Source organism: Actinoplanes sp. NPDC049316 (assembly GCF_040677315.1).
GTDB lineage: Bacteria > Actinomycetota > Actinomycetes > Mycobacteriales > Micromonosporaceae > Actinoplanes.
The window spans coordinates 223,953-281,623 of the sequence record NZ_JBFAQM010000004.1; the positions used below are offsets into that span (position 1 = coordinate 223,953).

Annotated in this window: 44 protein-coding genes (1 of these 44 only partly in view); 23 read left to right on the forward strand and 21 right to left on the reverse strand. The window is 72.4% G+C overall.

Going from position 1 to position 57,671, the window contains the following annotated elements; genetic code table 11:
• The first annotated feature begins 92 nt into the window (after positions 1-92).
• Positions 93-872 carry a class I SAM-dependent methyltransferase gene (locus tag AB0K03_RS08440; protein WP_364682113.1) on the forward strand — a complete coding sequence of 260 codons (780 nt, stop codon included), beginning with the start codon at positions 93-95 and terminating at the stop codon, positions 870-872.
• 36 nt (positions 873-908) lie between these two features.
• On the opposite strand, the gene AB0K03_RS08445 is transcribed toward AB0K03_RS08440, so the two are convergent.
• Positions 909-2,381, reverse strand: coding sequence for a cellulase family glycosylhydrolase (locus AB0K03_RS08445; RefSeq protein WP_364682115.1), 1,473 nt, complete (start codon positions 2,379-2,381; stop codon positions 909-911).
• 167 nt (positions 2,382-2,548) lie between these two features.
• Between AB0K03_RS08445 and AB0K03_RS08450 the strand changes: the two genes are divergently transcribed.
• The 10 genes from AB0K03_RS08450 (at position 2,549) to AB0K03_RS08495 (ending at position 15,829) form a co-directional block, all read left to right on the forward strand.
• A complete protein-coding gene (locus AB0K03_RS08450; RefSeq protein WP_364682117.1) occupies positions 2,549-3,133 on the forward strand; it encodes a DUF4360 domain-containing protein in 585 nt (194 codons plus the stop codon).
• Positions 3,134-3,288: 155 nt separating this feature from the next.
• Positions 3,289-6,948, forward strand: coding sequence for a nitrate reductase subunit alpha (locus AB0K03_RS08455; protein WP_364682119.1), 3,660 nt, complete (start codon positions 3,289-3,291; stop codon positions 6,946-6,948).
• Positions 6,948-8,435, forward strand: a complete 1,488-nt coding sequence (gene narH / locus AB0K03_RS08460; protein WP_364682121.1) for a nitrate reductase subunit beta — start codon at positions 6,948-6,950, stop codon at positions 8,433-8,435. Before AB0K03_RS08455 ends, narH begins: the two co-directional genes overlap by 1 nt.
• Positions 8,432-9,073: a nitrate reductase molybdenum cofactor assembly chaperone gene (gene narJ / locus AB0K03_RS08465; protein WP_364682122.1), complete on the forward strand. Its 642-nt coding sequence runs from the start codon at positions 8,432-8,434 to the stop codon at positions 9,071-9,073. Before narH ends, narJ begins: the two co-directional genes overlap by 4 nt.
• Positions 9,070-9,816, forward strand: coding sequence for a respiratory nitrate reductase subunit gamma (narI, locus tag AB0K03_RS08470; RefSeq protein ID WP_364682124.1), 747 nt, complete (start codon positions 9,070-9,072; stop codon positions 9,814-9,816). Before narJ ends, narI begins: the two co-directional genes overlap by 4 nt.
• Positions 9,817-9,954: 138 nt before the next feature.
• On the forward strand, positions 9,955-11,163 hold the full coding sequence (locus AB0K03_RS08475) for an MFS transporter (protein ID WP_364682126.1): 1,209 nt from the start codon (positions 9,955-9,957) through the stop codon (positions 11,161-11,163).
• A gap of 15 nt (positions 11,164-11,178) precedes the next feature.
• Positions 11,179-12,345, forward strand: a complete 1,167-nt coding sequence (locus tag AB0K03_RS08480) for a TIGR04053 family radical SAM/SPASM domain-containing protein (RefSeq protein ID WP_364682128.1) — start codon at positions 11,179-11,181, stop codon at positions 12,343-12,345.
• Between the two features lie 31 nt (positions 12,346-12,376).
• Complete coding sequence (locus AB0K03_RS08485; RefSeq protein WP_364682130.1) at positions 12,377-12,832, forward strand: Fur family transcriptional regulator; 456 nt, start codon at positions 12,377-12,379, stop codon at positions 12,830-12,832.
• Positions 12,829-15,102, forward strand: coding sequence for a catalase/peroxidase HPI (katG, locus tag AB0K03_RS08490; protein WP_364682132.1), 2,274 nt, complete (start codon positions 12,829-12,831; stop codon positions 15,100-15,102). Before AB0K03_RS08485 ends, katG begins: the two co-directional genes overlap by 4 nt.
• 79 nt (positions 15,103-15,181) lie before the next feature.
• A complete protein-coding gene (locus AB0K03_RS08495) occupies positions 15,182-15,829 on the forward strand; it encodes an SDR family NAD(P)-dependent oxidoreductase (protein WP_364682134.1) in 648 nt (215 codons plus the stop codon).
• A 93-nt stretch (positions 15,830-15,922) separates the two neighbouring features.
• Here AB0K03_RS08495 and AB0K03_RS08500 read toward each other — a convergent pair whose 3' ends face one another.
• On the reverse strand, positions 15,923-16,690 hold the full coding sequence (locus AB0K03_RS08500) for a hypothetical protein (RefSeq protein ID WP_364682136.1): 768 nt from the start codon (positions 16,688-16,690) through the stop codon (positions 15,923-15,925).
• A 92-nt stretch (positions 16,691-16,782) separates the two neighbouring features.
• Positions 16,783-17,334, reverse strand: coding sequence for a TetR/AcrR family transcriptional regulator (locus AB0K03_RS08505; protein ID WP_364682137.1), 552 nt, complete (start codon positions 17,332-17,334; stop codon positions 16,783-16,785).
• A gap of 79 nt (positions 17,335-17,413) precedes the next feature.
• Between AB0K03_RS08505 and AB0K03_RS08510 the strand changes: the two genes are divergently transcribed.
• The 7 genes from AB0K03_RS08510 to AB0K03_RS08540 all read left to right on the forward strand — a co-directional run bounded on the left by AB0K03_RS08510 (position 17,414) and on the right by AB0K03_RS08540 (position 24,749).
• Positions 17,414-18,196 (forward strand): SDR family oxidoreductase, encoded by a 783-nt coding sequence (locus AB0K03_RS08510; RefSeq protein WP_364682139.1) that lies wholly within the window; start codon positions 17,414-17,416, stop codon positions 18,194-18,196.
• Positions 18,197-18,264: 68 nt separating this feature from the next.
• Positions 18,265-18,798 carry a sigma-70 family RNA polymerase sigma factor gene (locus AB0K03_RS08515; protein ID WP_364682141.1) on the forward strand — a complete coding sequence of 178 codons (534 nt, stop codon included), beginning with the start codon at positions 18,265-18,267 and terminating at the stop codon, positions 18,796-18,798.
• Positions 18,782-19,855 (forward strand): hypothetical protein, encoded by a 1,074-nt coding sequence (locus AB0K03_RS08520; RefSeq protein ID WP_364682143.1) that lies wholly within the window; start codon positions 18,782-18,784, stop codon positions 19,853-19,855. Before AB0K03_RS08515 ends, AB0K03_RS08520 begins: the two co-directional genes overlap by 17 nt.
• Positions 19,852-20,835 (forward strand): ABC transporter ATP-binding protein, encoded by a 984-nt coding sequence (locus tag AB0K03_RS08525; protein WP_364682145.1) that lies wholly within the window; start codon positions 19,852-19,854, stop codon positions 20,833-20,835. Before AB0K03_RS08520 ends, AB0K03_RS08525 begins: the two co-directional genes overlap by 4 nt.
• Positions 20,836-20,866: 31 nt before the next feature.
• Positions 20,867-21,715 carry an ABC transporter permease gene (locus AB0K03_RS08530; RefSeq protein WP_364682147.1) on the forward strand — a complete coding sequence of 283 codons (849 nt, stop codon included), beginning with the start codon at positions 20,867-20,869 and terminating at the stop codon, positions 21,713-21,715.
• Between the two features lie 611 nt (positions 21,716-22,326).
• On the forward strand, positions 22,327-22,938 hold the full coding sequence (locus tag AB0K03_RS08535) for a DUF4232 domain-containing protein (RefSeq protein WP_364682449.1): 612 nt from the start codon (positions 22,327-22,329) through the stop codon (positions 22,936-22,938).
• A gap of 1,628 nt (positions 22,939-24,566) precedes the next feature.
• Positions 24,567-24,749, forward strand: coding sequence for a hypothetical protein (locus AB0K03_RS08540; RefSeq protein WP_364682149.1), 183 nt, complete (start codon positions 24,567-24,569; stop codon positions 24,747-24,749).
• Positions 24,750-25,119: 370 nt separating this feature from the next.
• On the opposite strand, the gene AB0K03_RS08545 is transcribed toward AB0K03_RS08540, so the two are convergent.
• Complete coding sequence (locus AB0K03_RS08545) at positions 25,120-26,148, reverse strand: LacI family DNA-binding transcriptional regulator (protein ID WP_364682151.1); 1,029 nt, start codon at positions 26,146-26,148, stop codon at positions 25,120-25,122.
• A gap of 603 nt (positions 26,149-26,751) precedes the next feature.
• Here AB0K03_RS08545 and AB0K03_RS08550 point away from each other — a divergent pair.
• From AB0K03_RS08550 to AB0K03_RS08560, 3 genes are read left to right on the forward strand one after another with little or no spacing between them, the layout of a single operon-like run.
• The gene (locus AB0K03_RS08550; protein ID WP_364682153.1) at positions 26,752-28,368 is read left to right on the forward strand and encodes a glycosyltransferase family 2 protein; all 1,617 of its coding nucleotides are present in this window, start codon (positions 26,752-26,754) and stop codon (positions 28,366-28,368) included.
• A gap of 39 nt (positions 28,369-28,407) precedes the next feature.
• Positions 28,408-29,235, forward strand: coding sequence for an HlyD family efflux transporter periplasmic adaptor subunit (locus AB0K03_RS08555; RefSeq protein ID WP_364682155.1), 828 nt, complete (start codon positions 28,408-28,410; stop codon positions 29,233-29,235).
• Positions 29,232-31,538, forward strand: coding sequence for a glycosyl hydrolase (locus AB0K03_RS08560; protein WP_364682157.1), 2,307 nt, complete (start codon positions 29,232-29,234; stop codon positions 31,536-31,538). The genes AB0K03_RS08555 and AB0K03_RS08560 overlap by 4 nt, the downstream gene beginning before the upstream one ends.
• Before the next feature lie 31 nt (positions 31,539-31,569).
• Here AB0K03_RS08560 and AB0K03_RS08565 read toward each other — a convergent pair whose 3' ends face one another.
• The 9 genes from AB0K03_RS08565 to AB0K03_RS08605 form a co-directional block, all read right to left on the reverse strand.
• On the reverse strand, positions 31,570-32,058 hold the full coding sequence (locus tag AB0K03_RS08565) for an inorganic diphosphatase (RefSeq protein WP_364682159.1): 489 nt from the start codon (positions 32,056-32,058) through the stop codon (positions 31,570-31,572).
• A gap of 4 nt (positions 32,059-32,062) precedes the next feature.
• On the reverse strand, positions 32,063-32,845 hold the full coding sequence (locus tag AB0K03_RS08570; protein WP_364682161.1) for an HlyD family efflux transporter periplasmic adaptor subunit: 783 nt from the start codon (positions 32,843-32,845) through the stop codon (positions 32,063-32,065).
• Positions 32,846-32,856: 11 nt separating this feature from the next.
• Entirely contained in the window at positions 32,857-34,518 is a 1,662-nt protein-coding gene (locus AB0K03_RS08575) for a glycosyltransferase family 2 protein (RefSeq protein ID WP_364682163.1), read from the reverse strand.
• Positions 34,519-34,585: 67 nt separating this feature from the next.
• Positions 34,586-35,551 (reverse strand): glycoside hydrolase family 16 protein, encoded by a 966-nt coding sequence (locus tag AB0K03_RS08580; RefSeq protein ID WP_364682165.1) that lies wholly within the window; start codon positions 35,549-35,551, stop codon positions 34,586-34,588.
• Positions 35,548-36,291: a universal stress protein gene (locus tag AB0K03_RS08585; protein WP_364682167.1), complete on the reverse strand. Its 744-nt coding sequence runs from the start codon at positions 36,289-36,291 to the stop codon at positions 35,548-35,550. The genes AB0K03_RS08580 and AB0K03_RS08585 overlap by 4 nt, the downstream gene beginning before the upstream one ends.
• A 239-nt stretch (positions 36,292-36,530) precedes the next feature.
• Positions 36,531-38,099, reverse strand: a complete 1,569-nt coding sequence (locus AB0K03_RS08590; RefSeq protein ID WP_364682169.1) for a M1 family metallopeptidase — start codon at positions 38,097-38,099, stop codon at positions 36,531-36,533.
• Positions 38,100-39,762: 1,663 nt separating this feature from the next.
• The gene (locus AB0K03_RS08595) at positions 39,763-42,408 is read right to left on the reverse strand and encodes a glycosyl hydrolase (RefSeq protein WP_364682171.1); all 2,646 of its coding nucleotides are present in this window, start codon (positions 42,406-42,408) and stop codon (positions 39,763-39,765) included.
• Positions 42,409-42,534: 126 nt separating this feature from the next.
• Positions 42,535-43,377, reverse strand: coding sequence for an LLM class flavin-dependent oxidoreductase (locus AB0K03_RS08600; RefSeq protein WP_364682173.1), 843 nt, complete (start codon positions 43,375-43,377; stop codon positions 42,535-42,537).
• A 13-nt stretch (positions 43,378-43,390) separates the two neighbouring features.
• The gene (locus AB0K03_RS08605; protein WP_364682175.1) at positions 43,391-44,410 is read right to left on the reverse strand and encodes an aldo/keto reductase; all 1,020 of its coding nucleotides are present in this window, start codon (positions 44,408-44,410) and stop codon (positions 43,391-43,393) included.
• A 108-nt stretch (positions 44,411-44,518) separates the two neighbouring features.
• Between AB0K03_RS08605 and AB0K03_RS08610 the strand changes: the two genes are divergently transcribed.
• Entirely contained in the window at positions 44,519-45,103 is a 585-nt protein-coding gene (locus tag AB0K03_RS08610; RefSeq protein WP_364682177.1) for a TetR/AcrR family transcriptional regulator, read from the forward strand.
• On the opposite strand, the gene AB0K03_RS08615 is transcribed toward AB0K03_RS08610, so the two are convergent.
• The 5 genes from AB0K03_RS08615 to AB0K03_RS08635 all read right to left on the reverse strand — a co-directional run bounded on the left by AB0K03_RS08615 (position 45,087) and on the right by AB0K03_RS08635 (position 52,713).
• Positions 45,087-46,457 (reverse strand): S28 family serine protease, encoded by a 1,371-nt coding sequence (locus tag AB0K03_RS08615; RefSeq protein ID WP_364682179.1) that lies wholly within the window; start codon positions 46,455-46,457, stop codon positions 45,087-45,089. The genes AB0K03_RS08610 and AB0K03_RS08615 overlap by 17 nt on opposite strands.
• Positions 46,454-47,185: a peptidylprolyl isomerase gene (locus tag AB0K03_RS08620; RefSeq protein ID WP_364682181.1), complete on the reverse strand. Its 732-nt coding sequence runs from the start codon at positions 47,183-47,185 to the stop codon at positions 46,454-46,456. Before AB0K03_RS08620 ends, AB0K03_RS08615 begins: the two co-directional genes overlap by 4 nt.
• 95 nt (positions 47,186-47,280) lie before the next feature.
• On the reverse strand, positions 47,281-49,545 hold the full coding sequence (locus AB0K03_RS08625) for a catalase (RefSeq protein WP_364682183.1): 2,265 nt from the start codon (positions 49,543-49,545) through the stop codon (positions 47,281-47,283).
• A gap of 74 nt (positions 49,546-49,619) precedes the next feature.
• Entirely contained in the window at positions 49,620-50,570 is a 951-nt protein-coding gene (locus tag AB0K03_RS08630) for a DMT family transporter (protein ID WP_364682185.1), read from the reverse strand.
• 64 nt (positions 50,571-50,634) lie between these two features.
• Positions 50,635-52,713 (reverse strand): M14 family zinc carboxypeptidase, encoded by a 2,079-nt coding sequence (locus tag AB0K03_RS08635; RefSeq protein ID WP_364682187.1) that lies wholly within the window; start codon positions 52,711-52,713, stop codon positions 50,635-50,637.
• A 185-nt stretch (positions 52,714-52,898) separates the two neighbouring features.
• Between AB0K03_RS08635 and fdhA the strand changes: the two genes are divergently transcribed.
• The gene (gene fdhA / locus AB0K03_RS08640) at positions 52,899-54,146 is read left to right on the forward strand and encodes a formaldehyde dehydrogenase, glutathione-independent (protein ID WP_364682189.1); all 1,248 of its coding nucleotides are present in this window, start codon (positions 52,899-52,901) and stop codon (positions 54,144-54,146) included.
• A gap of 49 nt (positions 54,147-54,195) precedes the next feature.
• On the opposite strand, the gene AB0K03_RS08645 is transcribed toward fdhA, so the two are convergent.
• The 3 genes from AB0K03_RS08645 to AB0K03_RS08655 all read right to left on the reverse strand — a co-directional run.
• Positions 54,196-54,417 (reverse strand): hypothetical protein, encoded by a 222-nt coding sequence (locus AB0K03_RS08645; protein WP_364682191.1) that lies wholly within the window; start codon positions 54,415-54,417, stop codon positions 54,196-54,198.
• A gap of 27 nt (positions 54,418-54,444) precedes the next feature.
• Positions 54,445-56,073, reverse strand: coding sequence for a methyl-accepting chemotaxis protein (locus AB0K03_RS08650; RefSeq protein ID WP_364682192.1), 1,629 nt, complete (start codon positions 56,071-56,073; stop codon positions 54,445-54,447).
• A gap of 153 nt (positions 56,074-56,226) precedes the next feature.
• Positions 56,227-57,671, reverse strand: the 3' portion of a protein-coding gene (locus AB0K03_RS08655) for a methyl-accepting chemotaxis protein (RefSeq protein ID WP_364682194.1). 181 nt of this gene lie beyond the right edge of the window; the window shows 1,445 of its 1,626 coding nt (coding positions 182-1,626); its start codon lies beyond the right edge, outside the window — the gene reads right to left on this strand; the stop codon is at positions 56,227-56,229.

Below are 57,671 nucleotides of genomic sequence, written 5' to 3' on the forward strand. Positions count from 1 at the left end.
CTGGTTGCCGCACACCCACGAGCCTCGGGGCCGCGCGTTGCACGAACGTTGAGCCCGCGTTGAACCGGCCGGTGCGCCCGTACTCTTCCCCGGTGGAGCTGCGCGAGACCTTCGACGAGGACGCCGGACGGTACGACCGGATCCGGCCCGGCTATCCGGCGCGGATGTTCGACGATCTGGCCGCCGCGGTGCCCCGCCGCGCGCGGATGCTGGAGATCGGTTGCGGCACCGGGCAGGCCACGGTGCCGCTGGCCGAGCGGGGATACGACATCGTGGCCGTCGAGCTCGGCGCGCGCATGGCGGCCGTGGCGCGGCGCAATCTCGCGGGCTTCGCTTCGGTACGGGTGGTGACGGCCGCGTTCGAGGACTGGCCCCTGCCTGCTGAGCCGTTCGACGTGGTGTTCTGCGCGACGGCCTTCCACTGGATCGACCCCGCAGTACGGGTGACGAAGTCCGCGGACGCCTTGCGCCCCGGCGGTCTGCTGGCCACCGTGGCCACCCACCACATCGCCGGTGGCAGCTGGACAGAGGCGTTCCACGCCGAGACCCAGCGACTGTACGAGCGCTTCGATCCGGCGACGCCGCCGGGCCTGCGGATGCGGTCCGCCGGAGAAATTCCGCACGACGACACGGAGCTGGCCTCGTCCGGGCGGTTCGGGCCCGCGACGTTCCACCGGTACGAGTGGGAGGCGCCCTACTCGACGGCGCAGTATCTGGACCTGCTGCTGACCTACTCCGGGCACCGTGCTCTGCCAAAGCCGCAGCGCAACGGGCTGCTGTCCGCCATCGCCGGACTCATCGACGAGAAGCACGGGGGCCGGATCGTGAAGCGGTACCTGACCGAGCTGCGGGTTGCCCGACGGACCGGGTGAACCGGGGAGTTCACCCGGTCCGTCGGCGGGCCGCGGTCAGGAGGTCGGGAAGTCGTCCGCGGTCCGGATGCGGTTGCGCAGCAGCGTCCCCGATTCCGAGAGCACCCCGGTGCCGGTGTACGTGCCCGCGGCGCAGGTGCCGGCCCGGAACGCGGCGCTGCCCTCACCGGCGTCCGAGTACGTCCAGTTCGCGTAGCTGATCTTCAGGCGGTCGAGCAGGTCGAGCCATGCGCTCGTGCTGGCCGTGTCGACCGCTCCGCCGCCGTTGGCGCTCACCGTGCCGAACTCGGTGACGAACATGGGCAGGGTGGCGGACGCCTTCTCCAGCTCGGCGCGGTAGTTGTCCTTGTGCGACGCCGCGTAGAAGTGGAACGCGTACATGATGTTGCTCGCGCGGACCGGGTTCGCGATGACCTCGGCCGAGCCGGAGCCGTCGGAGACGCCGAGCGAGGACCAGCCGCGGGTGCCGACGATGACCACGGCGTCCGGGTCGTTCGCGCGGATCACCGGGATGACCTGCTCGGCGTAGCTCTTGATGCCGGCCCAGGAGACGCCGTTGGGCTCGTTGGCGATCTCGTAGATGACGTTGGTCTTGGCGGCGTTGCGCTTCGACACCGCGGCGAAGAACGTCTTGGCGCGGTCGAGGTTGAGATTCGGGTCGCCCGGCGTGAGCGTGTGGAAGTCGATGAGGGCGTACATGCCTCGGGCCTCGGCCATGTCGACGAGCGTGTCGACCCGGGCGGTGAAGCCCGGCGGGTCGGTCTCGTAGCCGCCCTCCTGCACGTACATGGCGATGCGCAGCAGGTCGGCGCGCCAGTCGGTGGCGAGCGCGTCGAGGGAGGCGTTGTTGTAGCAGTTCGCGAACCACTGCAGGCCGTGCGTGCTCATGCCACGCAACTGGATCGGACGGTCGTACCGGTTGCACAGGTGGACGCCGCAGACCCGCAGCTGCCCGTTGATCCCGACGGGGGTGCCGGTCCCGCCGGCGGGCGGGCTGGTCGGCGTGGCGGTCGGGGTGGTGGTCCGCGACGGCGTCGGGCTCGCCGTGGTGGGACGCGCCGACGGCGAGGTGGGCACGGTTGTCGGCGTGGTGGCCGCCGGGGTGGTGGGCGCGGTGGTGATGCCGCAGGCGGCGCCGTTCACGGTGCAGGCGGTGGGCCGGCCGGTGCCGTCGACGATCATCCCGAACTCGGTCGAGGCGCCCGCCGCGATCGTGGCGTTCCAGCCGGCCGGGGTGAACGTGTACGTGCTGCCCGAGGCTGCCGTCGTCGTGTTCCAGGCATTGACGACTGTCGTGCCGGAGGGCAGCGTGAGCTGCACCCGCCAGGTCGCGAGCGTCGAGGAGGTGTCGTTCTTCACCACCACACTCGCCTGATAGCCGGTGGACCACGAGTTCGTGACGGTGAACGCGGCGGTCTCCGCGGAGGCCGGCAGGGCGACCAGCGCCACCGCCGAGACCGCGGCGGCGACCGCGCCGGCCACGAGAAGCTTGAGTTTCACTCTGCGCATGAGGGGCTCCGGGGGAAGGGGGTTTTGGAAGCGCTCCCAGGTGTGTCGCGGACTCTGCCACATGCCCCGTGAGCAGGCAAAACAAGCTGAAATCATCCTTAAATCGCCGCTTCGAGCAACCAAATGGGCGCCCCGGAGCCACTAGCGATCGACCGGAAGGAAACCGGGTGCTCCACCAGTTCATGATCATGACCCTCGCCGCCCTGCCGGCGCTGGCCGCCGACGGTGTCTCGATCGAGAAGGTGAAGGTCAACGGCACCGGCTGCCGGCCGGACACCGTCGCGGTCGCCGTGTCGGCGGACCGGTCCGCCTTCACCGTGATCTACAGCGACTATCTCGCCCGGGCCGGCGCCGGCGGCAAGACGAAGGACGAGCGACGCACCTGCAGCATCACCGTCCGGCTCACGGTGCCACCGAGCACGGCCTACGCGATCACGGCTGTCGATCATCGCGGCTTCGCCCACCTGGAGTCCGGCGCCTCGGCGACCATGTCGGCGCGTTACCACCTCACGGGGACCGGGGCGCCGGCGTACACGACGCACGCGTTCGCGGCCGGCCTGGACGACTCCTGGCAGGTGACCGACCCGCCGGGCAGCGCCGTGGCCAGCGCCTGCGGGGGCGGCAAACTGGACATCGACACCGAGCTGCGGGCGCAGGCGGACCGGGCCGACGTGGCGACCAGCTTCATCTCCATGGACTCGACGGACGCCGCGGTCGCCGACACGTACCACCTCACGTACCGCGCTTGTTAGCCCGCAGATGATCGATTCGGGACGTTGGTCCCGTCCGGTTGGGGACCTGGGGCACCTGAAAGTGGACCTCCACTCCGCGAGCCTGGTGGGGTGCCGCGCCACCCGTGGGGCACCGGCGGCCCCCGGGCCGTCGCCTCGCGACGCGAAGGACCACCGTGTCAGCACTGGACGACGCCCGGACGCCCGCGACAGATCACCTGCCCGGCACGGCCCCGCTCCTGGCGGCCCGCCGCTTCCTGACCCGCGAGACCGTCGGCGACCACGGGCGCACGCTGCACCAGGTCAGCGACAACGGGTGGGACTCGTTCTACCGCGACCGCTGGCGGTACGACAAAGTGGTCCGGTCCACCCACGGCGTGAACTGCACCGGGTCGTGCTCCTGGAACGTGTTCGTCAAGGACGGTCTGATCACCTGGGAGCACCAGGCCACCGACTACCCGACGACCGGGCCGGACGCGCCGGACTACGAGCCGCGGGGATGCCCGCGTGGCGCTTCCTTCTCCTGGTACGAGTACTCGCCGTCGCGGGTGCGGCACCCGTACGTGCGCGGGGTGCTGGCCGAGATGTTCCGGGAGGCGCGGCACCGCCTCGGCGACCCGGTGCTCGCGTGGGCCGAGATCGTCGAGACGCCGCTGAAGGCGGCCGCCTACAAGGCGCAGCGCGGCCGGGGCGGCTTCGTCCGGGCGAGCTGGGACGAGGCGATCGAGATGACGGCCGCGGCGCACGTCTACACGACGAAGACGTACGGACCGGACCGGGTGGTCGGGTTCTCGCCGATCCCCGCCATGTCGATGGCCTCGTTCGCGGCCGGCACCCGCTACCACGCGCTTCTCGGCGGCACGCTGCTCAGCTTCTACGACTGGTACGCCGACCTGCCGATCGCCTCCCCGCAGATCTGGGGCGACCAGACCGACGTGCCCGAGGCCGGCGACTGGTGGAACGCCACGTACCTGATGATGTGGGGTTCGAACATCCCGGTGACCCGTACGCCGGACGCGCATTTCCTGGCCGAGGCCCGCTACAAGGGCACGAAGGTCGTCGCGGTCAGCCCCGACTACGCCGACAACGTGAAGTTCGCCGACGACTGGCTCGCCCCGCATCCCGGCACCGACGGCGCGCTGGCGATGGCGATGGGCCACGTGGTGCTCACCGAGTTCTTCCGGGACCGGCAGGTGCCGTACTTCACCGACTACGTGCGCCGCTTCACCGACCTGCCGTTCCTGGTCACCGTCGAGGACGGCAAGGCCGGCCGCTTCCTGACCGCCGCCGACCTCGGTTTCGCCGCCGAGGACGGTGGCCAGCACAAGACCGTGCTGATCGACGAGCGGACCGGCGAGCCGGTCGTGCCCAACGGCTCGCTCGGATTCCGGTACGGCGAACCCGGCCGCTGGAACCTCGACCTCGGCGACGTGGTGCCCGCCCTGGGCATCGACTCCGACGAGACCACCGAGGTCGACCTCGCCCGGTTCGACGTCGGTGACACCGAGGGCGGCTCCACCGTGCGCCGCGGCGTCCGCGTCCGGCGCATCGGCGGCCACCTGGTCACCACCGTCTTCGACCTGCTCCTCGCCCAGTACGGGGTCCGCCGCGGCGACCTGCCCGGCGAATGGCCCACCGGGTACGACGACGCGGACTCGCCCAACACCCCGGCCTGGCAGGAGCGGATCACCGGCGTGCCGGCCGCGCTCGCCGCCCGGATCGGCCGCGAGTTCGCCCGCAACGCCGAGCGCAGCCGGGGCCGGTCGATGATCGTGCTGGGCGCCGGCGCGAACCAGTGGTTCCACTCGGACATGACGTACCGGGCGTTCATCGCGCTGGTCACGCTCACCGGTTGCCAGGGCGTGAACGGCGGCGGCTGGGCCCACTACGTCGGTCAGGAGAAGGCGCGCCCGGTCACCGGCCAGCAGCACCTGTCCTTCGCGTTCGACTGGCAGCGGCCGATGCGGCACCAGGCGAGCACGCCGTTCTGGTACCTGCACACCGACCAGTGGCGCTACGAGCGGGTCCCGGCCGACGAGCTGTCGTCGCCGCTGGGCACCGGCCGGTTCACCGGCATGGCCTTCGCCGACACCGTCGCGGCCGCCCAGCGGATGGGCTGGACGCCCGGCCACCCGTTCGTCAACCGCAACCCCCTCGATCTGGCCGATGAGGCGCGGGCGGCGGGCGTTCCCGTGGCGGAGTTCGTCGTGGACTCCTTGAAGGACGGCACGCTGAAGACCGTCGCGGAGGACCCGGACGACCCGGCGAACTTCCCCCGCTGCCTGACGCTGTGGCGCTGCAACCTGCTCGGCTCGTCCGGCAAGGGCAACGAGTACTTCATGCGCCACCTGCTCGGCGTCGAGGGATCGGCCACCGCCGACGAGTGCGACCCGGAGCACCGGCCGCGGGACGTGGCGTGGCGCGACGAGGCGCCGACCGGCAAGGTCGACCTGCTGACCGCCATCGACTTCCGGATGACCAACACCGGCCTGCACGCCGACGTCGTCCTGCCGGCGGCGACCTGGTACGAGAAGCACGACATCTCCACCACCGACATGCACCCGTTCGTGCACGCGTTCAGCCCGGCCGTCGAGCCGCCCGGCGACGCGCACACCGACTACGACGCCTTCCTCGCCCTGGCCGACAAGGTGAGCGAGCTGGCCGTGGACCACCTGGGCGTCCGCCACGACGTGCTCGCCGCGCCGCTGCAGCACGACACCCCGGACGAGCTGGCCACGCCCGGCGGCCGGGTACGCGACTGGAAGTCCGGCGAGTGCGAGCCGGTGCCGGGCCGGACGATGCCGAAGCTCATCGAGGTCGAGCGGGACTACACGGCGATCGGCCGGAAGATGCGTACGGTCGGCCCGCTGCTCGACAAGGTGGGCACGACGACCAAGGCGATCACCGTCGACGTCACGCCGGAGATCGAATACCTCAAGCACCAGAACGGCGTCATCGACGGACGCCCGTCGCTGGCGACCGCCGACCGCATGTGCGAGGCGATCCTCACGCTGTCGGGCACCACCAACGGACGGGTGGCCGCGGCCGGCTTCGCCGAGCTGGAGAAGCGCACCGGGCAGCCGTTCGCGGACCTGATCGCGGGCCACGAGGCCGACCGGATCACGTACTCGCAGACGCAGGACGCGCCCCAGCCGGTGTTCACCAGCCCGGAGTGGTCCGGCTCGGAGAAGGGCGGCCGGCGGTACTCGCCGTTCACGCTCAACGTGGAGCGGCTCAAGCCCTGGCACACCGTCACCGGCCGGCAGCACTTCTTCGTCGAGCACGACTGGGTGGCCGAGCTGGGCGAGCAGCTGCCGGCCTTCCGGCCGCCGCTGAACATGGCCCGCCACTTCGGCCGGCCCGGCGACGCGGTCGACGGTGGAGTGACCGTACGGTTCCTGACCCCGCACGCGAAGTGGTCGATCCACTCGATGTACCACGACAACGAGCTGATGCTGGCGCTGTCCCGCGGCGGCCCGGTGATCTGGATGAGCCTCGAGGACGCCGCGAAGATCGGCGTACGCGACAACGACTGGATCGAAGCCCACAACCGCAACGGCGTGGTCGTCGCGCGGGCCGTGGTCAGCCACCGGATGCCCGAGGGCACGGTGTTCCAGTACCACTCCCCCGAGCGCACGGTGAACGTCCCCAAGGCCGAGAAGTCGCGCCGGCGCGGCGGTTACCACAACTCGATGACCCGGCTGCTCATCAAGCCGACCCATCTCGCCGGCGGGCACGCCCAGCTCACGTACGCCTTCAACTACTACGGCCCGATCGGCAGCCAGCGCGACGAGATCACCGTGATCCGCCGCCGGACCCAGGAAGTGGAGTACTGATGCGGATCCGCGCGCAGGTCGCCATGGTCATGAACCTCGACAAGTGCATCGGCTGCCACACGTGCTCGGTGACGTGCAAGCAGACCTGGACCAACCGGGAGGGCACCGAGTACGTCTGGTTCAACAACGTGGAGACCAAGCCGGGCATCGGCTACCCGAAGCACTACGAGGACCAGGAACGCTGGAAGGGCGGCTGGAAGCTCGACGGCAAGGGGCGGCTCGTGCTGCGCTCCGGCGGCCGGGCCAAGCGGCTCAGCCGGATCTTCGCCAACCCGGACCTGCCGAGCATCGACGACTACTACGAGCCCGCCACGTTCGACAAGGACATCCTCGTCAACGCCCCGGCCGGGCTGACCGACACCCCGGTGAAGCGCCCGCACTCCGCGCTCACCGGCGAGCCGATGGCCGTCACGTGGGGCGCCAACTGGGAGGACTCGCTCGGCGGCCAGTCCGGACAGGACGATCCGAACCTCGCCAAGATGGCTGAGAAGGTCAAGTTCGAGTTCGAGAAGACCTTCATGTTCCACCTGCCCCGCATCTGCGAGCACTGCCTCAACCCGGCGTGCGTCTCCGCCTGCCCCTCCGGCGCCATGTACAAGCGCGAGGAGGACGGCATCGTCCTGGTCGACCAGGACCGCTGCCGGGGCTGGCGGATGTGCGTGTCGGCGTGCCCGTACAAGAAGGTCTACGTCAACCACGCGACCGGCAAGGCCGAGAAGTGCACGTTCTGCTTCCCGCGCATCGAGGCCGGCCTGCCGACCATCTGCTCGGAGACCTGCGTCGGCCGCCTGCGCTACCTCGGCATCGTCCTGTACGACGAGGACGCGGTGCTGGCCGCCGCATCCGTGGAGGACGAGCACGAGCTGCTCGACGCGCAGCGCGCGGTGTTCCTGGACCCGGACGACCCCGAGGTCGAGCGGGCCGCCCGTGAGGCCGGCATGGCCGACGAGTGGATCGACGCGGCGAAGCGCTCCCCGATCCGCAAGCTGATCAGCGAGTACAAGATCGCATTGCCGCTGCACCCGGAGTACCGCACGCTGCCGATGGTCTGGTACGTCCCGCCGCTGTCCCCCGTGCTCGACGCGGCCGGGGCCGCCGGGCGCGACGACACCGACGCCGACGACGTCTTCCACACCATCCGCGAGCTGCGCATCCCGGTCGAGTACCTGGCCGAGCTGTTCACCGCGGGCGACACCGACGCGGTCGCGGGCGTGCTGATGAAGCTCGCCGCGATGCGCTCGTACATGCGGGCCCGCACGCTCGACGGGACCGTCGCGCAGGAGCTGCTGGACAGCGTCGGGATGACCGGCGAGCAGGTCGAGGCCATGTACCGGCTGCTCGCGATCGCCAAGTACGACGAGCGGTACGTGATCCCCGCCGCGCACGCCAAGGAGGCGGCCGCCCTCGACGCCCAGGCCGCCGGCTGCTCCCTCGATCGCGAGGGTGGCCCCGGCATGACCCTCACCCCGGTACGGAGCCGACCGTGAGGAGCCGCGTCTTCGAGCTGGCCGCGCTGCTGCTCACGTACCCCGACGAGGAGCTGCTCGCGGCCGGGGACGAGCTGCGCGCAGCCGCCGATCGCATCGAGCCGGAAGCCGTCCGCGAGCAGTTCATCGCGTTCCTGGACTGGCTGGCGGCGACGCCGGCCATCGAGGCGCAGCGGCACTACGTGCAGACCTTCGACCTGCGCCGCAGGTCCGGGTTGTACCTCACGTACTACCTGCACGGCGACACCCGCAAGCGCGGGATGGCGCTGCTGGTGCTCAAGCAGCGCTACCGCGCCCACGGCCTGCGTCTCGTCGGCGGCGAGCTGCCCGACCTGCTGCCGGTGGTGCTCGAGTTCGCCGCCACCGCCGGGCCCGGGGACGGCGAGGCGCCGCTGCGCCAGCACCGGCAGGGCCTCGAGCTGCTGCGCGCCGCGCTGACCGAGGACGGTACGCCGTACCGGCACCTGCTCGACGCGGTCTGCGCGGTGCTGCCCGGGCTCACCGACGAGGACCGGGCGGCCATCGCGGCGCTCGCCTCGGACGGGCCACCGGTCGAGACGGTCGGCCTCGACAGCATCGGCGCCGGACCCGATGTCACCCCGTACCCCACCTGCTCCCCCGCGGAGGCGTCCCGATGACCACCCTGCTCTGGGTCGTCCTGCCCTATGCCTGCCTCGCCGTCTTCGCCGCCGGGCACGTCTGGCGCTGGCGGCACGACCAGTTCGGCTGGACCACCCGCACCAGCCAGCTGCTGGAGAACCGGTTGCTGCGGCTCGGCTCCCCGCTGTTCCACCTGGGCGCGTTCGGCGTCATCGGCGGGCACGCCATGGGCCTGCTCATCCCCGCATCCGTCACCGAGCACATCGGCGTGCCGGAGCACGTGTACCACGTGGTGTCGGTCAGCGCCGGCACGGTCACCGGGCTCATGCTCGTGGCCGGGCTCGCCCTGCTGATCGCCCGGCGCTTCGTCAACGGCCGGGTCCGGCGCGTCACCACGACGACGGACAAGGTCCTGTACGCCTTCCTGGCGGCCATGGTGGTGCTCGGCATGACCGCCACCGTGGGCAAGAACCTGCTCGGCGGCGGCTACGACTACCGGGAGACCATCGCCGTCTGGTTCCGTGGCGTGTTCTGGTTCCACCCGCGCAGCGAGCTGATGACGGAGGCGCCACTCGTCTACCAGCTCCACGCGCTCGGCGGGTTCCTGTTCCTGGCCCTGTGGCCGTTCACCCGGCTGGTGCACGTGTGGTCGGCGCCGATGGCGTACCTGTGGCGCCCGTACGTCGTCTACCGCACCCGCAACCGGCCCGCACCGGCGCCGCAACCCGCACCCGCTGAGGTCCGCGACGCCGGGCGCAACCCGGTGTCATCCGGCCGCTGACCTGGCCCGATAGTCCGGGATGAGGTCCCACGAGGCGGGGCCGAAGGTCCCTACTGGCGGCGGCTCTACTACCGCAGCCTGGACAGGAGCGTCCGGATCAACAGTCGCCGGCCGCGACCAGCGAGACGTGGAGATGACATGACCACCACCCCACAGTCGGCCACCGGCCGCGGCAGCAACCCGAACGTGATGCTCGCCCTGGCGACGATCGGCTTCGCGGTGAACTTCTGGGCCTGGGCGCTGCTCAGCCCGCTGGCCACGAAGTTCACCACCAGCCTGCACCTCAGCTCGTTCCAGCAGTCGCTGCTCGTGGCCGTACCGGTCGTGGTCGGCTCGCTCGGGCGCATCCCGATCGGCGCCCTGACCGACCGGTTCGGCGGCCGGATCATGTTCCCGCTGGTCTCGATCGCCACCATCGTCCCCGTGCTCTACCTCGGCCTGGTCGGCCACAGCTCGCTGGCGGCGATCCTGGTCGGCGGGTTCTTCCTCGGCATCGGCGGCACCGCGTTCGCCGTCGGCGTGCCGTTCGTGAACGCCTGGTTCCCGCCCGAGCGGCGCGGCTTCGCCGTCGGCGTCTTCGGCATGGGCATGGGCGGCACCGCGATCAGCGCCCTGACGACGGTCAAGCTCGTCGATGCGAACAGCCTGCAGACCCCGTTCCTGATCACCGCCGCGGTGCTGGCCCTCTACGCCGGGGTCGCCTGGCTGGTGCTGCGCGACGCGCCGGGCCGGGTCGTGCCCGCCACCCCGCTCGCCACCCGCCTCGCCACCACCTCGCGGCTGCGCATCACCTGGCAGGCCGCCGCGCTGTACGCGGTCGCCTTCGGCGGGTACGTCGCCTTCTCCGTCTACCTCCCGGCCTACCTGAAGAACGCGTACGGGCTGACCCAGGCCGACGCCGCCAACCGGATGGCCGGCTTCGTGCTGCTCGCCGTGCTCATGCGCCCGGTCGGCGGCTGGCTCTCCGACCGCATCCCGGCCGGCCGGGTGCTCGCCGGCGCCCTCGGCGTGGTGGTCCTCGGCGCGCTCGCGCAGTCCTTCACGCCCGGCCTCGCCCCGGTCGGCACCGTCGCGTTCCTCGCGATGGCGGCCGCGCTGGGCACCGGCAGCGGCGCCACCTTCGCGCTCGTGGCGCAGAAGGCTCCGGCCAACCAGGTCGGCTCGGTCACCGGTGTGGTCGGCGCGGCCGGGGGCCTCGGCGGCTTCGTCCCGCCGCTGGTCATGGGCTCCATCTACGGCAGCTACCACTCGTACGCCCTGGGCCTGGTCCTGCTGGCCGTGGTGGCCGGTGCGGCCCTGCTGCTGAGCGTGCTCTCGGTCGGCCGTCGCGAAGCCGTGGCGGCCTGACCGGCCATGCCCGAGGTGCGACGACTGCGGCACGCCACCGCGGAACGGCCGTTCATCGTCATCTGGGAGGCCACCCAGGCCTGCCCGCTGGCCTGCCGCCACTGCCGCGCCTCGGCCCGTCCCGAGCGTGACCCGGCCGAACTGACCACCGACGAGGCCGTCGACCTGATGGCCCAGGTGGCGCGGTTCGGCCGGCCCGCGCCGCTGTTCGTCATCACCGGCGGCGACCCGTTCCAGCGTCCCGACCTCACCACGCTGGTCCGCCGCGGCACCGAGCTCGGCCTGGCGGTGTCGGTGTCCCCCTCCGGCACCCCCACACTGACCCGCCAGGCCCTGGCCGAGCTGCGCGACGCCGGCACCCGGGCGATCTCGCTCAGCCTCGACGCCGCCGGCCCCGCCGCCCACGACGGCTTCCGCGGCGTCGAAGGGGTGTACGCACTCACCACCCGAGCCTGGCGCGACGCCGCCGCCCTGGGGCTGAAGGTCCAGATCAACACCACTGTCACCCGCCGTACGGTCGACGACCTCCCGGACATCGCCGCGCAGGTACGCGACCTCGGCGCCATGCTGTGGAGCGTCTTCTTCCTCGTGCCCACCGGACGCGGGCGCGCGCTGGCGGCCCTGGACGCCGCCGAGACCGAGGACGTCCTGCACCTGCTGTACGACCTCGGCGAGACCGTGCCCGTCAAGACCACCGAGGCGCACCACTTCCGCCGCGTGTGCCTGCAACGCGCCGCGCTCGCCCGTCACGGCGTCCCGGCGGCGGCCACCCCCGGCCTCGGCCCGCTGTACCGGCGGCTGCGGCGGCGCATCGACGAGCTGGGCCTGACCGCCGGCCCGCAGCGGCCGCGGCGCCCACCCCTGCGGGTCAGCGCCGGCGACGGCTTCGTCTTCGTCTCGCACCGCGGCCAGGTCCACCCCAGCGGCTTCCTCCCGCTCCCGGCCGGCGACGTGCGGACGCAGAGCCTGGTCGACATCTACCGCGACGCGCCGCTGTTCCGCGCTCTGCGTGATCCGGACCGGCTGGGCGGGCGCTGCGGGGCGTGCGAGTACCGCTCGGTGTGCGGCGGTTCCCGGGCGCGGGCGTACGCGACGACCGGCGACGTGCACGCCGAGGAACCGGCCTGCGGCTACCTGCCGGGGTCGTTCGCGTACCCGGTCGACGCGCCACGCCAAACTTGATTCATTCCAGATTGCGGACTACGTTGGCCGGGTGACGGCGGAACTCGAAGCGGAGCTCCGGGCGGTCCCCCTGCGGGTGACCCGGCCCCGGCTGGCCGTGCTCGCCGCCCTGCGGGAGCGCCCGCACATCGACACCGACACGGTGATCGCGCTGGTCCGCGCCGAGCTGCCCACCGTCTCGCACCAGGCGATCTACGACGTGCTGCGCGCGCTCACCGACGCCGGCCTGGTGCGGCGCATCCAGCCCGCCGGCGCGACCGCCCGCTACGAGCGCCGGGTGGGCGACAACCACCACCACGTCGTGTGCCGCTCCTGCGGCGCCATCGCCGACGTGGACTGCGCCGCCGGTCCGGCCCCCTGTCTCACCGCCTCCGACGACCACGGCTTCGTGGTCGACGAGGCGGAGGTCGTCTACTGGGGCACGTGCCCCGGCTGCGCGACCGAACGCCCTCTCCCGCAATCGGCCCGTTCGGAAGGAAGCACATGAGCGACACACAGGACCACCCCGCCAGCGCCCAGGGCGTGGACAAGAAGGCGGCGGAAGGCTGCCCGGTCGCGCACGACTCCGTGACCTCGCACGGCAGCGAGAGCGAGAACCCGGCGATCGACTCGCCGGAGCCGAAGACGGGCGGCCGGCCGCGTACGGTCCGCGACTGGTGGCCGAACCAGCTCGACCTGTCGGTGCTGCACGCGCACTCGCCCAAGGGCAACCCGCTGGGCGCCGGCTTCAGCTACGCGAAGGAGTTCGCGAAGCTCGACGTCGAGGCGCTCAAGCAGGACATCGTCCAGGTGCTCACCACCTCGCAGGACTGGTGGCCGGCGGACTTCGGCCACTACGGCGGCCTGATGATCCGGATGAGCTGGCACGCCGCGGGCACCTACCGCATCAACGACGGCCGCGGCGGGGCCGGTGACGGCGGCCAGCGCTTCGCGCCGCTGAACAGCTGGCCGGACAACGCCAACCTCGACAAGGCCCGCCGCCTGCTGTGGCCGGTCAAGCAGAAGTACGGCCAGAAGATCTCGTGGGCCGACCTGCTCGTGCTCGCCGGCAACGTGGCGCTGGAGTCGATGGGCTTCAAGACGTTCGGCTTCGGCTTCGGCCGCGAGGACGTCTGGGAGCCCGAGGAGATCTTCTGGGGCCCCGAGGACACCTGGCTGGGCGACGAGCGGTACGTCTCCGAGAAGGAGATGTCCGAGGGTGTCGGCGCGACCGAGATGGGCCTCATCTACGTCAACCCCGAGGGCCCCCGTGGCAGCGCGGACCCGATCGCCGCCGCGCACTTCATCCGCGAGACCTTCCGCCGGATGGCGATGAACGACGAGGAGACCGTCGCGCTCATCGCCGGCGGCCACACCTTCGGCAAGACCCACGGCGCCGGTGTCGCGGACAACCACGTCGGCCCCGAGCCCGAGGGCGCCCCGCTGGAGAACCAGGGCCTGGGCTGGCTGAGCACGTACAACAGCGGCAAGGGTGCCGACACGATCACCAGCGGCCTCGAGGTGACCTGGACCGACCGGCCCACCCAGTGGAGCAACCGGTTCTTCGAGATCCTCTTCGGCTTCGAGTGGGAGCTGACCACCAGCCCCGGCGGCGCGAAGCAGTGGGTCGCCAAGGACGCCCCGGAGATCATCCCCGACGCGTTCGACCCGGCGAAGAAGCACCGGCCGACGATGCTCACCACCGACCTGTCGCTGCGGATGGACCCGGCGTACGAGAAGATCTCGCGCCGTTTCCTGGAGAACCCGGACGAGTTCGCGCTGGCCTTCGCCAAGGCCTGGTACAAGCTGCTGCACCGCGACATGGGCCCGGTCAGCCGCTTCCTCGGCCCGTGGATCCCGGAGGCGCAGCTGTGGCAGGACCCGGTGCCCGCCGTCGACCACGAGCTCGTGGGTGACGCGGACATCGCCGCCCTCAAGGCGAAGGTCCTCGAGTCCGGCCTGACCACCGCGCAGCTGGTCTCGACCGCGTGGGCCTCGGCCGCCAGCTACCGCTCCACCGACAAGCGCGGCGGCGCCAACGGCGCCCGCATCCGCCTCGAGCCGCAGCGCGGCTGGGAGGTCAACCAGCCGGAGCAGCTCGCGACGGTGCTGAGCACGCTCGAGGGCATCCAGCGCGAGTTCAACGAGGCCGGCGGCGCCAAGATCTCGCTCGCCGACCTCATCGTGCTGGCCGGCTCGGCCGCCGTCGAGAAGGCGGCGCGCGACGCGGGCGTCGAGGTGACCGTGCCGTTCCACCCGGGCCGCACGGACGCCTCGCAGGAGCAGACGGACGTCGAGTCCTTCGGGGTTCTCGAGCCGCGCGCCGACGGGTTCCGCAACTACCTGCGTCCCGGCGAGAAGACCCAGCCCGAGGTGCTGCTCGTCGACCGGGCGTACATGCTCAACCTGACCGCGCCGGAGATGACCGTGCTCGTCGGCGGCCTGCGCGCGCTGGGCAACAACGTCGGCGGCAGCCGGCACGGCGTGCTCACCGACCGGCCCGGCGTGCTCACCAACGACTTCTTCGCCAACCTGCTCTCCCCCGGTACCCGGTGGAAGGCTTCCCAGGCGGAGGAGCACGTGTACGAGATCCGCGACGTGAGCACCGACGAGGTGAAGTGGACCGCCACCGCGGTCGACCTCATCTTCGGGTCGAACTCGCAGCTGCGGGCCCTCGCCGAGGTCTACGCGAGCGACGACGCCCACCAGAAGTTCGTGGCGGACTTCGTCGCGGCCTGGACCAAGGTCATGGAGCTCGACCGGTTCGATCTCGCCTGATCCGCACGATGACGGGCCCCGGGGCGATCCTCGCGATCGGCCGGGGCCCGTCGGCCGTCCTCCAGGAGAGGAGACACCCGTGTCTGTCATCGTCGTCGGCGCCGGGCCGGGCATCGGCCTCGCCACCGCCCGGCGCTTCGCGCGAGAGGGGCACCCGGTGGGGTTGATCGCTCGCACCGAGACCCGGCTCGCCCAGCACGCGGAGGAGCTGCGCGCCGAGGGCGCCGAGGTGGCCTGGGCGGCCGCCGACGCCCAGGACCCGGCCGCGCTACGCCGGGCCGTAGCCGACCTCGCCGAACGGCTCGGGCCCGTGGACGTGCTCGCGTACGTGCCGTTGCCCGACGTCGCCACTATCAAGCCGGTGGCCGAGACCACCGGCGAGGACGTGGCCCGCGCGCTGGCCCTCGGCGTGACCGGCGCGGTCGCGGCCACCGAGGCCGTCCTGCCCGGAATGCTCGACCGGGGACGCGGCACGCTGCTCTACACCACCGGCGGCGCGGCCGTCCGGCCCAGCCCCGAGCGGGCCACCAGCGCGCTGGCCAACGCCGCCGAGACGACGTACGTGCGAATGCTGCACGAGGCGCTCACGCCGCGCGGCCTCCGCGTCGCCCAGCTCACGATCGTCGGAGCCGTCGGAGCGGGCCTCAAGCACGAGCCTGCGACCGTGGCCGACCGGCTCTGGCAGCTGCACTCGGAGCCCGGCGAGGCCCTGACCGTCCTGCCGTGACCCCGCCGGGCCGGCGCGGACCCGTGCTGTCGTGCCGGGCCCTCGCCGGCCGGCGTGATCGGCCGCAGCGCGAGCGGGGACGGGCCGGCCTGCTCAGCAGCCGACCCGCCGGGAGGAGAGCGCGATGTCGTCGATCCACAGATCGAAGCCGGCGGGCGTGGTACCGCTCTGATAGAGCTGCCAGCCGATCTTGACGGTGTCCACGGTGGGCAGCACGAACGGCACCGGGTTGCCGCCGTGCTCGTCCTCGGTGGCCGTCAGCGTGGCCGCGCCGTCGAACCAGGTCGTCACCGTGTTCGTCGCTGTGTCGAGCCGCCATTCGACGCACTGCCACCTGTCCGCGGCCGCGGGGGCGGACTCCGTCCAGGCTGTCCAGTCGCCCGTCGGGCCGCCGTCGGCCCCGATGCCCCAGAGGGCCCGGCCGGCCGTGGGGACGTACTGGCCGCCGACCGGGCGGACGACCTCGGCGCTGCCCGTTCCGGTCGCCTCGACCAGCGTGAAGTGCGCCCAGTCCGGCGCCGCCGGGAAGGCGTCGACCCGCATCCGCATCCGGCCGTAGAACCCCTCCGGCGGTACGGCGAGGTCGTCCACCCGCAGGAACGCACGCCCGTTGTCGACCGTCCGGACATGCAGCACCTTGCCCCGGCCGGCGGCCCGGCGCTCGACGGTGAGCGTGCCGTTGCGGGTGTCGATTCCCCAGTCGAGGCTGCTCGCCCCACCGGCCGGCAGCCGGTCGAAGTCCTCGCAGAACAACGCGTCCCGCGGCGGGCAACCGCGGGCAGCCGGCGCTGCGGTGGCACCGCCGGCGACCAACGGAAGGGCAAGCACGGACAGGGCGGTCAACAAGCCGATGCGCTTCAACCGGTCCTCCTCGAGGGGATGGCATGGGAGCGCTCCCATCATCACATACATCGATGCCGGCCGAGGTCGGCCGAGGCCCGGGCGGCGAAACGTCAGGCGATCGCCCAGGCGCGCAGGAGCCTGTCGATCTGCTCCCGGGGCTCGGCCGACCACGGCCGGTCCCGCTTGTGGATCCGCAGCGACACCAGCCCGTGCAGCCCCACCCACAGGTCCTCGGCCGTCGCCGGCGACGGCTCCTCGAGGCTGCGGATCACGCCGTCGATGTGCGCGAGGAGCTTGTCGGCCGCGTCCGTGCGTACGTAGTCCTCGCCGAGCTGGTCCGCGCTCTCGAAGCGCAGCTGATACAGGCCCGGGTTGGCGATTCCCCAGTCGAAGTAGGCGTGGGCGAAGCGCTGCAGCCGCTCCTGAGGCGGCCGGGCAGGGTCGTCGGCGGCGGAGACCGCGGCGACGAAGGACTGGTCGACGGTCATGAGGATGACCCGGTTGAGGCTGCTCTGCGACGGGAAGTGGCGGTAGACCGCGGTCGGGGTGACGCCGCATTCGCGGGCCACCGCGCGCAGTGACGGCACCGACAGCGGCAGGCCCGGCGCGGCGAGCTCCATCGCGGCGGCGACCAGCTGGTCGTACCGACCCCGTACCCGCACCGGATCACCATAGCGCAGCGCCTTGTTGACGACTGTTAACGTTGACACCCGTTAACCTACGTCGAGAGGCCTGCCGACCATGCGGTACCGGGACACGACCATCCTCATCACCGGCGCGAGTTCCGGCATCGGCGCCGAGTTCGCGCGCCGGCTCGCCGAGCGCGGAGCCGATCTCGTGCTCGTCGCCCGGCGCGAGGACCGGCTCCACGGGCTCGCCGCGGAGATCCGCCGGAACCGGCCGGACGCCGAGGTGACCTGCCTGGCGACCGACCTCGCCCGGCCGCGGCCCGGCGCCTCGCTGCGGGCGGCGCTCGCCGAGCGCGGCATCACCGTCGGGGCGCTCGTCAACTGCGCCGGCCTCGGCCTCACCGGACCGTTCCTCGAGGCCGCGCCCGAGGCGCTGCACCAGCAGATCGATGTGAACGTGTCGGCACTGACCGACCTCACCGCCACGTTCCTGCCGGACATCGTCGCCCGGGGCGACGGGGCACTGGTCAACGTCGCGAGCCTGACGGCGTACCAGCCGGTGCCCGGCATGGCGGTCTACGCCGCGACCAAGGCCTTCGTGCTGCGCTTCACCGAGGCTCTCGCGTACGAGCTGCGCGGCACCGGCGTCCGCGTCCTGGCCCTGTCCCCCGGCGCGACGCGCAGCGAGTTCTACACCGTCAGCGGTACGGACGAGAGCGGCGTGAGCTTCGAGAGCCCCGCCGAGGTCGTCTCCACGGCCCTGCGCGCGCTGGACTCGCACGGGAGGGCCAGCGTGGTCTCCGGCCGCCGCAACAAGATCATGGCCGCCGCGGCGGGACTGCTCCCCCGGCGCCTGGTCGTACGGGCCGCGGCCGGCTCCGTACGACCGGTCTGAACGATTCGTTGTCACAATCGTCCCGTCGGTGGTGCTGTACAGATGTGGACGTTGTACGGCATGGCGGGATGGCACCGGCGGCCCGGCGGGTGGAGCGGGGCGGCGCACCTGTGCGCGCGGACCTCGAGCAGGTCTTCCGCGCCGCGTACGCCCGGGTCGTCGGGGTCGCCGCACGGGTGCTCGGGTCGCGCGACGAGGCGGAGGACGTGGCTCAGGAGGTGTTCCTGAGCTTCGGGCGTACCGCCGTGCCCGCCGCGGAGGCACCGGGCTGGTTGTCCGTCGCCGCCGCGCACACCGCTCTGAACCACCTGCGTTCCGGCCGTCGCCGGGCCGCCCGCGAAGGGCGGGCCGGCGACGGCCTCACTGTCTGCCCCGACGTCGCCGACGCGGTCGTGACCCTCGACGAGCGCCGCCGGGTCCGGGCCGCGCTGGCACGGCTGCCCCGCAAGCACGCCGTCGCGCTCGTCCTGCGGCACAGCGGCCTCAGCTACGCCGAGGTCGCCGCCGCCCTCGATCTCTCCCCCGGCGGCGTCGGCACCACCGTGCGGCGCGCCGAATCCGCCCTACGCGAGGAGTTGAACCGTCATGCGTCATCCGACTGACGGCACGCTGCGCCGGCTGCTGGACGAGCCGGCCGGCGTCGCCGACGCCGACCGCGAGCACGTCGCCGGCTGCCCGGCATGCCTGTCCGGGCTGGCCGCCGCCCGCGCGGACGCGGCCGTCGCCGCCGGCGCGCTGAGCACCGAGGTCACCACCGATGTGGACGCGGCCTGGCAGCGGCTCACGGCCGGCACGGCGCCCTCCCGGCCCGCGGTTCCGGCCGCTCCCCGGCGCCGCTGGCGGGCCGCGCTGCGCAGTCCCGTCATCGCCGCGGCCGGCGTCGTGGTCCTGCTCGCCGGGGCCGGCGCCGCGGCCGCCGCCGACTGGCTGCCGATCTTCCGCACCGAGCGGATCGCGCCGGTGCAGCTCACCCAGGCCGACCTGGTCGCGCTTCCGGACCTTTCCGCGTACGGCGACCTGCGCATCGCCTCCGAGCCGAACGTACGCCCGGTCGCCGGGGCCTCCACCGCGGCGCAGCTCACCGGGCTCGCCGTTCCCCGGGTCGGCGAGCTGCCCCGGGGCGTCACCGGGGAACCGACGTACCAGGTCGGCGACCGGGTCACCGCGGTCTTCACGTTCTCGGCCGCGAAGGCGGCGCAGACCGCGACGGCGGCCGGTACGACGCTGCCCACGCCGCCCGCGGGCCTCGACGGCAGCCAGTTCCGCCTCACCGCCGGCCCGGGAATGGCCGCGGTCTGGTCGGAGGCGCGCGGGGTGCCGGCCCTCGTGGTGGCTCGCGCGGTCGCGCCCGCGGCGTACTCGTCGGGGGTGCCTTTCACCGAGGCCCGGGACTATCTGCTGAAACTTCCCGGCCTGCCGGAGGACGTCGCAGCGCAGCTGCGGGCCTTCTCCGGTGACGGCAAGACCCTGCCGCTGCCCGTGAACTCCCGTTACCTGACCAGCTCGTCCGCCGAGGTGGGCGGGAAGCCCGCCACGGTGCTCACCTCGCGGGACGGAGTGCTCGCCGGCGTGGTGTGGGCGGACGCCGGGGTGATCACCGCGGTGGCGGGCTCGCTCAGCGCCGACGAGGTGCTGTCGGTTGCCCGGGAGCTGCGGTGACGCCGGCGGCCTCCGGGCCGGACCTGGACGCCGCGCGGCAGCTGCTCGCCGAGCTGCCCGCGGCGCCCGCCGTGTGGTGCTCCGGGCTGCGCAAACGCTACCGGCGGCGGACCGCGGTGGACGGCGTGTCGCTCACCGTCGGCCGCGGCGAGGTCGTCGGCCTGCTCGGACCCAACGGCGCCGGCAAGACCAGCGTCATCAAGATCCTGCTCGGGCTGGTCCGGCCCGACGCCGGCGAGGTGCTGCTGCTCGGCCGCCCGTCCCGGGACCCGCGGGCCCGCGCCCGGGTCGGTTACCTGCCGGAGCTCTTCCGCTACCAGCCGTGGCTCACCGCCGCCGAGGTGCTGAACCTGCACATCCGCCTGACCGGGGCCACCGTCCCCGCCGCGGACCGCCGCGAAAGCCTGGGGCTCGTGGGCCTGGCCGACCGCGCCGGCGACCGGGTGGGCGGCTTCTCCAAGGGCATGCAGCAGCGGCTCGGGCTGGCCGTCGCCCTGGTCACCGGCCCGGACCTCGTCGTGCTCGACGAGCCGACCAGCGCGCTGGACCCGGTGGGCCGCGCCGACGTCCGCGACGTGCTGCTCTCGATGCGGGAACGCGGCGTCGCCGTGCTGCTCAACTCGCACCTCATCGGCGAGGTCGAACGGGTCTGCGACCGCGTGGTCATCCTCGACAAGGGACGGGTCGCGGCCGCCGGCACGCTCACGGAACTCCTCGGCCGGCGCGAGGTGCGGCTGCGGCTCGACGGCGTCGGCGCGGAGGCGGAAGCCCGGCTGGCCGCGACCGGGGACCTCACCCGCAGCGGGGACGCGTACACGGTCATGCTGCCCACGGAACCCGACCCCGCCACGGTGCCCGACCTCGTCACCGACCTCGTCGGGCTGGGCGTACGCGTCCACGCCGTCGAACCGGCCCGGATCAGCCTCGAGGAACGACTGCTGGACATCCTGCGTACCGGCGCTCGGGAGGAACGGCCATGACCATGCGTACGGGCGCTCGGGAGGAACGGCCATGACCATGCGTACGGTGCTCACCATCGCGGCCCTGACCCTGCAGGAAGCCGCACGGCGCCGGGTGCTGCGCTCGCTCGCCGTCCTGACGATCGCGCTGCTCGCGCTGAGCGCGTGGGGTTTCTCCCGACTCGACGCCGAGTTCGGCGGCCTCACCAGCGGCGAGGCCCGTGTCGCCGGCTCCATCGTCCTCAACCTGGTCATGTTCGGACTGAGCCTGATCGCGGCGCTCGGCACCGCGTTCCTCGCCGGCCCCACACTGTCCGGAGAAGTCGAATCCGGCATCGCACTGGCGGTGCTGGCCCGCCCAGTCCGCCGCAGCGCGGTACTGGTCGGCAAATGGCTGGGACTAGTCGTCTTCGGCAGCGTCTTCGTGACCCTGGCCGGCTTCACCCAGTTCCTCATCGTCCGGGCCACCGTGGGCTACTGGCCACCGCACCCGCTGACCGGCCTGGCCCTGCTCGCGGCCCAGACCACGGTGCTGCTCACCCTCGGCCTGCTGCTGTCCACGGCGATCTCCCCGATGGCCTCGGGCATCGTGGCGGTCGGCCTCTTCGGCGCCACCTGGATCGCCGGCGTGGTGGGCTCGGTCGGCGCAGCCCTCGGCAACAACAGCGTCGCCCAGGTCGGCACGGTCTCCCGCATGCTGCTACCGACCGACGGCCTGTGGCGCGGCGCGATGAACTCGTTCCAGGACCCGGCACTGCTGCGCCAGGTGGGCTCGGGCATCGAGGAATCTCCGTTCCTGAGCATGTCGCCCCTCACCGGCGCGTACCTGGGGTGGGCTGCGATCTGGATCGCTGTCGTGCTCAGCCTGGCGGCTCTGTCCTTCCAACGCCGCGATCTTTGAGGACGCAGCGACGCCGTCACGCTGCGCGACCTCTCCCCTCGTTCGCCGCCGGCGGTGGCGGGCCCGGGGAGCGACCGGCAAGGCCGGATCGCCCGATGAACGAGGATGTGCCGGTGACGAGACGCCGCGTTCACCGCTTCGCCGCCCTGCTGACCCAGGCGCCCCCGCCCAGCCAAGTCACTCCGCCGGGCCGAGCCATCCCGCCTGGCCGCGCCATCCCGCCTGGCCAAGCCACCCCACCCGACCGAGCCATCCCGCCGGGCCGCGCCATCCCGCCTGGCCAAGCCACCGCACCCAGCCGCGTCACCCGGCCGGACCGAGCTACCCCACCTGGCCGAGCCACCCCGCTGGGCCGAGCGGCCCCACCCCGCCGAGCCACCGTGGCTGCCGTTCCCGGCCGAGCCACCCCACCTGGCCAAGCCACCCCGCTGGGTCGAGCCACCCCACCCCGCCGAGCTACCGTGGCCATCCCACCCCGCCGAGCCACCGCGACCACCCCACCCCGCCGAGCCACCGTGGCCACCCCTACTGGCCGAAGGGCCGTCGTCGCCGGTTGTGGGGCCGCGCTCGCGGGGTGTGCGGTCGTGCTCGCCGGGTGTGCCGGGTCGGCGATGCCGTCCGGCTCGGGACTGTCCGCGTCTCGTTCGGGGCCGGTCCCTTACACATCCGCAATCCCCACACCGCCGGCGACCGCTGTCACCTGCCCACCCGACGGCGTCCGCTTCGAGGTCGGCGACGGTGACGCCGCGATGGGCCTGCGGGTGCTCGGCATCACGCTGATCAACTGCGGCTCGCGGACCTACCGGCTGAACGGCTACCCGAGCGTACGGACCCTCGCCGACGACCGGACGGCGCTTCGGATCCAAGTCCTGCACGGGGTCAAGAAGATCGTCGGCTCGGCCATGCCCTGGGACGGCCCGCCGAAGCCGGTCGTCCTGCGCCCGGGCGAACGGGCCGGCACGGCGGTGGCCTGGCGCAACACGTACGACGACATCAGCCATGCACCGGTGACCGTGGCACTGGTCGAGATCGCCCCGGCGGCCGGCCGCCCACCGCAGCTCGTACGCCCGGACGGCGGCCTCGACCTGGGCAGCACCGGCCGGCTCGCAGTCAGCGCGTGGCGATCCATACCGGACACCGACACTCCGGCGTCCCCGGCCGGGCCGCCGTACCAAGGTCCCTCCGCCTCCGAACCGGTGGAAACGGGCGGCCCGCTGCTGTGATGCGCCCACCGATCCTTTTTCAAGCGGTCGCAATAACGGCTGCCTTGCGCCAGCAGCGACCGAGAAATAGCGCGTCTGGAATGGCGACTGCACCGGCTCCAGATGATGCATCTGAGTCCACGGGAATCTGACCTTGTTGAAACGAATCCGGAGTAACTCTTGACGCGATATCGATGTGCGGGTAGCGGGCGTTCTATCGTTCGAGGGGTTTCGGTCGGCCTCGATTCCCTCCACCACTGACGGCGACACTGTTTGCCCGCCCGGGGCAGCACTCTGCGCCACCGGCGACTCGCCAGGGGTGATGTCCGGGACGACCGGCGACTCGCCAGCGGTGATGTCCGGGACGACCCGCGGTTCGGCTGCGGCGATGCCGGGGACCACCGCCGACCCAGCCGTCGCGACGCCCACGGCCAAGCCCGACTCAACCGGGGTAACGCGCTCACCCACGACCGGCTCAGCCCTCGCGACGCCCACGACTACTGCGGGCCCAACCGCGGCAACACCGGCAACTACCACCGACTCAGCTGCAGTTATACCTTCGACCACCACCGGATCAGCTGCAGTGACACCCGCAACTACCACCGGATCAGCTGCAGTGACACCCTCGACTACCACCGGCTCGGGCGCGGTGACAACCGGAACCGCTGCCACCTGCGGCGCGTCGGCCGGATTCGCGTGCTGGATCGGAGGGGCCTGCGCATGCCCTGACACGGGCCCTGCCACCGGCTGACCCCCGTCACGCGCGCTGCGCATGCGGCTCAACTTCGCGGCGTGTCTTTGCGCCAGCCCCCACGTCCGGTGACGAGCATGCTCACGGCGGAACCTCTCCCGCTCGGCAGAATAGTTCCGGGACGCGGTCCGGTCACGCATCACCGCCAATTCTGTCGTTGAGAAGAACCGAAGCTGTCGCACCCGAAAATTGTCCCGCCCCCTCGCGCGCCGCTCAACAAAACGATCACGCCGAAAAAGCGATGACCGCCACAGGGAAACCACCGGGCACCATGGGTAAGGTTTCGAGTGTCAGCCGGGCCGAGGAATGTACTTCTGAAGCACCGGCGGTGGACGCAGGTTCCCACTTGACGCAGATACGCGTCGGTCGACTGAGCGGCCGCGAGGATCGCATATGGGATGGCTTGGCGGGGAGAGCCGTGCTGGTTGCGTGCGATCGCGGCCGGGGGAAGAGCCGACAACCGGGAGGCAGCCGGAGCAGGTGTCCTGGGGTGGGCGGCCTGGGGTGGGCGGCCTGGGGCAGGCGGCCCGCGGCAGGCGGCCCGCGGCAGGCGGCAGGCGGCAGGCGGCCCGCGGCCGGCGGCAGGCGACCAAGCAGATAGGCAGCAGGCAGCGAAGGCGGGCGGAGAGCGGGCGGAGAGCGGGCGGAGAGCGGGCGGAGAGCGGGCGGAGAGGAGGCAGGCCAGAGAGATACACCGTCCGGGTCGCGCATCGCGATCCCCGATCGCCGATTGTGGTGGCGGATCGGTCGCGCCCGGCCCGGGGCTGGCCGGGGTTGTGGTGGCGGATCGGCCGGGGGCGGGTCGGGCGTACGGCCGGTGCCGTACGCGCCGGGGCTGTGGGAGGTTGTCGCGCGACCGGGCGCAGGGAACCGGGTCCGGGCCGGGTGAGGTGGGTGCATGGACGACGCGCTGGTCGCGTATGGCGCCGGCCGTGTCGATGCGCTGGCCGGGTGCCGCGATGCCGAGCGGGCGCGGCATCCCGAGACGGGTACGGACTACCGCCGCGGCTTCCTCGACGGGCGGCTGGAGGTGTTTCGGATGTTCGCGCAGGTGCGCCGCATCCTCGAGGAAGACAGCTGAGCGACTGACCTGCCGGCCTGCATCCGCGTCGCATGACGGACGGACAGGCAGATAGGCGGCTGGGCGGACGGACTGCCGGACGGGCTGGGGCGGGCAGGTCACCAGGCCGGTCACGGTCACCGCCACCGCGCCGGACGGATCGCCGCCAGGAGGCGGGCCACGGCCACCGCGCCGGGCTGGACCCGCAACCGTGCCGGACTGGCCGCGCCACCGCGCCGCGCCGGACCAGCCTCCGCCACCAGGCCAGCCCCCGCGCCGCGCCGGGCCGGGCCGGGCCAGCCAACGCGCCGGGCCGGGCCAGCCACCGGGCCGGGCCGGGCCAGCCACCGCCACCAGGCCAGCCACCGCGCCGGCCGCCGCTACCGGGTGGTCAGGCGGATTCGCGGATGACGAGGTCGGCTGGGAGGGTCAGGGCCGGCTCGACCGACTCGCCGCCGGCGAGGCGGAGGACCTGCCGCGCCATTCTTCGGCCGATGTCCTCGATGGGTTGGTGGACCGTCGTCAGTGGGGGTTCCGCGTACCAGGCGACCGCCGTGTCGTCGAAGCCGATCACCGCGACGTCGCCCGGCACCTTGCGGCCTGACTCGCGCAGGATGCGTAGCGCGCCGTGGGCCATGAGGTCGGAGGCGACGAAGACCGCGTCGAGGCCCGGGTCCTCGGCCAGGAGACGGCGCATGGCCGTGCCGCCGGAGGCGCGGGTGAAGTCGCCGACCGCGACCGTCGGGGGCAGGGCGCATTCCTGCATCGCGGCGCGGTAGCCGGCGAGGCGGTCGATGCCGCCGGGGACGTCCTGGGCGCCGGCGATGGTGGCGATGCGGCGGCGGCCGCCCTCCACGAGCCGGTGGACGGCGAGGCGGGCGCCGTCGGCGTTGGCGACGTCCACGTGCGGCACGGCTGACCGGCCGCGGGGGCGTCCGTTGACGACGACCGGTACGCCCATGCGGGCCAGGTCGCGGGTCAGCGTGTCGGCGCCCAGTGTGGAGGCCACCATCACGCCGTCCACGTACCGGCCGGCCGCGCGCTGGCGGATGCGGTCGAGGCTGCGCGGCGACGTGACCGTCTGGAGGACCAGCTCCTTGCCGGCGCCGCTCAGCTCGCGGCTGACGCCGAGCACCAGCGACGGGAAGAACGTGTCGTCGGAGAACGTGCGGCCGGCCGACTCGGTGAGCACCAGCGCGTACGAGTCCATCCGGTTCGTGACCAGGCTGCGGGCGGCCTGGTTGGGCACGTACCCGAGCTCGGCGACGGCTCGCAGCACCGCGGCGCGCATGTCGTCGGTGACGGACGCCGAGCCGTTGACGACGCGCGAGACGGTGGCGCGGGAGACGCCGGCGCGTGCGGCGACCGCTTCCAGGGTGGGCGGGTGGGATCCCGGCGGATATGTCTTGGACCGGCGCACGCGGAACCTCACAGGAATCGAGCGGATGAACCCGCAGCGAAGGTATCGAGTGGCTCCCGACACCGCAATTATGATCTGCTTCACGAAGCGCCGGAAAGGCATCTGACCTGGGCCGCCGGTGCGAGAGAGCGCGCACAGCGCCGTCGGTGACGGTTTCGTATGGCGCAACGATTCAGCGCGGCTAATCATTGCATGCCCGTTTCCGGATCCAGCATCCGGCACCGGCCGGCCGTACGCGATGCACGTCACGGTTTTCCGAGGTCAGACGTCCTGACCTGGTCCGCACCGGCCACAGTGATCACGTCAGGGGCCGCCATCAATGAACATCAGGTTGACGCGCGAATACAGCCGCGTTTCGGCGGTTCATCTGTGTCCGCGGTCACCGCATTTGCCAATGACGACCGTCGACCTCTAGCGTCTTTCGCGTACCGCGGCGCCGTCGCCGCCGACCATCGGAACGACGCATTGATCTCCGATTTCCGCCGTACCCGAGAATTCGATCAGCGGCCCCGCACTGTCGCGGGGCGGTCCCGGGACGCCCGAAGCGGGTGTCGCCGGACCCACAGTTCGATCGCCGGCCTGTGCAACCCCCTGGGAGCAACCATGCCGACCATTGATCCGCAAGCCCGCAGGGCCACCGCCGCGACCCGGCAGGCCTGGCGGCCCCTGCAGCGCTCCACCCGCGTCGCCATCTTCGGCGCCCTGCTCGCGACGATCTTCTACCAGACGTTCCTGCTCGACCCGCAGTACCGCGGGCCGGTCTGGCTGTGGGCGGCGATGCTGCTCGCCGAGGGCCTGATCGCGCTGCACGCCATCGGCACCTGGTGGACGATCCTGGCCCACGACAACCGCGACGAACCGGTCGCCGTGTCCGTGCGGCGCAACCGGCTGCGTGCCGGGGCCGAGGTGCCGGGCATCGACGTCTTCATCACCGCGTACGGCGAAGAGCCCGAGCTCGTCCGCACCACCGTGCGGGCCGCCCGCGACATGACGCTCGCCCACCGCACCTGGGTCCTCGACGACGGCGACAGCGACGTCCTGGAGCGGATCTGCGCCGCCGAGGGCGTGGGTTACCTGCGCCGCGAGGGCGGCCTGCACGCCAAGGCCGGCAACGTCAACGCCGCGCTGGCGCGTACCACCGGCGAGTTCGTCGTCATCCTCGACGCCGACCACGTGCCGGAGCCGAACTTCCTGCTGGAGATCCTGCCGCACTTCGAGGACCCGGACGTGGCGTTCGTGCAGTCGCCGCAGTCGTTCAGCAACCAGACGAACCTGGTCTCCACCGGGACCTCGGAGGCGCAGCGCATCTTCTACGAGCTGGTGTGCCCCGGCAAGAACCACTTCAACGCCGCCTTCTGCGTCGGCACCAACGTCATGTTCCGGCGTACGGCGCTCGACGAGATCGGCGGCATCGCGACCGGCAGCAACTCCGAGGACATCTGGACCTCGCTGGAGCTGCACCGGCGCGGATGGCGCTCGATCTACGTGCCGCAGGTGCTGGCCCGCGGGCTGGCGCCGGTGGACGTCCCGTCGTACCTCAAGCAGCAGCTACGCTGGGCCAGCGGCGGGTTCGAGGTGGTCCTGCGCGGCGGCCTGTTCCGGCGCGGCAACAGCCTGACCGTCGACCAGCGCCTGCAATACCTGTTCGTCGGCACGCACTACCTGCTGTCGCTGGCGATGCTGACGTTCATGTTCTTCCCGGCGCTGTACCTGCTGTTCGCGCTGAGCCCGATCCGCGCCGACGGCGTCACCTGGGCCACCCACTACGTGCCGTTCCAGGTGATGGTCCTGGTGGTCACCTGGCTGCAGTCGGGCGGCTTCAAGGGCTCGGCGATCGTGGCCAGCATCGGCGCCGCGCCGGTGCACGCCAAGGCGTTCTGGGCGACGCTGCGCCGCAAGCCGGCGAAGTGGAGCGTCACCAACCAGGCCGGCGCGGGTTCCCGATCGCTCTGGGTCGTGATGCCGCAGGTCGCCCTCGTACTGCTCAACCTGGCCGGCATCGTCGTGGGGCTCGTGGTCATGGCCGACCCGGCGCCCACCTGGCTCTCCGTGGCCTGGGCCACGATGATCGTGCTGATTCTCGGCCGGATCATCGTCGAGTCGGTGGCCGGCGGCCCGGGCGAACCCGAGGGCTCCGGCGGCAGCGGCCCGGGCGAGCCCGTCGGCCGCGGGGAGATCGACGAGGCCGTGGCCGTCCCCCTGGCCGCATCCGCGCGCTGAGCCCTCGCCAACCGTTCCGACGTTCGAAGGAAGATCGCCATGACCAGTGTGGTCGAGCACGACCGTATCGAAGAGATCCCGCAGCCCACCGCGCCGGAGCGCCGCGAGACCCCGCAGCAGCCGCCCGCCGGCCGCGCCCCGCGGTCCGTGCGGTCCCGGATGCCCGCCGTGCGCACGTTCCTCGTCACCGTCCTGCTCCTGGCCGCGGCCGGCGCCGGCGGCACGTACGTGGTGACGCACCGGCTGGCGGAGAGCGCGTTCGTGACCCTCGACGACGCGGTGCTGACCGCGGACGCGCTGCCCGTCGGGCCCACCGGTTCCGGCGTGGTGACCGAGGTGCTGGTGTCCGAGCAGACCCGGGTCGCGGCGGGACAGGAGCTCGCCCGCGTCCGGCTCGCCGCCGATCCGGCTCGCACCGGTAAGCAGCCCGAGGTCGAGACGTTGCGGGCCCCCGTACCCGGGACGGTGTCCACGATCGACGTCGCCGTCGGCGGCGTGACCGGCGCCGGCGAGCCGGTCGTCACGATGTACGACCACGCCAAGCTCGCGTTCCACGCCAAGGCCACCGAGGAGCAGCTGAACGAGCTGCGGCTCGGGATGACGGCCGAGATCACCGGCCCGGGCATCGACCGCCCGGTGCGGGCCACCGTCGACCACGTCGAGGCGCGCATCGGCCGCGACCCGCTGTCCGACGCCCCGCTCACCGAGGAGCAGAAGGCCGACCACGCGCAGCTGACCGTCGTGCTGGCGCCGCGTACCGACGCCCTCGACACGGTGAGCGCGCTCGTGCCAGGGCTGCGCTACCAGGCCGACATCGACACGAATTCCGCGGTGGGCCGTACCCCCGCGGTGAACGGAGCGGGATGACCACCCACCTTCGGCGGATCGTGACCGCCGCCTGCGTCCTGCCCGCGGTGCTGGTCACCGCGGCCTGCTGGGCGGGCTCCGGCCCGGACGGCCCGAAGCCCGAGCCGGCCCCGGCCGCCGCCGGCGCGCTCAGCGAGGGCGCCGCGACGACCTCGCTGCGCCTCCCGTCGCCGGGTGGCGCGGCCTCCCTGGCCGGCGCCGTCCCGGCGGGGACCGGCCCGAAGATCGGCCCGGCGCAGGCCGGGAAGGCGCTGAGCGGGCAGGCGCTGCCCACGAACCAGTGGTGGACCTCCGCCCTGACGGGCGCGCTGCAGCAGCCGATCTGGGCCCGCCCGCTGGCAATCAAGAACACCGGCGCCGGCCTCGGCGTCAGCGCGGCCGCCCCGGTCGCGTCCGAGAAGGCCGTGGTGACCCCGTTCGCCCCGGCCCTGACGGCGGCCGGCCCGGTCTCCGCGGTCCGCGTCACCGGGTACGGGGCCTTCCACGTGGTGCTGCAGGCCGACCTGCGCGGCGGTGGAAGCGTGGAGGCGACCGTGGTGCAGGGCAGCCCACTGCTGTACCTGGACTTCCACGACGTCACCCCGTCGCTGACCTCGACCGGCGCGCTGACCCGCGCCGCCGGGGGCGGCTCCCTGGCCCGGCTCACCGTCGGCGGCCAGCGGTGGGACGTGCAGGCCCGCGACGGCGTGGGCTGGCGCCAGGACGGCAACCGGCTCATGCCGGACCACTCCGGCGGCGCCGCGATCGTGGTGGCCCGGGTGCCGGACTCCGTGGACGACGCGCAGTGGACGCGGGCGCTGGCGGACGCCGCCGGCGATCCCGTGATCCGTACGACCTCGAACATGGCGTACGACGGCGTCTCCGGCACGGTCACCCAGACGCTCGGCGCCGAGCGGCAGTCGGGCAAGCCCTCGGTGTGGGCGCTGCTGCCGCATCAGCAGGCCGGTCTCGTGCCGGGCGGTGGCGTGGAGCCGATCGCGGGCACGTACGCCGACTCGCTCGGCACACTGCCGGTGGTCCGGGGCACGGCGATCCGCGTACGGGTGCCGATGCCCGGCCTGGTCACCGAGCCGCCGGCGCTTCCGCTATCCGGTGCGGCCCGCGCCGCGGTGCTGGCCGACCTCGACCGGGACCTGGCGGACAAGCCGGCCCCGGCGGACGGCGGCAGCTACTTCGGCCTCAAGGAGCTGGGCCGGCTCGCCACCGTGGCGGAGGTCGCCAAGGGCGTCGGTGCGCTGCCCGAGCAGCAGGCCGCCCTGAAGCGGCTGCGTGCGGGGCTGGTCGACTGGCTGACGTACGGCGGGCCGGCAGACAAGCGGTATTTCGCGTACGACAAGGTGTGGGGCGGCCTGATCGCCGTGCCCGCGGAGTTCGGCAGCGGCGACTACAACGACCACCTCTTCCAGTACGGCTACCTGGTGCGCGCGGCGGCCGTGCTGGCGGAGGCGGATCCGGCGTTCCTGCGCGACTACGGCGGCGCCGTCGACCTGGTGGCCCGCGACTTCACCGGAAGCCTGGCCACCGAGGGCGCGGAGGGCTTCCCGGCGTTCCGCGCGTTCAACGCGTACCTCGGGCACTCGGCGGCCTCCGGCTTCGCGCCGTTCGCCGACGGCAACAACCAGGAGTCGTCGAGCGAGGCGGTCGCCGCGTGGGAGGCGGTGACCCGGTGGGGCATCGTCTCGGGCGACGAGCGGCTGACGACGTACGGCGTCACGCACTACGCGCTGGAGGCCGGGACCGCGCGCCGCTACTGGCTCGGCGAGCAGGGTCAGCGCCCGGCCGGCTACCCGCACACGGTCGCCGGCATCGTCTGGGACTCGAAGATCGACTATGCCACGTGGTTCGACCCGAAGCCGGAGTCCATCGTGGGCATCCAGCTGTTGCCGCTGACCTTCGGCTCGCTGTACCGCGGCGACCCGGACAAGGCGGCCGCCCGTGCCGCCGAGCTCACCCGGGACGTGGGCGGGCAGCCACGGGTGTGGGGCGACCTGTTCGCCGCCGATCTCGCCGTGTCGGACCCGGCGGCCGCTCGCCGCCGGCTCACCGCGAAGCTGCCCCGGGAGGACAGCACGAGCCGGGCGATGGTGCGCTACTGGATCGAGATGCTGGACGCGTACGGGCCGCCGCAGCCCGCGGTCGTGGCGGACGGCCCGTACGGGATGGCCTTCGGCGACGCCAAGCACCCGCGCCTGCTCGCGGCCAACCCGACGGCCAAGCGGAAGACGGTGACGTTCCGCAGGGACGGCGCCACGACCGCGGTCGTCGTGGTGGATCCGGGGCAGAGCATCGTCCGGCAGCCCTGACGGCCACACCTCGCCACCGGGCGCGGGCCGTTCAGGCGGCCCGCGCCCGCTCCTGGCCGCGGCTGATCTCGGCCTCCGCCTCGGCCCGGCCGACCCACGGGTCGTCGGCGATGTGCACGACCTTGCCGGGCTCCACCGCCTTGTAGACCTCGAAGAAATGCTTGATCTCCAGCAGCAGGAAGCGGTCCAGGTCGCCGAGGTCCCGCAGGTGCGCGAGCCGGTGGTCGGCGGCGGGCACGCACAGCACCTTGGGGGTCGCGCCCTGCTCGTCGCGCATGGTGAACATGCCGATCGCCCGGCTGAGGATCACGCAGCCGGGGAACGTCGGCTCCTGCACCAGCACCAGCGCGTCCAGCGCCGTACCGTCGCCGACCAGGGTGTCCTCGATGAACCCGTAGTCCGCCGGGTACTGGGTCGCCGTGAACAGCGTGCGGTCCAGGTGGATGCGGTGCGTACGCATGTCGATCTCGTACTTGTTCCGCGTCCCCCGGGGGATCTCCACGGTGACGTCGAAGTCCACGGCGTCACCGGCCCATGGAGACGAGGCGGGCGGTGCCGGGCACGCCGGTGCGGGTGTCGACGTACCCGGTGAAGCGCATCCCCGGCACCAGGCCGCGGACCTCCTCGGCGGAGGCCGGGACGAGCACCAGCGTCATCTCGTCGCCGCTCTCGCCGGCGTTCTCGGCGGCGCTGCCCACGCGCGGCACGAGCCGCTGGACCTGCGCTTTCACCGTACGCGTGAGGCCGTCGGTCCGGAGGGTGGCCGTCATGCTCGGCGCGATCTCGGGCAGCGACTCCAGCGGCACCTTCGTCTCGAACCGCAGCAATGCCGGGTCGTAGAGCTCCAGGAACGGCTGCCCGGGCCCGATCGAGCTGCCGACGGTGACCGGCAGGTCGACGACGATGCCGGGCCGCGGCGCCGTGACATCGACCTTGGTGAGGTTGGGGTCACCGTCCGAGTCGGTGGTCGTCACCTCGATCGTGCCGAGCCGCTGCCCCGACGTGACCCGCTGCTGGGCGGTGACCGACACCGCGGTCACCTGGCCGGTCTGCGGCACCTCCACGGGCAGGCGCTGCGCGGTGAGCGTCACCGTGCCCAGGTCGATGCGGGCCGCGTCGTTCTCGCGGGCCGAGCTGATCCGCACGAAGAGCACCACGGCCGCGGCGAGCAGCAGCAGGACGATGAAACGCGCCCGCCATCTGCGCCACCCGCCACCGGTCCGCCGCCTGACCGGCGGCTCCGGAGCGCGGGGCTCCTCGATCGGATCGGCGCCGTCCTGCGACGTGGTTCCGGTCGGTTGCACCATGACGAATCCCTTCAGGACGTCCGCTGCGGCGGGACGGAGGCCTCGACCGTCGCGCCGACCATCTCGTCGTTCGCGTCCGAGCGGGCGGGCCAGGGCAGCGCGCGGGCCAGCAGGGCCCCCGCCTTGCGGCGTTCGAGACGCTGCCGGATGACGTGCGGCGCGATGACCGCCTCGGCGACGACGCGGCCCAGCACCACGACGTAGATGGCGGCCCAGCCGATCGACAGGCCGACGGCCGCCACGTCGGTCCCTCGCAGCGGCAGCATGCTGATGCCCACCGCGACCGCCACCGCGTTGAGCAGCAGCAGCGCGACGTGCGGCAGGACCAGTTCGACGCCGGGCAGCCCGCGCGGGCCGGCGTTGGTCACGCTCCACCGCACGTTGCGTTTGAAGATGGCCATGACCAGGGCTTTGACGTGTACGGGCGCAGCCCCGATGCTGGTCACGATCGCGGCGGGTTTGAAGCCGCCGAGCTGCATCACCGTCACGAGCATGATGAGCAGGTAGAACGGCGCGTAGTGCACGATCCACGTGCTGATGTCCGAGCGGATCGGACTCAGGCCGAACAGCAGGTAGACCGCCGGCAGGCACATCAGGATCAATGCCGCCAGCGATAGCAGATAGTTGACGCCCGCGAGCATGTACTGGAACCGCTGGTCGACGGTCAGGCCCTTCTTCCGGAACAGGCCGCCGCGCAGCAGCACCTCGAAGGCGCCGTACGCCCACCGGAACTGCTGCTTGAAGTACGACAGCAGGCTGTCCGGGGCGAGCCCGCGGCACAGCACCTCGGGGATGAACCAGGAGCGCCAGCCGCGGCGGTGCAGCTCGATGGAGGTCCAGATGTCCTCGGAGTTGCTGGCGACGTACATGCCGCCGATCTCCTCGAGGGCGGCGCGCCGGAAGATGACGTTGGTGCCGACGCAGAACACCGCGTTGAAGTAGTTGCGGCCCGGCAGCACCAGCTCGTAGAAGATCTTCTGCGACTCCGAGGAGCCCTCCGCGACGAGCCCGCGCGCGCTGGGGAACGCCTGCGGCGTCTGCACGAACGCGACGCCGGTGTCCTGCATGTGCGGCAGCGCGCGGACCAGGAAGTCCGGGCTGGGCACGTGGTCGGCGTCGAGGATCACGACGAACTCGCCGTCCGTCCGCCGCAGCGCCGAATTGATGTTGCCGGCCTTGGCGTGCAGGTGTTCCCTGCGGCGCAGATACCCCACGCCCTCGGCCGCGGCGGCGTCGCGCACCTCGTCGCTGTCGCCGTCGTCGAGGATCCAGGTCCGGTGCTCCACCGTCATGTCGCGGGCGGCGCGCACGGTCACCAGCACGATCTCCAGCGGTTCGCCGTACACGGTGATGAACACGTCGATCGTCGGCTTGAGCTCGCCGGTGAGCAGCCGGCGGCGCCACGCGTACACCTCGGGCGGATCCGGAAGCGGCGTGTGCACCAGGACCGTCCACCACATCGCGAGCGCGTTGAAGATCGTGATGCCCTCGGCGAAGAGCACCAGCGCCCACACCCAGGTGGTGCCCCGGTACGCCGGGTTCAGCAGGAAGATCATGTAGAACAACGTCACGCCGAGCGCCGCGAACACGGCGACGCGGGTGGACCGCTGCATGGGCCGCCAGGACATGTCGTCGGGGGTACGGGAAACCGGTCTCGTGGTGTCGACCGTCATCGGCGCCACCTCCTCTGCGGTGTGCGTCCCCCCGTGCCGGTTATGGGTAACTGTCGATCTCGTGTCCTTATCCGCGCCGGGTGAGCACCGCGACCCGGTCGACGAGCATCGGCACGCCGGGTTTCGTGGCCGGAGTCGGGCCGCCGCCGAAGGGAGCCGGGAAGGCGCCCCCGATGGCGACGTTGAGGATGACGAAGAACCCGTGGTGGTTGGCGGCCGCCCAGATCGCCGGGTCGAGGCGGTCGGCGCGGACGGTGAAGGTGTTGCGGTCGTCCACGTACCAGCGCAGCTCCTCCGGGGTGACACCGCGGTCGAACTCGATCGCGTACGTGTGGAAGCTGGTGCGGCAACCCGGGCACGGAAGCTCGCCGCTGCTGATCCCGGTCGGTTCCCCGCACGGGCCACCCACCGGTACGCCGCAGTGCAGCGTGTGCCACACCGAGTCGCGCCCGTTCACGTTCTCCATGACGTCCCACTCGCCGATGCTCGGCCAGTTCGTCGCCGCCACCGGGCGCGCGGGCGCTCCGAGCGCCCAGAAGGCGGACCAGTAGCCCGCCGCCTCGGCGCCGCTCACGTCCGGCATGCGCAGCGACGCCTCGATGCGGACGGCGCCGCCCGGGGGCGCGGCGAAGTCGGTCCGGCGCGTCTCCACCCGCCCGGAGGTCCACCGGCCGGCGCCGGGGCCGGTCCGCAGCGGGATGATGGCGAGGTGACCGGCGCCGTCGTGGCGGACGTTCGCGACGGCGTCGGTCATGGTCTCGACCTCGTTGGTGCCCCACCGCGGCGCGCCGCCGCGATATCCGGTGCCGACGCTGTAGATCCAGTCCTCGGCGGAGAGCCGGCTCCCGGCGGGGGCGTCGAAGTCGTCACTCCACACCGGCTCCCAGGCGGACGCGGACGTCGAGGGTCTCGGCTTTTCGTTGCCGTCGTTGTTGTCGTTGTTGTCGTTGCCGTTGGTGCAGGCGGTCAGGATCAGGATCAGCACACCCAGGAAAGCGCCGGCTGTGCGCTGCCGTCCGGCCGGGGCGGTCACGGGCGGGCGATCAGCACGGGACAGTCGGCGTGGTCCAGCAGGCGCCCCCCGATGGCGCCGAGCATGACACCCTCGAAGCCGTGCCGGCGTGGGCCGACGGCGACGAGCCGGGCCTGCCGGCTGCGGTCCGTGAGAACCTTGCCGGGATCCCCCTCGGCCACCTCGCAGTCGGCCGGCACGTCGGGGAACTTCTCCCGCCAGACGGCCAGCGAGTCGGCGAGTTCCGGGTCCTGAGTGGTCACGGCCAGCACCGCGGCGTCGTGCAGGGCGGCCTCCTCGAAGGCGCGGCCGATGACACCGCCGTCGGCTGCCTGGTCACCGACGCCCACGACCACCGGGCCGGTGCCCGAGCCGGAACGGCCCCGGACCACGACGACGCAGCACCGGGCGTGGGTCGCCACCTGGGTGCCGACCGTGCCGTGCGGCGCCCCGGGAAGCCCCCCGCCGTGCCGGCAGCCCACGACGACCACGTCGGCCACCTCGGCGGCGTGCAGCAGCACCGGCACCGCGTACCCGGCAAGGGCCATGCAGGTGACCTCGACGCCGGGCGCGACCGCCCGGGCGTAGGTGACGGCGTCGTGCAGGATGTCGCCGGTCTCCGCGCCCGCCCCCGGCAGGTGGTACGCGGTGAGCACGCGCAGCTCGGCGCCGCGCAGCAGGGCCTCGGTCGCGGCCCATCGCACCGCGGCCCGCGACCCGGTGGAGCCGTCGACACCGACAACGATCCGTGGACCCATCATGGCCGCCTCCTCGATCCAGCTGGACAGCTGAACGATCCGGATGTCGCCGTCCTCGTCGCGGCCCCGGCGGCGAGGAGCGCTCCGCGGCCTCGTCGTGGGTGCCGGCACCCCGGGGACACGGCGGCACACCACCAGAGTCGTCCTCGCCGGTGCCGTTGGCAAGACGGGAGCGGCGGCCGCCCCCGGGCAGGGACGGCCGCCGCGGCGGATGACCGTGACGCAGGTCGGCGGGCCTGCCGTCAGTGCCCGGCCGGCATGTGCCGCGCCCCGGCCGGCGCGGCTGCGACGTTCGCGGGAACGCCCGAGGCCGGCACCGGGGTGACCTTCCAATCGGGATGCCCGGGCATGGCGGGGGTGGTGCTGCCGTACAGCCAGGAGCCGAGGAAGGAGCGCAGGTCCTGCCCCGAGACCACGGAGGCGACGCGGATGAAGTCGTCCGTGGACGCCGACTTGCCACGGAACAGGTTCACCCAGGCCCGCTCGACGCGCTGGAACTTCGTCGCGCCGACCTTCTGGCGCAGCGCGTACAGGACCAGGGCGCCGCCGTCGTACACGTTGGGGTTGAAGACGTCCCAGATCGAGTCCGCCTTCAGCGGGCGGGCGACCGGGCCGAACCGTGCGCGGTACTGGTCACCGCGCGCGTAGACGCCCTTGAAGTACGCGTCCAGCGAGTCGGCGCCGGTGTACTGCTTGAGGATGCCGGTCTCGTCGGCGTAGGTGACCTCGTACCAGGTGGCGTGCCCCTCGTTCTGCCAGACGTCGCTCCAGCTCCACGGCGACACGCTGTCGCCGAACCACTGGTGGGCCAGTTCGTGCGCCAGAACCGGGTTCAACACGTACGCCGGATAGCTGGTGAACGAGGTGTCGTAGAGCGACAGCGTCTGCGTCTCCAGCGCGAAGCCGAGCTGCCCGTCGATGATCAGGGACCCGTAGTTCTCGAACGGGTACCGCCCCACCTTGCCCTGCATCCACGAGATCTCGCGGCGCTCGTCGGCCACCTTCGGCAGCAGGTCGTCGGCGAGCCGGCGGGGCACCACGTCACGCACCGGCACCCCGTTCACCGGCGGGCGGCTCTGGACGACGAAGTCACCGACGGCGACCTGCACCAGCTCACTGGCCATCGGGTTCGACTCCCGGTACGTCGACGTGACGTACCCGTCGCGGGCCTTCGTGCGCACCCGCACGCCGTTGGCCGTGGCGGTCCACCCCTGCGGCGCGACCGCCGTGATCGTGTAGGTCGCCTTGTCGCGCGGATGATCGTTGCTCGGGAAGAGCAGGTGCGAGGACGCCGGCTGCCCGGCCAGCACGGTGCCGTCGGGCGTGACGACGAAGCCGACCGGCGCGTCCGCGTCCGGCTTGATCGGGGTCGCCTTGAACCCGGAGACCGTCACGGTGAACCGCCGATGCGCCGGCAGGGCACGGGACGGGCTGATCACCAGCTCGTCACCGTCGCGGCTGAAGCCCGCACGCCGCCCGTTCACGGTGACCCGGCCGACCGCGTCACCGCCGAAGTCCAGATCGAACCGGGACAGGTTCTGGGTGGCGACCGCGGTGATGGTGACATCGCCGATGATCTGCTGCGCCGGATCCTTCTTCGGATACGTCAGCACAAGGTCGTAGTTCTGCACGTCGTATCCGCCGTTACCGAGCAGCGGATAGAGCCGGTCCCCCAGCCCGGGCGCACCGGGCGTCGCATGACCCGCGGCCAGCGCGGGCCCGGTGACGGCCACGGCGCCGGCGAGCCCGAGGACGACGGCCGAGCCGGCCGCCAGGAGGCGGGACGAGATGGTGCCTGATACAGCTTCCATGACCGCCGAGCCTAGAACAGATCGAGAGACTTCGTTGCCTGTTTCGATCGGTGTCAACCTTTCTCCGCGCACGGAAGGCATCCGCGAGGGCCGCCGACAACCTGCCCGGCGAGCGATTGCAACTTTGAGACCGAAAGGCACAGGCCCGTCTGCGTTGCAGGAAATTGGATGCGAGTGGCATGACGACCGTCGTCCACAATGAGGTGCCGGTTTGGGCGTCACAGACGACGCCCCGACCTCGGCGATACTGATATACCTTGCATGAATTGCAGGATCACTTACGGCATAACGCCGTTGTCGGCTGATCCGCCTCGACGCGTCGATTTCCTCCACCGAAATCGGTGACTTCGCCGGCTCGACCGGGACCGCCGCCGGCTCCGCCGTATTGCCGGCCGGGACCGCCGCAGCGCCAGCCGGGACCGCGGCCGGGACCATCGCAGCACCAGCCGGAACCACGGCCGGCTCGGGTGTGGGAACGCTGGGCAACGTTGCCATCTGCGCGGCATCCGCCTCCCCGTGCTGGTCGGGTCGCGCCTCCGCACACTCTGACGCGGATGCTCCCGTCGGACGGCAGACCACAGCCGAACGCTCCGCTGAGGTCGCACTCGGTCGGGTGCGAGGCGTTGATGCCGTGCGGCCCGTCCTGGATGATGACGAACTGTGCTGCGCCGTCGACGCCGCCCGGCTCCCCGACCCCACCGGCCGGACGGAATTCTGATCGCCGTGCAGGCGGCGCAGCTCCGTGGCGTGCCTTCTCGCCAGGCCCCAGGTTCGGCGACGAGCGTGCTCTCGGCGGAACTCCTCGCGCTCAGCAGAATAGGTGCGCGACGCGGTTCGATCACGCATCGTCGCCAATTCTGTCGTCGAGAAGAACTGAAGCTGTCGCACCCGGAAATTGTCCCGCGAACGACCTTCATCCTCCACTTGACGATCACGCCGAAAAAGCGACGATCCCCACATCGGAATCACCAGGACGCCGCGATAACGTTGGCTCTGCGGCCGAGCGAAAGGAAGGGCGCCGAGCTTGTAAGGAGAAGCATTCAGGGGGACCTTCCGCATAGCTTCCGTCCGGCGGCAGCGAAGGGCGGCTGCGACTGACGAGCCCCGGCGGGCAGCGCGCCCCAACCGGCCTCCGCGGGGATACCCGACCCACGGACAGCCTCGCTCCGTGAACCCGCCGGGCACCCGGGGGCCGGCGGCCGAGGACCGGGAGCCGGAGCAGCCAGCCGACGGCAGACGGTCGGGGGCCGAGGGCTGGGTGCGACTGGCGCGCATCCCGGGCGAGGGCTCGTGCTGCCTCACCCATCGGACCAGCAGGCGGCCCCGCATCACGAATCGGTCCCGCGGCCCGGTCCCACCCCACGGATCGGGCCGGCTCGTACCTACGGTGCCGCCTCACGGGTCGGGCCGGCCCGTGGGTGCGATCCCACCCCACGGATCGAGCCGGCTCGTACCCACGGTCCCACCCCATGGATCGAGCCGGCTCATACCCACGGTCCCACCCCACGGATCGAGCCGGCTCATACCCACGGTGGCGCCCCACGGATCGGGCCGGCCCGTGGGTGCGGTCCCACCCCACGGATCGAGCCGGCCCGTACCCACGGTGCCGCCTCACGGATCGGGCCGGCCCGTGGGTGCGGGCCGGCCCGATGCCCGGCAGGCGTCAGTGCCGCAGGAGCTGCGGCAGGTCGAAGGACCATACGCCGCGGCCGTGTGTCGCCGCGTACAGGCGCAGGCCCGTCGGGCCGTACTTCAGTTGCAGGGTTGTTGTTGTCGGGAGGTTGCGGCCGAGGACCGACCATCGGGTGTCGTGCGGGTAGCGGAGGAAGATTCCGGTGTCCGTGCCCAGCGCCAGGCCGCCGCCCGCCGTCATCCGGACCGTGTTGGCCGGGACGTCCGGCAGGTTGCCCGAGATGTCCGTCCAGTGTTCGCCCGCGTCGCGGCTTTCGAAGACGTGGCCGACGCCTGCGCCCGGGCCTTCGGTCCACTTGCGGGAGAAGCCGTTGATCGCGACGACCACGTGGCGGGGGTCGGCGCGGTCCACGTCGAAGCCGGACACGTAGCGGTTGGGCAGTGTGCCGTCGACCGGCAGGGTGAGCTGGTGCCAGCCCGTGCCGTCGGTGCGGCCGACCGCGATGCCGCGGGTGAAGCCCTGGTTGTTGCACGGGCCGCACCAGCCGGCGTAGACGTAGCCGCCGGAGGTGGACACCGCCGTGGCCACGTGACCGTCGCCCAGGTCGAACAGGCTGCTCCACTCCTCGCCCGAGCGGATCGCGAAGCCGTTGCGCTGGATCCACACGTGCTGGCCGCCGGCGATCCACGTACGGGTGTCGCGCGGGTCCATCGTGATCGGGGCGACGAAGCGCGCGGCGCCCGTCTCGTTGTCCGGCGGGGCGACCTCGTAGCTGGTGGCCAGCGCCGGGTTCTCGGTCCACGACCCGTCGTTGACCGCGCAGTTGTTGGTCACCCAGACGTCGAGGTAGACGTACTCCTCGGCGATGTTGCAGCCGTTGCGCGGGTCCACGATGGTGTCGGTGCCGTCGCCGCCGAAGTTGGAGCCCATCACCCGGTCGCCCGGGCGCAGGATCGACTGGCCGTTGTCCTGCAGGCCGCCGGAGACGGCCACGCCGCCGCGGTCGCGCCCGGCGCCGACCGAGTAGTACTGCAGGACGTCGATCGTCCCGTCGTTCAGCGAGCGCCAGTCGGTGGCGTGCCCGGAGGCGTCCGCCTGGCCGCGGACCGGGCGCCGGTAGGCGCCGCCGTCGTTGCCGACCATCACGTAGGACTTGCCCTGGTAGCGGCCGACCGCCGCGGAGTGCTGGTCCGGGTGGGTGGTCTGGTGGCAGTCGCCGGTCTGCTTCGCCGGGTCGATGCTCCAGCATTCGAACCCGAAGTTCCAGTACGGGCCCGGCGTCGTCCACGTCGCGCCGCCGTCGGTGGACTCGAAGACCTCTTCGAGGCCGGCGTACACGTGGTCGGGGTCGGCGGGGTCGACCTGCAGGAACTGGTTGTACCAGGACTGGATGCCGGGCATGTAGCCCGGATCGGTGAGGGCGGAGCCCGAGGCGGCCAGCTCGTGGTAGTCGGCGCCCAGCGCCCACGGCCCGAACGGCGAGCCGGAGCGGGACACGTAGAAGCCCTGCAGGGCGCTGTCCGGGTTGGTGTTGAGCTGCGTGGGCGACTGTTCGATGGCGTAGTACCGCGACCCGTCCGCCGACGGCATCAACGTCACCATGCCCACGTTCGCCGCGTCGGAGGGCATCTCACCGGCGAGCGTGATGCGCTGCCAACTGCCGCCCGTACGCGTGTAGAAGCCGTTGTAGGTGTCGCCGCCGCGCCACCCGGCCGCGATGACGACGCGGCGCGGGTCGGCCGGATCGGCCGCGAAGTCGTTGATGATGTTCTTGTACGCCGCGCTCGGGTCGGCGGCCAGCGTCCCGCCGGGCAGGTAGTCCGGGTTCGGGGCGAACTCCCGCTTCCACGGGCCGCGCAGGTCGGTCAGCGAGTGGCTGTAGGCCCCGCGGTTCGTGGCCGCCCACACCGTGCCGCCGAAGAACCGCAGCTTGCGGATGATCGTGCTCTCCAGCTCGGTGCCGCCCACCCGGTCGGCGGGCCGGAACGAGTCGTGCCGGGGGTCGCGCAGCACGTACACGCCGCTGCCGACGAACGAGGTGGCGCTCGTGTTCGCCTCGCCGGTGGCCCACCAGAGCCGCCCGGACCGGTCGAGCCGCAGGTCGCCGGTGGACGGCGAGGAGACCCGGTCGGCGATCGGCTGCCAGCGCCCGCCGCCGGTGCGGGAGCGCCAGACGCCGCCGTTGGCCGCGCCGGCGTACACGTAGCCCTTGTCATCGGCGGCCATGCCGGTGACGCGGCCCGTGACCAGCCCGGCACCGCCGGACGAGTTGCTGTTGACGTCGCGGTAGCGCGGGTCGTCGGAGTTGTACGGCAGGCCGGTGACGTGCCGCCAGCTGCCGGCGGTCCGGGGCAGCGCCTGCTGCTGCGCCCACGCCGCCGAGTAGGCGCCCGGCGCGACGATGCCGGGCGCGCTGCGCGCCTCGGCGTACTGTTCGGCCGCCTCGGCGATCTCCCCCGGGTCCTCCCCTTCGGGCTCCTCGGCGAAGGTCCGCGACTGTTGCGCCTGCTGGACCCGCTCGGCGGCGATCTGGACGTGACGGCGGTACGGCTCGGGCCGATTGTCGCCGCCGGGTGCGGCGGCGACGGACACGGCGGGGGTGACGATCAGCGCGAGGGCGGCGGTCGCCGCGATGAGTGCTCGGCGCGTCGAGACGTGATTGAGATGAGGCAGCATTGCCCACTCCTCCCCGAGGGGCGCCGTCCACGAAGGATGGTTCCGGCACCCTCTGGGGATCCTCATCGCGGCGTGAGGGGTCGGCAACCGTACGAACAGCTTCGATGTATCAGCCGGGCGGGCCGCTCAGCGTGACGGCGCGATGAGCTTCTCGGCGACCCACGCCGCGACCCCGTCCGGGTACGGCGCCGGCAGCGACAACACGATGTGCCGGAAGCCCGCCTCGCGCGCCCGCCCGATCGCGTCCCGGGTGGCCCCGGGGTCCTCGTACGCCACCGGCAGCACCAGCGACCGCGTGATCTCGGCGGGGTCCCGGCCGAGCTCGGCGCAGTAGCGCTCGAGCAGCGCACCCCGGCGTACGGCGTCCGCCACATCGGCGCCGGGGTAGTTCCACACGTCGGCGTGCTCGGCCACCACCCGCAGCGTCGCGGCGGCGCGGCCCCCGACGACGATCGGCGGGTGGGGGCGCTGGACCGGCTTGGGGTTGCCGAAGGCGCCGGTCAGGTTCACGTACGCGCCGCGGAAGTCGAACGGCTCGTCCTCGGTCCACAGCCGCCGGATCACCGTGCACGCCTCGGCCAGGGCGCCGACGGCGTACGCGGCGTCGTGGAACGGCAGGCCGTGGGCGTCGTACTCGCGCCGGGCCCCCGGGATGTCCGTCCGCGAGCCGGCGCCGATGCCGAAGTCGAGGCGCCCACCGGAGACGACGTCCACCGTGGCCGCGATCTTGGCCAGCATCGCGGGCGGCCGCAGCCGGTTGCTGGTCACCAGCACGCCGAGACGCAGCCGCCGGGTGCGGGCGGCGAGGGCGGACAGCAGTGTCCAGCCCTCGTACGCCGGCCCGCCCGGGTCGCCGCCGATCGGCATGAGGTGGTCGAACAACCAGGCGTGCCCGATCTCCGGTACAGCGTCCGCCTCTTCCCAGACCCGCAGGACGGCGGCGTAGTCCACCTGCTGCGGCGCGGTCATGATCCCGTACATGTCACCGCCGCCGCAGCGACGGGTCGAGCAGGGCCGGCGGGGTGTCGAACTTCTCGTCCGCCGCGAGGTCGACGCCGGGCGCGACGATCTCGTCGATCGCGTCCAGGACGTCGGCGGTGAGGACGGTGTCCGCGGCGGCCAGCTGGGATCGCAGGTGCTCCACGGTGCGCGGGCCGATGATCGCGCTGGTGACGCCGGGGTGCGCGGTGACGAAGCCGAGCGCCAGCTGGATCAGCGTCAGGCCGGCCTCGTCCGCCACCTTCGCGAGCCGTTCCACCGCGTCCAGCCGGGCCTGGTTGGCGGGCAGCGAGAGGTCGAAACGCTGGGGCATGAACGCCGAGCGGTGGGTCGTGATCTCCCGGCCGGCCCGCACCGCACCGGAGAGCCAGCCGGAGGCCAGCGGGCTCCACACCAGGACGCCGAGGCCGTACTGCTCGGTCACCGGCAGGACGTGGGTCTCGACGCCGCGCTGCAGGATCGAGTAGCTGGGCTGCTCGGTGACGTAGCGGCCGAGGTGGTGCTCCCGGGCCGCCCACTGCGCCTGCACGATCCGGTACGCCGGGAAGGTCGACGAGCCGAAGTAGCGGATCTTCCCCGCGCGCTGGAGGTCGGTCAGCGCCGACAGGGTCTCCTCGTCGCCGGTGGCGGGGTCCCACCGGTGGATCTGGTAGAGGTCGACGTGGTCGACGCCGAGCCGGCGCAGGCTGTCGTCGAGCGCGGTGACCAGCCAGCGGCGCGAACCGCCTCGGTGGTTGCGCTCCTGGCCCATCGGCATGGCGGCCTTGGTGGCCAGCACGAGGTCGTCGCGGCGGCCGGCGATCGCCTTGCCGACCATCTCCTCCGACTCGCCCTGGCCGTACATGTCGGCGGTGTCGATGAGGTTGATCCCGGCCTCGAGGGCGGCGTCGACCATCGCGGTGGCCTCGTCCTGCGTGGTACGCCCGATGGCGCCGAAGTTCATCGCGCCGAGCACGAGCGAGCTCACCTGCACGCCGGTGCGGCCGAGGGTGCGGTACTGCATGGTGTTCCTCCTTGCGGACGGGCATACTGGAAACGGATCGTTGTTCCGCTACCAACATACGGAACCGCGTTCCGCTTTGGCAACCCGGCCGTACGGAAGGATGAGTGGGTGCCACCACAGAAGCGGGCCGACGCCCGGCGCAATGAGCAGACGTTGCTGGAGGCCGCCGCGAGCGTCTTCGTGACCTCGGGCGTGGACGCACCGGTCCGCGACATCGCCGCCCGGGCCGGCGTCGGGGTCGGCACGATCTACCGGCACTTCCCCACCCGGGCGGACCTCATCGTCGCGGTGTACCGGCACCAGGTGGACGCCTGCGCCGAGGCCGGCCCAGAGCTGCTGAAGCAGGAGCCCACCCCGCACGCGGCGCTGTCGCGGTGGATCGACCTGTTCGTCGACTTCCTCGTGACGAAACACGGGCTGGCGGCGGTGCTGCAGTCGGACAACGCGAGCTTCCGCAACCTGCACGGGCTCTTCCTCGAGCGGCTTCTGCCCGTGTGCGCCGAGCTGCTCGACGCCGCCGTCACGGCCGGGGAGATCCGCGTGGAGATCAGCCCGTACGAGCTCCTGCGCGGCGTCGGCAATTTGTGCGCGGGGGCGGAGGGCGACGAGCGCTACGACGCCCGCCGCCTGGTCAAGCTGCTGGTCACCGGGCTGCGCGGGACGCAGCCCGGTGACGTCACGCCGGTCGCCTGAGCGGCAGCATGTCGTCGAACGGCAGGGTGGCCGCCCGCCGGCTCTGCGCCGCCGTATCGCTCACCCCGGCCCAGCGGCGCAGGGTGGCGGTGGCCGCCGCCGCGTCCGCCGGGGCGAGCCGGGAGATGTTCGCGCCGTGGTTCGCGCCCGGTGCGACGTACAGGTGCGAGTCGCGAGGGCTGGGCGTGAACTTCTCGGAGCTCCAGGGGTCGTTCTGGCCGTAGATGAACAGCATGCGTTCCGAGCGGGTACGCACCCAGTGGTCGACGTCCAGCATCGGCAGCGGGTTGTGCCGCGTCTTCAGGTCGGCGGGCAGGACGGCGTCGGGGGCGTACAGGCCGGGATAGCGGGTGAGGCCGCGCAGGTGCCGGAACGCCAGGTCGGGCCAGCCGAGCTGGGCGGCGGCCTGGCGGTAGTACGGAAGGTACGGCGCGAGCCCCTGGTCGGTGTAGAAGCTCCAGCCCGCGACCGCGTCGATCCAGGCGTACAGCTCCTGGTCCGTGGCCGTGACCGGGGGTACGGACGGGCAGTCGGCCGCCGACGAGTACTGCCAGAACGCCCACGGCGTGTCCAGCATGGTCAGCTCGAACGACCGGTCCGCGGTGCCCACCGTGCCGGCGAACGTGTAGCCGTTCGCGGCGGCCTCCGCCTCGAGCAGCGCCCGGAGGCGGTCGCGGCGGCGCAGCGCCTCCTGCTGCAGGTGCTGCAGGGCCGTACGGCAGCTCGCCTCGCCGACCGTGGCGAAGAACCGCTCGTACGCGCCGTCCAGCGGGTTCACGACGTCGTCCGGGGCCACGTACGCGACCACGCCGTCGACGTCACCCGGGTAGAAGCGGCGGTGGTAGACCGACGTCATGCCGCCCTTGCTGGCCCCGGTCTGGATCCACCGTCCGGAGTAGATGGTCTTGAGCGCCTGCACGATCCGGTGCTCGTCGGACGCCTCCTGCCAGATCGTCAGGTCGGACCAGTCCGCCGGCTGCGGCCGCGACGGCGTGAAGAAGCGGTGCTCCACCGACACCTGGTTGGCACCGAGCAGCGCGGTGGGCTCGGTCTGCGACGGCCGGGGCTGGGCGGGCAGGCCGTACCCGCCGGTGGCCAGGACCACGGGCGCGCCGGTCGCGCGGTGCAGCAGCGTGAGCCGCTGCGCGAACGTGCCCTGCCCCGGGTGCCGGTGGTCGGCCGGCTGGCGGTACTCCAGCACGAAGAAGCGGTGACCGGCGGGCTCGCTCTGCGACACGATGGTCAGCCCGGGGATCGCGTTCAGCCGGTCGACGAGGTCGTCGGCGGCGGCGGCCGGGACCGCGGGCGCGAGCAGGGCCAGCGCGGACACGACCGCGACGAGCAGCCGCCTCACCGGCCGGCCCTCGCCTTGACGATCTCCGTACGCAGCGCGGGCGGGCCGTCGACGGGCGCGGGATCCTCGGGCGTCGGCGCCACTCCCCCGGCGGCGACCCGGTCCAGGGTGCGCAACCCGGCCGGCCCGGCGCTGCCGAAGATCGTGTAGTTGGGGCGCAGCGCGGAGTCGGCGTACACCAGGAAGAACTGGCTGCCGTTGGTGTCCGGACCGGCGTTGGCCATGGCCAGCACGCCGCGGGCGTACACGCGCCGGGCCCCGGTCGGGTCGGTCGGCGCGGGCGGCAGATCCGTCGGCAACTCGTCCTTGTAGCGGTAGCCGGGGCCGCCCTCCCCCGTACCCGTCGGGTCACCGCACTGCAGGACGCTCAGCGTCGGGTACGCGGTGAGCCGGTGGCAGATCGTACGGTCGTAGAACCGGTGCCGCACGAGGTGCAGGAAGCTCTGCACCGTGCAGGGCGCTGCGGCCCGGTCGAGCGTGAGCGGGATCGGCCCGAGGTTGGTCCGCAGCAGCACCCCGACCGTGCCGTGGTCGGGGGTGTGCGCCGGGTCGCGGGGTAGCGGCACCGGCCGGGCGGCGGGCTCGTCGGGCGTCGGCGTGTACTGGCAGGGACCGTTGGTCGGTTGCTGCGGGCCCGCTCCGGCCGCTGCGGCGGCTGTGCCCCCGACTGCGACCGTGCCGGCCGCGAGCACCACCGCGAGCGTGCGGCTCAGGAATGCGTGGATCACCGGACCCCTCCGTCCCCATCGACAGACATCGACCTTGCTTAATCGATGACCATGCCCGGGGTCAAGCTTGCGGGGACGGAAGGGTCCGGTGTGGATCAGGCGACGGAGGCGGGGAACCGCTCCCAGACGCGGTGGGCGGCGAGCAGCTGCTGCACCGCCGTGAACGCCTCGCCACCGGACTCGGCGGTCACGACGCCGGGCGTGCCGGCGACGCCGGCCTGCTGCAGCGCGGTGACGCCCGCACCCCAGGCGCCGATGGCCTTCGCGTGCCGCCAGCATTCGTCGATGAGCAGCTCCACGCGCGGGTCCACGGCGGCGAGGGCCATCCCGCCCTCCGCGCCCGCCTTGGCGTCGCGGGCCGGCAGCGCGTCCGGCGCCGGGGCCGGCGCGCCGGCGAGCAGCAGCGCGTCGAACTCCACCGACCGGGCGGTGGCGAAGGTGCGCTGCACCGGGTCGCCGCCGACCATGCCGCCGTGCGGGGCGATCAGCAGCGGCACCATGCCGGCCGCGAACACCGCCCGGCGGACCTCACTCACGTCGTCGAGACCGCCCTGCGGGTCGACCACGATGCCGATCATGCGCCCGTCGCCCGGCCAGCGGGCGCCGACCTGGGACAGCGCCGGGCTCGGCGCGACCTCGGCGAGCGGCACGGTGGGCTGCGGCGCGGGCAGGCCCAGCCCGGTGGCGACCTGCTCGCACAACACCGGGTCGACGTTGGCCAGGCACTGCAGCTGGCGTTCCTTGATCGCCTGCTCGTAGCACTTGCCCAGCTCGAACGTGTACGCGCGGATGATGTGCTCCTTCTCGACCGGCGACATGCTGGCCCAGAAGAGGCGGGTCTGGCTGTAGTGGTCGTCGAAGGTGGCCGGGTTGGCCCGTACCTTGGGCGCCTCGGCGACCGTGACCGGCAGGTCGGCGAACGCGTTCTCCTCGGTGGTGAACGGGTTGCCGCCGTCCAGCGAGTTCGGCTTGTACGGCGCCACCCCGGCGTGCACCGCGTGCTGGTGGAAGCCGTCGCGCAGCATGTCGTTCACCGGCGCGTGCGGCCGGTTGATCGGGATCTGCGAGAAATTCGGGCCGCCCAGCCGGGTGAGCTGGGTGTCGACGTACGAGAACAGCCGGCCCTGCAACAGCGGGTCGTTGGTCACGTCGATGCCCGGCGGCAGGTGACCGAGGTGGAACGCCACCTGCTCGGTCTCGGCGAAGAAGTTGGTCGGCGTCCGGTTGAGCGTCATCTTGCCGATGGCCTGCACCGGCGCGAGCTCCTCCGGCACGATCTTGGTCGGGTCGAGCAGGTCGATCCCGGCGAAGGTCTCCTCCGGCGTGTCCGGGAAGACCTGGATGCCCAGCTCCCACTCGGGGAAGGCGCCGGCCTCGATGGCGTCGTACAGGTCACGGCGGTGGAAGTCCGGGTCGACCCCGGCCAGCAGCTGGGCCTCCTCGCAGTCCAGCGAGTGCACGCCGAGCTTGGGCTTCCAGTGGAACTTCGCCAGCACCGTCTCGCCGGCCTCGTTCACCAGGCGGAAGGTGTGGACCCCGAAGCCCTCCATCGTCCGGTACGAACGCGGGATGCCGCGGTCGGACATGTTCCAGATGGTGTGGTGCTGCGCCTCGGTGTGCAGCGAGACGAAGTCCCAGAACGTGTCGTGCGCGCTCTGCGCCTGCGGGATCTCCCGGTCCGGGTGCGGCTTGCCCGCGTGGATGACGTCCGGGAACTTGATGGCGTCCTGGATGAAGAAGACCGGGATGTTGTTGCCGACCAGGTCGAACGTGCCCTCGTCGGTGTAGAACTTCGTCGCGAACCCGCGGGTGTCGCGGACCGTGTCGGCCGAGCCGCGCGAGCCGAGCACGGTGGAGAAGCGGACGAAGACCGGGGTCTCCTTGCCCTTGGCGAGGAAGCCGGCCTTGGTGACGTCGGCGGCGGTGCCGTACCCGACGAAGACGCCGTGCGCCCCCGCGCCGCGCGCGTGCACGACGCGCTCGGGGATGCGTTCGTGGTCGAAGTGGGTGAGCTTCTCGCGGAAGTGGTGGTCCTGCATGAGGATCGGGCCCCGCGGGCCCGCCTTCAGCGAGTGGTCGGTGTCGCGCAGCCTGGCACCCTGCGAGGTGGTCAGGTACGCACCCTGCTGCGCCTTCGCCGGGGCGGGGACGCCGGTCTCCGCGCCGGTGGGCGTACGCGTGTCCGGGGTGCCCTGTTCGTTCTTCGGCGGCAGCGGCTCGGCCGGCGTGGCCGGCTCGTTCAGCGGCGCCGGGGCGCTGCCGGGCTTGCCGGGGATGTCGGAGCTCAGGGCGTCGGCCACCTTCGCCGCGGCGGTCTGCACGACGTCCTTGACCACCTTGGCGGGATTGTGCGAATCCATATGGGCGGTTCCTCCAGAATCGGCGGCTGATGCCCACAGCGGGTACCCGGGTCGGGTGGTCGCAAACAAGGGGTTCAGACCCTGACCGGCTCCTCGGTTGCGGCCGCGTGACGGCCCGGCAGCTGGTCGAGCCGGACCAGCGCGATGCCGGCGACCACGAATGCGCCGCCGATCAGCTGCAGCACGCCCGGCAGCTCGTCCAGCACGAGCCAGGCGATGAGGACCGCGAAGAGCACCTCGGTGAGGCCGACGAAGGAGGACAGGGCCGCGCCGAGGATGCGGGCGGCGCCGATGCCGGTCACGTACGAGATCACCGCCGCGACCAGCACCAGTCCGGCGGTCGGCAGCAGCCAGCTGGTCCGGTGGCCGGCGAAGCCGACCGACCCGAACGTCGCGTGCAGGGGCAGGACGCCGAGCACGCCCAGCACGACGAGCACGACCGCCCCGAACGCCATGCCGCCGCAGGCGAGCGCGACCGACGGCAGCTCCGGGTGCACCCGCGCGGACAGCACGAAGTACGTGGCCAGGCCGACCGCGGCCATCAGCCCCCACAGCACGCCGACCGGGTCGATGCGGGCGTCGCCGGTGACGTCCAGCACGAGGCTCAGGCCGACCACCGCGGCGACCGAACCGGCCACGGTGAGCCGGCGCGGGCGCTCGCCGTGGCGCAGCCACATCCACAACATCACGAGCACGATCCCCGAGTACTCGAGCAGCAGCGCGACCCCGACCGGCAGGTAGCGGACGGCGTTGAAGAAGCCGAGCTGCGCGCCCCCGACCGCCAGCAGGCCGAACAGGCCGACGTCGGCCAGCGAGCGGCGGGCCACGCCCCAGCGCCCGCGCAGCGCGAGGGCCGCCGGCGCGGCGAGGATCAGCGCCGCGACGCCGACGCGGACGGCCACCGCGGCGCCCGCCGACCAGCCCGCGTCGATCAGCGAGCGGGCGAAGGTGCCCGAGGTCCCGAACGTGGCCGCCGACAGCAGGGCCAGTCCCAGGCCCAGGCCGGCGGAGCGTGCTGGCCGCACGGGCACCCCCGAGGTAACGAGCGAATCAGGTTTCGCTCATGACGCTAACACCGGGCGGTCAGCGCTACCGCACCTCCTGCTCGCTCGCGACGCGGACCAGCTCGACGAGGCCGCCGGCGTACTCCTGGGCCTCGGCGTGCGCCTCCTCGAACGGCGGCTGGAAACCGACGCCCTCCCACTGCTGCGTGGCCTCGTTCCAGCGGTCGTTGCCCACCTCGAAGTCCCACGCGTCGATGCCGAGGTCGTAGTAGAGCTGGTCGGCGGAGTTGCCGGCCGCGGAGTAGAGCACGTCGGCGACCGGTCCGGTGTACGACGGCCAGGTCACCGTGCCGCGCTCGGCCGCGATGGCGCCCACGATGCGCCGCGCGCTGTCGAGGAAGAACTTCGACTCGTCGATGGACGGTCGCGGCAGCGTCACCCGCCCGTCCGCCTTGTACGCCCCCGGCGGCCACATGAAATAGCCACCATAGCTATGGACATTCATCGCGAACCGGATATTCGAGTGCGAACGGGCCAGCGCCACGACGTTGCGGCTCTCAGCTTCGGACAGCTCGGCGGTGCCCGCGTACGTGCCGGAGAGGCAGTTGGGGCTGCCGCCGACGTACCCGTCGAAGTAGGAGCCCACCGCGTAGTTGCGGTTGACGTCGACGCCCCACGCGTTGCGGTTGCGCGGGTCGCGGGCCGTGCCGGTGCAGTGGTCGACCAGGTTCTTGCGCTGGAAGTTGAAGTCGTTGAACGAGTAGTTCGCGCCGTCCGGGTTGACCGTCGGGATCACGAACACGTCCACCGAGTCGACCAGCGCGCGGGTGGCCGGGTCGGTCGCATAGTTGGCCAGCAGCCGCTCGGCGAACTCCAGCGTCACCAGCGGGGTCGCCCACTCCCGCGCATGCTCCTGCGAGTAGGCCAGCACGCCGATCTTGGAGCCGTCGCGCACCTTGCCGATCCGCAACGCCTGCACGGTCCAGGGCCGCTTCGGCACCTCGGCGCCCTGCAGGCCGTCGTCGAGGCGTACCGGCCCGGCCACCGGCATCGGCAGGCCGGCCGAGCCGTCCTCCACGACCGCGCGGAACCGCTGCGGGTAGCGGGCCGAGACGAACGCGGCCACGTCGTCGGTCGTGCTGATCACCTTGCCGCCGGCGTCGGTGGCGAGCCGGATCGTCAGAACCCGGTCCCGGTACGCGGCGGACAGCGGCCGGTTCGGGGCACCGGGATCGACGGTACGCACCTGGACGCCGTTCATGCCCTGGTCACCGAAGCGGACCGACTCCACGACCACCGCCGCCACGGCCGGGTCACCGAGGTACGCGGACGCCGTACGCCGATAGCCCTGGGTCTTGTCCGGCAGGTTGATGACGTCGACGAGGGCCGGGTACTGCCGGGCCAGCCGCCGGATCCGCGCGCTGATGTCCGCCGGCGTCATGTACGCGTCCACGAAGTCCTTCTGATACCCGGCCGGCGGGGCCGGCGGGGTGGCGTCCGGCCACGCCGCGGGCGTCACGGTCCGCGACTTCCCGCCCAGGCTCGAGGTGGCGCTGACCTGCACGGGTCGCGCCGGCAAGGGCTGCGGCAGCGCGTAGTGGTACTGGTATTCGCCCGAGTCCTCGAAGCGGATCAGCGGGTACGAGCCGGTCGCTCCGTCGGCGGTCCGCCACGTCACCGTGATCTCGACGTCCGGGTCGTCCGTCGCGGTCGTGGCCACCTGCGTCTGCAGGAACGTCCGCCCGTTCGCTGTCCACCAGTACGCCTGCAGGAATTGCAGTGTGTCGGCCTGTGCGGTCGTCGCGGCGCGCTTCTCGGCCAGCCGCCGGGCCGCGTCGGACTGCCGCTCGATGAGCTGCACGGGTACGGCCCCGTCCGCGGTCAGTGCGGCGAGCTGCCGGTCGTCGACGACCACGTCGGCCAGCACGGCGCCCGGCACGGTGCGAGGCCGCGCGGCGAGGTCGGCGCCGGCGGCGACCAGTCGCTGCAGCGCGGCCTCGCCGGGCAGCCGGAACCGGACGAGCCCGTGTTCACCGGCGGCGAGCCGCACGGCAGCGGCGGCCGGCGCGGGCGGCGGGGCGGGCGCGGCGTTCGCCGCGGGTGGGACGAGAGCGGTCGCCACCGTGAACACCACGGCGGCGGCCGGCCAGCGGAGCCGGATCATCGAACCTCCTGCGCCATCGAAGGATGTCGCTGTCACCCCATCCCACCGCCCGGCCGATGTCAACGCACCGGTATGCGGCGCATTGCGACTATCGGCGCGTTTCGTCACTATCGACGGTTCTCTTTGCCGCACAGCACGAGAAACATGGCCGTCACGGAGTGCATCGATCCTTACGGAGGCGCGAGATGCCAGGCAACAGAGCGGTTGTCTACCAGGGCCCCGGCGTGGTGGAGGTCCGGGACACCGACTACCCCACGTACGAGATGAAGGACGGCCCCGGCGTCAACAAGGCGAATGTCGGCCGGCGTACGCCGCACGGCGCGATCCTCAAGACGGTCGCCACCAACATCTGCGGCAGCGACCAGCACATGGTCCGCGGGCGCACCACCGCGCCGCAGGGGCTCGTGCTCGGCCACGAGATCACCGGTGAGGTGGTCGATGTCGGGTCCGACGTGGAGTTCGTCAAAGTCGGCGACCTGTGCTCGGTGCCGTTCAACATCTCCTGCGGGCGGTGCCGCAACTGCAAGGAGCGCAAGACCGGCGTGTGCCTCAACGTGAACCCGGACCGGCCCGGGTCCGCGTACGGCTACGTCGACATGGGCGGCTGGATCGGCGGGCAGGCGGAGTACGTGCTGGTGCCGTACGCCGACTGGAACCTGCTCAAGTTCCCCGACCGCGACCAGGCCATGGAGAAGATCCTGGACCTGGCCATGCTCGCCGACATCTTCCCCACCGGCTACCACGGCTGCGTCACCGCCGGGGTCACCACCGGCTCCACCGTCTACATCGCCGGCGCGGGACCGGTCGGCCTGGCCGCCGCCACCTCGGCGTTCCTGCTCGGCGCCGCCGTCGTCATCGTCGGCGACCTCAACAAGGAACGGCTGGAGCAGGCGCACAGCTTCGGCTGCGAGACCGTCGACGTGGCCGCGGGCGACCCGGTCGAGCAGGTCCAGCAGATCCTCGGCCACGACGCCCCGGCGATCGGCCAGCCCCTGGTCGACGCCGCCGTGGACGCCGTGGGCTTCGAGGCCCGCGGGCACGGCGCGAACGCGCAGACCGAGATGCCGGCGACCGTGCTCAACTCCCTCATGGACCTCACCCGGGCCGGCGGCGCGATCGGCGTGCCGGGCCTCTATGTCACCGGCGACCCGGGCGGCGTGGACGAGGCGGCGAAGGAGGGCTCGCTGTCGATCCGGCTCGGTCTCGGCTGGGCGAAGTCGCACTCGTTCGTCACCGGCCAGTGCCCGGTGATGAAGTACAACCGCGAGCTGATGATGGCGATCCTGCACGACCGCGTCCAGATCGCGAAGAACGTCAACGCCACCCCGCTTCCGCTGGACCAGGCCCCGGACGGCTACCGCGACTTCGACCAGGGCGCGGCCCGCAAGTACGTCCTCGACCCGCACGGCATGGTGAGCCGAAGCGCGGCCTGACGACGGGCTGCCGCGCCGGCCTCCGGCGCGGCAGCGCCCGGCGCCCGCATCAGGCGCGGTCGGCCGGGCGGTCCCAGCCGTCACAGGCGTCGGCCGGGTCCTCCCCGAGCAGGTCGAGCAGGTCCGGACCGGTGTGGCCGGTGTCGACCGAGCGGCCGGTCAGGCCGAGTTGCGCGGCGCAGTCGCGGCCGTACCCCTTGACCATGCGGTCGGCGCGGGTCAGGTGCCCGCAGCGCGGGCACCGGCGCATCTCCACGGGTGCAGCGGCCATGACCCCAGTATCGGCCGACCGGCGGCCTCACACCCGGAACGTGCCGACCAGCTGCTGCAGTTCGCCGGACATCCGGGCCAGGTCCCGGGCGGCGCGCTGGGACTCCCCGACGCTCTCGGTGGTCAGCCGGGTCGTCGTGGCCAGCGTCTCGATGCCCCGGGCGATGTGGTTGACGCCGCCGGCGGCCTCGCTGACGCCGCGGCTCATCTCGCCGGTGGTGGCCGTCTGCTCCTCCACCGCCGCCGCGATGGTGGTCTGGTAGTCGCTGATCCGGTTGATGATCACGCCGATCTCCCCGATCGCCGTGATGGCGGTGTCCGTGTCCGCCTGGATCGCGGTCACCCGGGCGCTGATGTCCTCGGTGGCCTTGGCCGTCTCCTGGGCGAGATCCTTGACCTCGCTGGCGACCACCGCGAAGCCCTTGCCGGCGTCACCGGCGCGCGCCGCCTCGATCGTGGCGTTGAGCGCGAGCAGGTTCGTCTGTTCCGCGATCGCCGTGATCAGCTTGACGACGTTGCCGATCTCCGCGGAGGACGTGCCGAGGCTGGAGACCGTCGCGTTGGTCGTCCGGGCCATCGTCACGGCCTCGCCGGCGACGTGGGCGGCCTGATTGGCGTTCTCGGCGATCTCGCGGATGGACGCGCTCATCTCCTCGGAACCGGCCGCGACGGTGTCCACGTTGCGGCGGATCTGCTCCGCGGCGGCGGCGACGTTGCCCGCCTGGTTGCTGGACTCCTCGGCGTTCCCGGAGATCTGCGTGCTGGCGGCCGAGAGCTGTTCCGCGGCGGCCGCGAGCGACTGGGAGGCCTGGCCCAGTGACTGCACGGTGTCGCGCATGTTGCCGGTGGCCCGGTTCAGGGCGCCGGCCATGACGCCGACCTCGTCGCGCGAGCGGACCGGGACCGTACCGGTCAGATCGCCCTCGGCGACCCGGGTCAGCGTGGCGCTCACCTGGCCGAGCGGCCCGGTGATGCGCCGGACGGTGAGCCAACCGAGCAGGACGGCGGCCGCGAACCCGGCCACCAGGCAGGCGATCATGATCGTCCGGCTGGTGCGGTAGTCGCCGGCCGTCGCCTTGGCCGCCGCGGCGGCGCTGTCCGCCTCGAACCCGGCAAGGGCGTCGAAAGCGGCGTTGACCTTGTCGACCAGGGGCGCGGCGATGCCGTCGTACGCCGTCTCGAAGCCGGCGCTGTTGTCGGCCAGGGCCGTGGGGATGAGCCGGGCGTCGCGGATGGCGTTGAAGGCGGTCAGGCTTTGCTTGAGCTCGTCGACCGGCGTCTGCTGCGCGGCGTCCAGGCCGAGCGCCGCATAGTCGTCGACGCCCTTCTGCACGATCGCGGCCGCCCGCTGGGCGTCCTCGATCTTCTGCCGGCTGTCGGACGCCTCGGCCGAGATGTTCGCCATGGCCAGGCCGAAGAGCTCGTCGTCGAAGGCGCCCTGGGCGGCGGCGAGGGCGGCGGACGGCTTGAGGTTCTCCTCGTAGATCTCGGTGGCGTCGGCGTTCGCCTGGCTCAAGGCGACGAGACCCACGGTCGCCACCACGGCGCCGGCGAGCAGCGACACGAGGAGCGCAAGGCTGATCTTCACGCCTACGCCGAGGTTGCCGAACCAGCTTCCCTTGATGCCGCTCTCCGTTGCCGAGTGCCGTCGTGCCATCCCTGATTCCTCCGGTTCCGCGCCCTGCAGGCTTGATCGCTGTCAGCCCGCCTATCGGCGCGCGTCACCGCCGGTGAATCTCCCTCTTCGTGCTGCTCCGGCAGCCTCACCGGGCCGGTTGCATCCCGGTTGCGGCCCGGACCGGCCGCCCCGTCAGACCCGGAAAGCGGTCACCAGGGACTGCAGCTCGGCCGACATGCGCGCGAGCTCGCCGGCCGCGCGCTGCGAGTCGCCGACGCTCTCGGTGGTCAGGCGGGTCGCCGCGGCGAGCGTGCCGATGCCACCGGCGATCTGGCCGATCCCCGCGGCCGCCTCACCGACGCCCCGGTTCATCTCGGCGGTGGTCGCGGTCTGCTCCTCGACCGCCGCCGCGATGGTGGTCTGGTAGTCGCTGATCCGGGAGATGATCTCGCCGATCTCCCCGATCGCCGTGATGGCCGTGCCGGTGTCCGCCTGGATCGCGGTCACCCGGGCGCCGATGTCCTCGGTGGCCTTGGCGGTCTCCTGCGCCAGGTCCTTGACCTCGGACGCCACGACGGCGAAACCCTTGCCGGCGTCGCCCGCGCGGGCCGCCTCGATCGTGGCGTTGAGCGCGAGCAGGTTGGTCTGCTCGGCGATCGCCGTGATGAGCTTGACCACGTTGCCGATCTCCGCGGAGGACGTGCCCAGCTTGGCGACCGTGTCGTTCGTCGTGGCGGCCATCGTCACGGCCTCCCCGGCGACCGCCGCGGCCTGGTAGGCGTTCTCGGCGATCTCGCGGACGGAGGCGCCCATCTGCTCCGAGCCGGCCGCGACGGTCTCCACGTTGGCGCGGATCTGCTCGGCGGCGGCCGCGACGCCCTCGGCCTGGTCGCTGGAGCTCTCCGCGTTCCCGGCGATCTGGTCGCTGGTCGCGGACAGCTCCTCGGCCGCGGCGGCGAGCGACTGCGAAGCCGTACCCAGGGACTGCACGGTGCCGCGCATCGTCGCGGTGGCCCGGTTGACCGCGGCGGCCATCGTCCCGACCTCGTCGCGTGAGCGGACCGGGACCGTACCGGTGAGGTCGCCGTCGGCCACCCGCGCCAGCGTGGCGCTGACCTGGCGCAGCGGCCCGGTGATGCGCCGGACCGTGAGCCACCCCAGCAGCGCCGCCACGACGAAGCCGGCGGCCAGGCAGGAGATCATCACGATGCGGCTGCTCCGGTACGCGTCGCTCGTGGCGGCGGCGGCCCGCCGGGCGTTGGCCGCCTCGAAGTCGCGCAGCGCGTCGAAGTCGGTGTTCACCTGGGCGGCGAGCGGCTCGACGACGGTCTCGTACCCGCGCTCGAAGGCCTCACCGTCGCCGGCCAGCGCCGCCGGCACCAGCTGGGCATCGCGGGCGGTGTGGAAGGCGAGCAGGTCCTTCTCGAGCCGGGCGATCAGCTGCCCCTTCGCCCCTGTCACACCCAGCGACTTGTAGGCGTGGACACCGGTCGCCAGCTGGGTGGCGTCGCGCCGGGCCACGGCCACCTTCGCCTCCGACTCGGACCGCTGATCGGAGACGGTCGCCAGCACCAGCGCGAACAGCTCGTCGTCGAAGGAGCCCTGGGCTGCGGCGAGGGCCGCGGACGGCTTGAGGT

Bases quoted from the DNA above. Each gene is read 5' to 3' on its own strand.
- AB0K03_RS08445 (WP_364682115.1), bottom strand. From the start codon at position 2,381: ATGCGCAGAGTGAAACTCAAGCTTCTCGTGGCCGGCGCGGTCGCCGCC.
- narH (WP_364682121.1), top strand. From the start codon at position 6,948: ATGCGGATCCGCGCGCAGGTCGCCATGGTCATGAACCTCGACAAGTGC.
- narI (WP_364682124.1), top strand. From the start codon at position 9,070: ATGACCACCCTGCTCTGGGTCGTCCTGCCCTATGCCTGCCTCGCCGTC.
- AB0K03_RS08475 (WP_364682126.1), top strand. From the start codon at position 9,955: ATGACCACCACCCCACAGTCGGCCACCGGCCGCGGCAGCAACCCGAAC.
- katG (WP_364682132.1), top strand. From the start codon at position 12,829: ATGAGCGACACACAGGACCACCCCGCCAGCGCCCAGGGCGTGGACAAG.
- AB0K03_RS08510 (WP_364682139.1), top strand. From the start codon at position 17,414: ATGCGGTACCGGGACACGACCATCCTCATCACCGGCGCGAGTTCCGGC.
- AB0K03_RS08515 (WP_364682141.1), top strand. From the start codon at position 18,265: ATGGCACCGGCGGCCCGGCGGGTGGAGCGGGGCGGCGCACCTGTGCGC.
- AB0K03_RS08520 (WP_364682143.1), top strand. From the start codon at position 18,782: ATGCGTCATCCGACTGACGGCACGCTGCGCCGGCTGCTGGACGAGCCG.
- AB0K03_RS08530 (WP_364682147.1), top strand. From the start codon at position 20,867: ATGACCATGCGTACGGTGCTCACCATCGCGGCCCTGACCCTGCAGGAA.
- AB0K03_RS08535 (WP_364682449.1), top strand. From the start codon at position 22,327: ATGCCGTCCGGCTCGGGACTGTCCGCGTCTCGTTCGGGGCCGGTCCCT.
- AB0K03_RS08540 (WP_364682149.1), top strand. From the start codon at position 24,567: ATGGACGACGCGCTGGTCGCGTATGGCGCCGGCCGTGTCGATGCGCTG.
- AB0K03_RS08550 (WP_364682153.1), top strand. From the start codon at position 26,752: ATGCCGACCATTGATCCGCAAGCCCGCAGGGCCACCGCCGCGACCCGG.
- AB0K03_RS08555 (WP_364682155.1), top strand. From the start codon at position 28,408: ATGACCAGTGTGGTCGAGCACGACCGTATCGAAGAGATCCCGCAGCCC.
- AB0K03_RS08560 (WP_364682157.1), top strand. From the start codon at position 29,232: ATGACCACCCACCTTCGGCGGATCGTGACCGCCGCCTGCGTCCTGCCC.
- AB0K03_RS08570 (WP_364682161.1), bottom strand. From the start codon at position 32,845: ATGGTGCAACCGACCGGAACCACGTCGCAGGACGGCGCCGATCCGATC.
- AB0K03_RS08575 (WP_364682163.1), bottom strand. From the start codon at position 34,518: ATGACGGTCGACACCACGAGACCGGTTTCCCGTACCCCCGACGACATG.
- AB0K03_RS08585 (WP_364682167.1), bottom strand. From the start codon at position 36,291: ATGATGGGTCCACGGATCGTTGTCGGTGTCGACGGCTCCACCGGGTCG.
- AB0K03_RS08590 (WP_364682169.1), bottom strand. From the start codon at position 38,099: ATGGAAGCTGTATCAGGCACCATCTCGTCCCGCCTCCTGGCGGCCGGC.
- AB0K03_RS08595 (WP_364682171.1), bottom strand. From the start codon at position 42,408: ATGCTGCCTCATCTCAATCACGTCTCGACGCGCCGAGCACTCATCGCG.
- AB0K03_RS08600 (WP_364682173.1), bottom strand. From the start codon at position 43,377: ATGACCGCGCCGCAGCAGGTGGACTACGCCGCCGTCCTGCGGGTCTGG.
- AB0K03_RS08605 (WP_364682175.1), bottom strand. From the start codon at position 44,410: ATGCAGTACCGCACCCTCGGCCGCACCGGCGTGCAGGTGAGCTCGCTC.
- AB0K03_RS08625 (WP_364682183.1), bottom strand. From the start codon at position 49,545: ATGGATTCGCACAATCCCGCCAAGGTGGTCAAGGACGTCGTGCAGACC.
- AB0K03_RS08635 (WP_364682187.1), bottom strand. From the start codon at position 52,713: ATGATCCGGCTCCGCTGGCCGGCCGCCGCCGTGGTGTTCACGGTGGCG.
- fdhA (WP_364682189.1), top strand. From the start codon at position 52,899: ATGCCAGGCAACAGAGCGGTTGTCTACCAGGGCCCCGGCGTGGTGGAG.
- AB0K03_RS08645 (WP_364682191.1), bottom strand. From the start codon at position 54,417: ATGGCCGCTGCACCCGTGGAGATGCGCCGGTGCCCGCGCTGCGGGCAC.
- AB0K03_RS08650 (WP_364682192.1), bottom strand. From the start codon at position 56,073: ATGGCACGACGGCACTCGGCAACGGAGAGCGGCATCAAGGGAAGCTGG.